The sequence below is a fragment of the Streptomyces sp. NRRL S-350 genome (assembly GCF_000719705.1).
Lineage (GTDB): Bacteria > Actinomycetota > Actinomycetes > Streptomycetales > Streptomycetaceae > Kitasatospora.
Genome location: NZ_JOHO01000054.1, coordinates 1 through 46,891, shown reverse-complemented (window position 1 = coordinate 46,891; position 46,891 = coordinate 1). Strand labels below are relative to the sequence as shown.

Below are 46,891 nucleotides of genomic sequence, written 5' to 3'. Positions count from 1 at the left end.
GAGAGCTTCCGCCGCCCCTGAGGGCTCCGGTCCTCGCGGATCTCGAAGGTCATCGCATCCCCTGAACTGGGGTGTTGCAACAACCACTAGAACCCAAGGTGGGAGCAGCGGGCCTCAGCCGGCGGTGACGGCGTAGAAGGCGACGGCTGCGGCGGCGCCCACGTTCAGCGAGTCGATGCCGTGCGCCATGGGGATGCGGACGGCGTGGTCGGCGGCGGCGATGGCGCGGGGGGTGAGGCCGTCGCCCTCGGCGCCGAGCATCAGGGCGGCCTTGGGGAGTTCGTGCGGCGTGAGGGCGGCGAGGTCGACGGCGGTGTCGGCGGGGGTGAGGGCGAGGAGGGTGAACCCGGCGGCCCGGACGGTGTCCAGGGCTGCGGGCCAGGGGTCGAGGCGCGCGTACGGGACCGCGAAGACGGCGCCCATGGAGACCTTGACGGCACGCCGGTAGAGCGGGTCGGCGCAGTCCGGCGACAGCAGGACGGCGTCCATGCCGAGGGCGGCCGCGCTGCGGAAGATGGCCCCGAGGTTGGTGTGGTCGACCAGGCCCTCCAGGACGGCGACCCGGCGGGCCCCGGTGAGCACGTCGGCGGCGTCCGGGAGGGGCTTGCGCTCCATCGAGGCGAGGGCGCCGCGGTGCACGTGGTAGCCGGTGACGGCTTCGGCGAGCCCGGGCTCGACCACGTGGACCGGGGCGTCGGCCCCGGCGATGACGTCGGCCATCACGTCCAGCCACTTGGCGGTGAGCAGCATCGACCGCATCCGGTAGCCGGCGGCGAGGGCGCGGCGGATGACCTTCTCCCCCTCCGCGATGAACAGGCCCTCGGCGGGTTCGCGGCGACGGCGCAGTTCGACGTCCGTGAGGCCGGTGTAGTCGGCGAGGCGGGGGTCGGCCGGATCGGTGACGGTGCTGGGTTCGGACACCCTGCGATCTTGCCAAGCGGGGGCGGGGAAGACCAAACGGCCGACGGGACGGGGTGGTCCCCGGCTGACGGGAGTGCAAACATGACCCTATGGCCCGTTACCCGGGCCGATCCTGGGCTCCGTCGGCCTCTGGCGCCACTGGCTCCGCCGGCTCCCCCGGTGGGCGCCCACACGGTCGGCCGCAGCTGCCGCGCGCGAAGCGGTCGTGGCCGGTCTGGCACCGGTCGGTGGCCGGGCAGGTGTTCGCCCTGCAGATCCTGGTCGTCCTGCTGCTGGTGGTGGCCGCCGTGGTCGCGCTGGTGGTCCAGTCGCACAAGGACGCCGACAACGAGGCCCGCAACCGGTCCGTGGCGGTCGCGCAGACCTTCGCCAACTCGCCGGGGATCGTCGACGCGCTGCGCTCCCCCGACCCGACCGCGATCCTGCAGCCGAAGGCGCAGTCCGCGCGGATCGCCTCGGGCGTGGACTTCATCGTGGTGCTGAACAACCAGGGCATCCGCTACACCCACCCCAACCCGGCCCGGATCGGCCAGAAGTTCGTCGGCGACTACCAGCCCGCACTACAGGGCCAGGTGGTGACGGAGCACATCACCGGCACCCTCGGCCCGCTGGTGCAGGCCGTGGTGCCGGTGTACGCGCCGAGCGGCCAGGTGGTCGGGCTGGTCTCGGCGGGCGTCACGCTGGCGCACGTCAGCACGGCGAGCGAGCGCCAGCTGCCGGTGGTGCTGGGCGCGGCGGCCGGTGCGGTCGGCCTGGCCACCCTGGGGTCCGCGCTGATCAGCCGACGGCTGCGGCGGCAGACCCACGGGCTGGGCCCGGTCGAGATGACCCGGATGTACGAGCACCACGCGGCCGTGCTGCACGCGGTGCGCGAGGGCGTCATGATCGTCGGCGGGGACGGGCGGCTGCTGCTCTGCAACGACGAGGCCCGCCGCCTGCTGGACCTGCCGCCGGACGCCGAGGGCCGACCCGTCGCCGAGCTGGGCCTGGAGCAGGCACCGCTGGAGCTGCTGATCGCCAACCGCCAGGTGACCGACGAGGTGGTGCTGTCCGGCGAGCGGCTGCTGGCGGTGAACGTCCGGCTGACCGACCAGGCGGGCGGGCCGCCCGGCTGCGTCGCCACGCTGCGTGACTCCACCGAGCTGCTGGCCCTGTCCGGCCGGGCCGACCGCGCCCAGCGGCGGCTCCGGCTGCTGTACGACGCCGGGGTGACGGTGGGCAGCACCCTGGACGTGACGCGGACGGCGGAGGAGCTGGCCCAGGTCGCGGTCCCGAGGTTCGCGGACTTCGTCACGGTGGACCTCGCGGAGCAGGTCCTGTCCGGCGAGGAGCCCCCGGTGGGCGTCTCGCTGGGGCGGATGCGGCGTGCGGCCGTGACGGGCGTACGGGACGACGCGCCGTTCTACCCGGTCGGCACCGTGCTGGACGTGGTCCCCGAGACCCCGCTGGCCGGGGCCCTGCACACCGGGGAACCCGGCCTGGAGCCGCACCTGGCGGAGTCCTGGCGGTGGCGGGACCAGGACCCGGAGCGGTCGGCCGAGATGGTGGCGTACGGGGTGCACTCGCTGGCGCGGGTGCCGCTGCGGGCACGCGGGGTGCTGCTGGGGGTGGCCCGGTTCTGGCGGGCGCAGCGGGCGGAGCCGTTCGAGCCGGAGGACCTGGCGCTGGCCGAGGAACTGGTGTCGCACGCGGCGGTGTGCATCGACAACGCCCGCCGCTACACCCGGGAGCACGCGATGGCGGTGACGCTGCAGCACAGCCTGCTGCCGCGCCGCCTGCCCGCGCAGAACGCGCTGGAGGTGGCGCACCGCTACCTGCCGGCCCAGGCCGGGGTGGGCGGGGACTGGTTCGACGTGATCCCGCTGCCCGGCGCCCGGGTGGCGCTGGTGGTCGGCGACGTCGTGGGGCACGGGCTGCACGCGGCGGCGACGATGGGCCGGCTGCGGACGGCGATCCACAACTTCTCGACCCTGGACCTGCCGCCGGACGAGTTGCTGGGCCACCTGGACGAGCTGGTGAACCGGATCGACCAGGACGAGGCGGCGGGCGGCGAGAGCGCCGGGCTCACCGGGGCGACCTGCCTGTACGCGATCTACGACCCGGTGTCGCGGCGCTGCACGATGGCCACCGCAGGGCACCCGCCGCCGGCCGTCGTGGACCCGCAGGGCCGGGTGGTCTTCCCCGAGCTGCCGACCGGGCCGCCGCTCGGGCTGGCGGTGCTGCCGTTCGAGACCGCCGAGCTGGAGCTGGCGGAGGGCAGCCGGCTGGTGCTGTACACGGACGGCCTGGTGGAGGACCGCGAGCGGGACATCGACGAGGGTCTGGAGCTGCTGCGCGCGGCGCTCTCCGGCCCGCCGCGCACGCCCGAGCAGACCTGCGCGGACGTGCTCGGGGCGATGCTGCCGGTGCATCCGCAGGACGACATCGCGCTGCTGGTGGCGCAGACCCGCGTGCTGGCGCCGGACCACGTGGCGGAGTGGGACGTGCCGTCGGACCCGGCGGCGGTCGGGGTCGTGCGGGCGCAGGTGGCGCGGCGGCTGGCGGAGTGGGGGCTGGACGAGGCCGCGTTCGTCACCGAGCTGATCCTGAGCGAGCTGGTGACCAATGCGATCCGGTACGGCTCCGGGCCGATCCGGGTGCGGCTGCTGCGCGACCGCGCGCTGATCTGCGAGGTGTCGGACGGCAGCAGCACCTCGCCGCACCTGCGGTACGCGGCGACCGAGGACGAGGGCGGGCGCGGGCTGTTCCTGGTGGCGCAGTTCGCGGACCGCTGGGGGACGCGGTACACGGCGACCGGGAAGGTCATCTGGACGGAGCAGCCGCTGGAGTAGGAAGTCGGACGGGCCGACTTCCCACTCCGGGACGGGTTGCTCCGGGGCACCTGCTCCCGGGAGGCCGGCTCCGGGGAGGTCCGCTCCCGGGAGGCCCGCCTCGGTGGCTCAGGCGCGGAAGGCCGCGGCCAGGACGTTGACGACGTCGCCGACGACGATGACCGCCGGCGGCTTGACGCCCTCCGCCTCGACCACGGCGGCGACGGTGCCCAGGGTCGCGTCCACCCGGCGCTGAGCGGCGGTGGTGCCCTCCTGGACGATCGCGACCGGCGTGTCCGCCGCCCGGCCGTACTCGACCAGCCTGGCGGCGATCGCGCCGATCTTGTCCACGGCCATCAGCAGCACCAGGGTGCCGCTCATCCGCGCGGCGGCCTCCCAGTTGGTCAGCGAGCGCTCGTCGTCCGGTCCGACGTGGCCGGAGATCACCGTGAACTCGTGGGTCATGCCGCGGTGGGTGACCGGGACGCCGGCCGAGGCGGGAACGCTGATCGAGCTGGAGATGCCGGGCACGACGGTGACCGGGAGGCCGGCCTCGGCGCAGGCCAGCAGTTCCTCGCCGCCGCGCCCGAAGACGTACGGGTCGCCGCCCTTGAGCCGGACCACGAACTTGCCGGCCTTGGCGTGCTCGATCAGCGTGCGGTTGATCGCCTCCTGGGCCATGAACCGGCCGTACGGGATCTTGGAGGCGTCGATCACCTCGACGTGCTCGGGCAGTTCGGCGAGCAGCTCGCGCGGGGCGAGGCGGTCGGTGACCACCACGTCGGCGTCGGCGAGCAGACGGCGGCCGCGCACCGTGATCAGGTCCGGGTCGCCCGGGCCGCCGCCGACCAGGGCGACGCCCGCACCGTGCGAACGGTACTGGCGGGCGGCCAGCGAGCCGTCCCGCAGGCCGTCCACGATGGCGTCGCGCAGGGCCGCCGAGTGGCGCGGATCGCCGGTGAGGACCGCCACGGTGGCGCCCGCGTCCCGGCCGCTGGCCGGAGTCCAGGCGGTGGCGGCGGAGGCGTCGTCGCTGCGGGAGCAGAACACCCGCTCGCGTTCGGCCTCGGCGCTGACGGCCGTGTTGACCGCCGGGTCGTCGGTGGCGACCAGGACGTACCAGGCGCCGGCCAGGTCGCCGTCCCGGTACGGCCGGGCGTGCCAGGTGAGCTCACCGGCGTCCGCCATGGCCTGCACCGCCGGGGTGGTGGCCGGCGATATCAGCTGCAGGTCGGCCCCGGCGGCGATCAGGGCGGGCAGCCGCCGCTGGGCGACCTGGCCGCCGCCGACCACGACGACGCGACGACCGGCCAGCAGCAGGCCGACCGGGTAGGGGGTGAGGCCCTCGGTGCTCGGGTGCGGGTTGGGCGCGGTCATCGGCGGTGCTCCTGATCGGGGTGTGGGTGGGGGCGGTACGGCGAGACACCGCTCCGCGGGCCGGCGCGCCCTCGGGCCGGTCCGCGGAGCGGTGACGGGTGTACGTCAGGCCTTCTCGGTGACCCCGGCGGAGTCGAAGGTGGCTACATCGTGCATCGCCCGGGCCGCGCTCTGCACCAGCGGCAGGGCCAGCAGGGCTCCGGTGCCCTCGCCGAGTCGCAGGTCCAGGTCGATCAGCGGACGCAGGCCGAGCTTCGCCAGCGCGGCCTGGTGGCCCGGCTCGGCGGACCGGTGGCCGGCGATGCAGGCGGCCAGCACCTCGGGCGCGATCGCCTTGGCGGCCAGCGCCGCCGAACCGGCGATCACGCCGTCCAGGATCACCGGGGTGCGCAGCGACGCGGCGCCCAGCAGGAACCCGGCGATGGCCGCGTGCTCCAGGCCGCCGACGGCGGCCAGGACGCCGACCGGGTCGCTCGGGTCGGGCCGGTGCAGCGCCAGCGCGGCGCGGATGACCTCGATCTTGCGGGCGTGGGTCTCGTCGTCGATGCCGGTGCCCCGGCCGGTGACCTCGGCCGGGTCGAGGCCGGTGAACACCGAGATCAGGGCGGCGGAGGCGGTGGTGTTGGCGATGCCCATGTCGCCGGTGACCAGTGCCTTGTTGCCGGCCGCGACCAGGTCGCGGGCGGTCTCGATGCCGACCTCGACGGCCTTGAGGACCTCCTCGCGGGTCATCGCCGGTCCCTGCGTCATGTCGGCGGTGCCCGGGCGGACCTTGCGCGGCAGCAGGCCGGTGGCACGGCCCTGCTGGACGGCGTCCGGCAGGTCGGCGGCCACACCGACGTCGACCACGCAGACCTCGGTGCCGATCTGCCTGGCGAAGGCGTTGATCACCGCTCCCCCGGCCAGGAAGTTCCCGACCATCTGCGCGGTCACCTCCTGCGGCCAGGGGCTGACGCCCTGGGCGTGCACGCCGTGGTCGCCGGCGAAGATCGCCACGCAGGCGGGCTCCGGGATCGGCGGCGGGCACTTGCGGGACAGGCCGCACAACTGGGCGGAGATGATCTCCAGCATGCCGAGCGAGCCGGCCGGCTTGGTCATCCGCTTCTGCCGGTCCCAGGCCTCGCCGAGCGCCTTGGCGTCCAGCGGGCGGATGCCGCGCAGGGTGTCGGCGAGCAGGCTCTGCGGCTCCTCGCCGGGCAGCGCGCGGTTGCCGTACTGCTCCTCGTGGACGACCCAGGCCAGCGGACGCTTCTTCGCCCAGCCCTGCTGCTCCAGCTCCGGCTCGTCCGGGAAGGAGTCGACGAAGCCGACGCACAGGTAGGCGACGACCTCCAGGTGCTCCGGCAGCCCGAGTTCGCGGACCAGCTCCTCGTCGTCGAAGAAGCTCACCCAGCCGACGCCCAAGCCCTCGGCGCGGGCGGCCAGCCAGAGGTTCTCGACCGCCAGGGCGGCCGAGTACGGGGCCATCTGCGGCTGGGAGTGGCGGCCCAGGGTGTGCCGGCCGCCGCGGGTGCGGTCGGCGGTCACCACGATGTTGACCGGGGTCTCCAGGATGGCCTCGGTCTTGATCTCCTTGAACTGCTTGGCCCGGCCCTTGGGCAGCGAGTCCGCGTACGCCGCGCGCTGGCGCTCGGCCAGGGCGTGCATCCGCCTGCGGGTCTTGGCCGAACGGATGACCACGAAGTCCCAGGGCTGCGAGTAGCCGACGCTGGGTGCGGTGTGGGCGGCCTCCAGGACCCGGATCAGCACCTCGTGCGGGATCGGGTCCGGACGGAAGCCGTTGCGGATGTCGCGGCGCTCGCGGATCACCTGGTGGACGGCCTCGCGGTCGGTCTCGCCGTAGCCGGGGGCGGCCGGGCCGCGCGGCTCGGCGGGCTCCTCGGTCTGCTGCTCCTCGGCCGACCGGTCGGCGACGGGCTGCCCGCCCTGCGGCTCGGCCTGCTGGTCGGCGGCCTGCTCGGCCTGCGGCTCCTCGGCGGCGGGGGCCTCGGGAGCCTGCTCCGGGGCGGGCTCGGCGGCGTCGACAACGGCGGCGGCCGGCTCGGCGACGGCTTCGGCGGAAGCCTCGCCCTGGGCCTGCTCGGCAGCCGGCGCGGCCGCGGACTCGGCCGAAACCGCAGCCACCGGGGCCTCGGGAGCCTGCTCGGCAACGGCCTCGCCGGCGGCCTCGGCACCGTTCTCGGCGGCATCGACCACGGTGTCGGCCTGGTCGGCGACCGCCTCGGGCGCGGCCTCCGCGGCGGGCTGCTGCTCGGACTCCTGAGCGGCGGCCTCGGCGGGCTCGGCGGGCTGCGCCGACGGCTCGACGGCGGCCTCGGCGACCGGGTCGACAACGGCGGCGGCAGCGGCGGCGGCAGCGGTGTCGCCGTCGGCGGGCTGCTCGGCGGGCTGCTCGGCGACCGGCTCGACCGCGGCCTCCGCCGGGATCTCAACCGGGGCCTCGACCGGGACGGCCTCCTGCTGCTGCGGCTGCTCGGGCTCGGCGACGGGCTCGCTGACGGCCTGGCCGGACGGCATCTCGCCGGTGCCCGCGGCGGTCTCGGCGACCGGCTCGACGACGGCCTCCGGCGCGCCTTCGGCGGAGGCACCGGACTCGGCGGCCGGGACGGGCTCGGTGCCGGGCCCGGCCTGCTCCGGCTGAACGGCCTCGACGGCCTGCGGCGCGTCGGCGGCCTGCGGCGCGTCGGCGGCCGCTATGGGCGCGGGCTCCTGCGGCGGCGCCGCCTCGGCCTCGGGAGCCTGCGGAACTGCGGCGACCTTGGGCAGGCCGTGCGGGGTGGGCGCGGCGAGGAAGGCGGAGATCCGGCGCGGCTGACCGGCCGGCGCAGCGGCCTCGGGCTGCTCGACGGGCGCGGGGGCGCCCTCGGCGACGGCGGGCTCGACGGCGACGGCGTCGGTGACAGCACCGTCGACGGCGACGGGCTCGACGGCGGCGGGCTCGACGGCGGCGGGCTCGGCCGGGGCCTCGGGCACCGCCACGGGCTGAGGCGCCATCACGGGCTGAGCGGAGTCGACGGCCTGCACGGACTCGACGGCCTGCACGGGCCCGCCTGCCTGGGCGGCGGCGTGAGCACCCTGCAGGGCCTGCACGGCCTCCGGGAGCTCGGCGACCTCGACCACCTCGATCGCCCCGACCGTCTCGACGGCCATCACGGCCTCGATCGGCTGCGCGGCGAGCGGCACCTGCACGGCCTGATGGGCGTCCTGCGGGTACGGCAACTGCTGCCCCTCCGTCACCGGCGCGCCCTGGACGGCCGGAGCGACCGGCGGCGCCGTCGGGGCGTCCTGCGGTACGGCGGCCGGAGCCGGGACCGCGGCCTCGGGCATCGGCGGCCGCCCGACGACCGGGATGCCGTGCGCGGGCGTGCCGCCCTGCGACGGGCCGCGGTCGGCCAGCGAGCGGACCGGGACCTGGCCGGTCATCAGCGACGGGTCCGGGATCGGCGGGCCCGCGTGCAGCGGGCGGCGCGGCGGCTGAGCCTGCGTCATCGGCTGCTGCGCCTGCGGCTGGGTGGGGACGGCCTGCGGCTGGGCGTGCTCGGCGCCGAGCACCGGCGGGTCCACCGGCGGCCAGGACGGCTCGACCGGCATGCCCTCCTGGTGCGGCGCGTGCGGCGCCTGCTCGGCCGGGACGGACGCCATCGGCTCGCCCCAGGAGCCCTGGGGGCCGGGCATCAGCAGGACGTCGTCATCGTCGTCCAGGCCGTCCGGCGCGTCGGGCTGGTCGAGGAAGTGGAAGGCCGGGCGCGGTACGCCCGGATCGGCGGCCCACCCCTCGGCGGTGAAGCCGTGCTGGCCCTGCGGCGGGATGACGCCCGCACCCGGGGGCATCGCGCCGACCGGGGCCGCCGGGTTCGGGATCACACCGCCGTCCGTCGCGACGCCCTGCAGGGGTGCAACGCCCACGACGCCCTCCGGTCCGCCGAGCGGGGCGTGCCCGGCGTTCAGGTGCTCCGGCAGTCCCTCGCCCGGGACGTGGCCGCCATCGGTCATTGTCAAAGCTCCTTCCAGGCCGCTGCCGCGCCCTTGGCGACACGATCACCGATCGCAGCGCCCATCCGCACGGGCCGGGCCTGCGACCGACCCGCCCCTCAACCACACGCGGCCGCCGCGCCGAAGCGCTGCGGCCCGAGTCCTTCCGGCGCACTGCGGCACCCGGCCCGGCGCACCGCCACACGGGGCGGCACACATCGTCTGAAACAACGACAACCCGGAGCAACCGGCACGACCGCACCGGACCCTACGGCATTCTCCAGGTCCGGCACGCGGCCCGTCGAATTGCCCACAGTCCGAGCGGAACGGGGTTGCACCACGTCAAAAAGGTGACAAACCGACCGAATCGGGTGGACCGCCGATCGCTGCAGCCGCCCAGGACGTCACACTACCGGCCCGGCGCGCTCACCTCCCGAATCAGTGTCCGGATGCGACCTGGATCACCGTCGGAACCCCCTCCGCGCTCACCCCGCGCGCCCGCCCCTGCCCACCCGTGGCACCGGACGGTCCCGGGGCGCACCCGAGGCCTTCACACGATCTGCTCACCCCAGAGCACCAGCACGCCGGCTCCGGCCGCCCCGAGTTCCAGCCCGCCGCCCTCCCCGGCGGACCGCAGCGGCGTCGACTGCAACAGTGCGCCGTCCGCCCGGTAGCCGGCCTCGCCGATCGCCCGGCGGACCTCCTCCGCCTCGGCGAAGGTCCGGGGCAGCGCGACGAACCGCTCCGGCCTGCGGGCCAGCACCGCGCGCACCACGTCCAGGCCGCCGGACTCCACCACCGCCGCGTCGGGCTCCGGCAGGCCGCCCAGCACCTCGGGGCCGCTGCCGTACACCGCCTCCACCTCGACGCCGTACCGGCGGGCGTTGACGGTCAGCCGGGCGCAGGCCGAGCGGGAGCCCTCGACCGCGACCACGGCCGCGCCGAAGCGGGCCGCCTCGACCGCGAGGGCGCCGCTGCCCGCACCGACCGACCAGACCAGGTCCCCCGGCCGTGCACCCAGACGGGCCAGCACCAGGGCGCGCACGTGCGCGGGGAGCACGTCCGACGCGCCCGTCTCGCCACCCGTGCGCCCGGCGCCCGCGTAGGCGTCGCCGGGGAGCGCCCAGCCGCTCTCCGCGCCGGGGTAGCCGATCGGGCGCCCGGCCAGCCAGCCGGCCGCCTGGTCCACCGCGGCGGCCTGGGCGGCGCCGCCGATCACCAGCACCACGTTGGGGTCGCGCCAGACGTGGTCGGCGATCCGGTCGGACGTGAGGACGGTGACGTCCTCCTCCGGCGTACCGAGGGCCTCGCAGACCACGAAGGTCCGGTGCACCCCGCGCAGCATCAGGGCGAGTTCGGCGGGCCCGGCGCCCGGGGCGGTGAGCACCGCGACCTTGGGGTGGGCCCGGCAGATGTTGGCCGCGCGGCGCAGCCGTCCGCCGTGGGCGCTGACCACCTGGGCGTCCTCCCAGGGCATCCCGGCCCGGGCGAAGGCGGTGGCGACGGAGGAGACGGCGGGCAGCACCTCCAGCTCGAGGCCGTACTCGGGGCGGCGCAGAATACGCACCACGCCGAAGAAGCCCGGGTCGCCCTCGGCGACCACGACGGCTGCGCCGCGGTGCTCGGCGATCCGTCGGGCGGCCGGCTCGATCGCGCCGAGGGCGATCCGCTCGGCGCCCTCCGGCACCGGGAGGGCGTTCAGTTGGTAGGGGGCTCCGGCGACCAGGGTCGCCGCGGCGAGGGCCGCACCGGCGGCCTCGGTCAGCGGCGTGCCGTCCCACCCGATGACCGTGATCCGGTCAGCCATCTGCGGCCGTTCCCCCTCGACTCGGTGCGCCACTCGGGGCGCCGTCGTGCGGCGCCGGTGGAGAGGCTACCGGGTGTCGTCCCCCGGGCGCCGACATCTCGCACACATGTCCGTGCCGAGTCCGTGCCGAGTCCGCGCCGAGTCCGCGCCGAGTCCGCGGCGCGGTGCCGGCTCAGTCGCGCAGCACGTAGCGGTGGTCGCCGGGCCAGCCGTGCGGGTGCGGTTCGGGCGACTCCAGGTCCTCCGGGAGCAGGCTCCACAGGATGAGGTCGCTGCGGCTCTCCGCGGACGCCTCACCGGACGCTCCGGGCTCCCCGGACTCCCCGGATTCGCCGCGCACTATCCAGGCGCTGCGCAGCACGCCCTCGCTGATGCCGCCGATCTTCTGGGCGACCTGCTGGGCGGCCGTGTTGCCGGCGGCGGTGCGCATCTCCAGGCGCAGGAAGCCCCGGTCCTCGAACAGCCACTGCGCGACGCCGAGGACGGCCTCCGGGGCGTAGCCCTCGCCGCGCGCCCAGGCGGCGGTGACGTAGGAGATCTCGGTGCTGCGCAGCCGCCAGTCGGTGTTGCGCAGCTCGACCAGGCCGACCAGGCGCTGGGTCAGGTGCTCGGTGACGGCCAGGACGATGCCGCGGCCGGCGGCCCGGTGGGCGGGGGCGAGGGAACGGGCGAGTTCGGCCGCGTGCTCCTCGGTGAAGGGGTGCGGGAGGTCGGTCCACGCCAGGACGAGGTCGTCGGCCATCATCGTGGCCAGGCCGGGGGCGTCGTCCTCCGCAAGGGGTCGCAGCAGCAGCCGTTCGGTGCTGATGGCGGTCTCGGGGAAGCTCGCTGCCATGCCGTCTCTCCTCGCCGGGTCGTGAACACAACACCGTACGCCTCCGTCGCACTCCGGGTACCACCTGGTGCGCTGCGCGCACGACGGTACGTCAGAACGCCGTCGCCCGGGGCGTGCCGGGTGCATACTGCCCGACCGGGCCCCTGCCGAGGTGCGGCGGGGGCCCGGTCGGGCGTCGGGCTTCGGCCGGCGGGGCGGCCGGCGACGGTCAGAAGGCCGGGACGACCGAGCCCTGGAAGGTGTCGGTGATGTACTTCTTGACCTCGTCCGAGTGCAGCAACTCGGCGAGCTTCTTGACCCGCGGGTCGTTCTCCTTGCCCTTCTTGACGGCGAGGATGTTGGCGTACGGGTTGCCCTCGGCCTTCTCCAGCACCAGCGCGTCGGTGGCCGGCTTCAGGCCGGAGTCGATCGCGTAGTTGCCGTTGATGACGGCGGCGTCGAGGTCGGAGACCGAGCGGGGCAGCTGGGCGGCCTCGAGTTCCTTCCACTTGAGGTTCTTCGGGTTGCCGGTCACGTCCGCCGGGGTCGCGGTGGTGGTGACGCCGTCCTTGAGGGTGATCAGCTTGTTGTCGGCGAGCAGCTTGAGCGCGCGGCCCTCGTTGGTGGCGTCGTTGGGCAGGCCGACGGTGGCGCCGTCCGGCAGGTCGGTGATCGCCTTGACCTTCTTGGAGTAGAGGCCGAGCGGCTCCAGGTGCACGGTCTCCACCGAGACGATGGTCGTGCCGCGCTTCTTGTCGAAGTCCTCCAGGTACGGCACGTGCTGGAAGTAGTTGGCGTCGGCCGAACCGTCCTGCACCGCCGTGTTGGGGGTCACGTAGTCGGTGACCTCCTTGATGTCGAGCTTGAGGCCGGCCTTGTCCGCGAGGTTGTCCTTGACGTACTTGAGGATCTGCCCGTGCGGGGTGGGGCTGGCGACGATCTTGAGCGGCGCGTTCGGGTCCGCGGATGAGGAGCCCGAGCTGCCGCAGGCGGCGAGGGAGAGCGCGAGGCCGGCGGTGGCCAGGACGGTGGTGAACTTCAGGGCGTTGCGCACGAAAAGTGCCTTTCTGCGTGGTACGGGGAGCCGCGTCCGGAGTCGGACGAGGGAGGTCTAGGAGGCGACGGCGTCCTTGTCGGGGGTCGTCGCGGTGCGGCCCGTCAGGCGGGTCCGGCCGCCGGTGCGGCCGCGGTGGGTGAGGCGGCCCACGGCGAGGTCGCCGATCAGCTGGACGGCGGTGACGATGATCACCAGCTCGGCCACGATGACCCACATGAAGGCCGTCTCGAAGCGCTGGTAGCCGTAGTTGACGGCGAGGGTGCCGAGGCCGCCGCCGCCGACCGTGCCGGCCATCGCGGAGTAGCTGATCAGCGTGATGACCGTGGTGGTGACGGAGGCGACGATGCCGGGCAGCGCCTCGGGCAGCAGGGTCTTGCGGACGATCGTCCAGGTGCTGCCGCCCATCGACTGGACCGCCTCGACCAGGCCGCGGTCGACCTCACGGACGGAGGTCTCGACCAGGCGGGCGAAGAACGGGATGGCGCCGATGGTCAGCGGCACGGTCGCGGCCTGCCAGCCGATCGAGGTGCCGACCAGCCAGCGGGTGAAGGAGATCAGCGCGATCATCAGGATGATGAACGGCACCGAGCGGGCGAGGTTCACCACGAAGCCGACGGCCTTGTTGACGACCTGGTTGGCCAGCAGGCCGCCCTTGTCGGTGAGCACCAGCAGGACGCCCAGCGGAAGGCCGAGCAGCACGGTGACGGCCGTGGAGACCCCGACCATCTGGAAGGTCTCCTGGGTGGCCGGCCCCATCAGCTCCTGCATCTGGTCCCAGGTCATGCCACCGCTCCGTTCGCCGCACCGATCACGTCCACCTGCAGGCCCTGCTCGCGCAGGAAGCCGATCGGCACCACGTTGTCCTGGTGGCCGCCGGACAGTTCGACCCGCATCCGGCCGACCATCCGGCCGGCGATGGTCTCCACGGCCGCGCCGAGGATGTTGATGTCGATCTGGTAGGTGCGGGCCAGCTGGGAGACGAACGGCTGGGCCGAGGCGTCGCCCTGGAAGGTGATCTCCAGCACGGTGGAGCCGGGGCGGCCGGTGCCGAACTCGCTGAGCGGGAACAGCTCGCGGGCCAGCTCGGAGCCGGGCGCGGCCAGCAGGTCGGTCAGCCCGCCGGACTCGACCACCCGGCCGCCGCGCATCAGGGCGGCGGAGTCGCAGACGGACTTGATGACGTCCATCTCGTGGGTGATCAGCAGGACGGTGAGGCCGAGCTGCTGGTTGAGGTCGCGCAGCAGCTTGAGGATCGAACGGGTGGTCTCCGGGTCGAGCGCCGAGGTGGCCTCGTCGGAGAGCAGCACCTTGGGGTCGCCGGCCAGGGCGCGGGCGATGCCGACGCGCTGCTTCTGGCCGCCGGAGAGCTGGTCGGGGTAGCTGCGGGCCTTGTCGCCGAGGCCGACCAGGTCGAGCAGTTCGGCGGCGCGGCGGCGACGCTGGGTGCGGTCCAGGCCGATGATCTCCAGCGGCAGCTCGACGTTCTGCTGCACGGTCCGCGAGGAGAGCAGGTTGAAGTGCTGGAAGACCATGCCGATCCGGCGGCGCGCCTCGCGCAGTTCCCGGCCGGCCCGGTTCTCGCCGCCGGACAGCGCCGTGAGTTCCACCCCGTCCACGGTGACGGTGCCGGAGGTCGGGCGCTCCAGCATGTTCACGCAGCGGATGAGGGTGGACTTGCCGGCTCCACTGGTGCCGACGACTCCGTAGACCTCTCCCGGACGGACGTGCAGGTCGACACCGGCGAGGGCGGTCACCTCGCGGCCTCGGGAACGGTAGACCTTCGTGAGGTCCGTGGTGGTGATCACAGCTGCTTCCGTGGGTCGGGGCGGGCGGCGTGGGGCGACCAACCGGCCGGGTTGCGGCCGGGCGGCGTCCTACGGCGCTTCACCAGGGGGTCCGGACCCGCCGCCCCTTGGTCGCGGCCGTCGGACGGCCGGGCCGCGCGACGGCGTGGCCCTTGCGAGTCACCGGCGCCCGCGGGTCGGCGGGCGTGGCAAGGGGAGGGGTACGGGAGGAGGGGACGCGCTCACACGGGCGGGAGCGGCGCCGGAGTCTCGCTTCGGGGCGCGAGGGGAGGGCACCCGCGCGGGGTGCCGGGGGCGGTGGCCCTCAGCGGTGACACATTCGACGACACATGGCACGCTCACCTGCCGGCAGCGTGCCGGTGGGGGTGCAGTTCGTCGTCGCAGTCATGTGAGCCAGTAAAACAGATGGGTCGAGGTCCGCCCAATTGTTCGACCACGCTGTCCGCATTGCGGACACTTACCGCTGCCACCAGCGGGGATGTGCCTCGGCGCCGCCACCGGAACGTCCGAATGGTGGCGGCGCCGAGGGCCGGGCGTCGGCGGGCCGGCTCAGGCCGTCGCGGCGAGCGGCGTACTCGCGGGCTTCTCCAGGTGGACGAAGCTCAGTCGGCTGCTGACCTGCTCGACCCTGGTCTGCCGGTAGCCCTGGCGGGCGTACAGGCGCAGGTTGCCGAGGCTGCGGTGGCCGGTGTAGAGGCGGTAGGAGCTCACCGGGCCGTCCTCGGCGAGGCGCCGCTCCAGGGCGTCCAGGAGGCGGCCGCCGAGGCCGTGGCGCTGCATCCGCGGGTGGACGACCAGGCGCTCTATCCGGCCCACGCCGTCGGGGCCGCGATGGCCGCGGACGGTGCCGACCACCTCGTCGCCCAGCCGGGCCACCAGGAAGTACCGCTCGGTCAGTTCGGCGCGCAGGCTCTCCAGGCTCTGCGTCAGGGGCTCGATCGCCCAGTCGCCGTACAGCTCGGCCTCGGGCTGGTAGCCGAGGTACTGGAGCTTGAGGATCTGCTCCGCGTCCTCGGCCTCCGCAGCCGAGATGATCACGCTCATGCCCATGTGGAGGGGCCTCCCCAGTCGTCGTGCCCTGCGCGCAGAGGGTGGCGCGCTCACGCTCAGTATCCGAGTGATCGCACCACCGTCAAGGGCTGCGTTCGCCAGCGCTCTACCCGGGTGTCAGCTCCCCTCAACCTTCCGGGGCCCGGACGTGGCGAGGGTCACGCCCGGGCGGAGCGGGAGGCTGCGGGGACGGGGAGAGGGGCGGGCGGCCGCAGGGGGCGCAGGATGCCGCCGCCCGGGGGCGCTCACGGGTAGCGCTCCGGTGGAGGAGGGTCCGCAGGCAGGCGAGGCAGCGAGAGCGGGTGGGGCCGATGGAGCCGCGGGGCATCGCGAGGCGCTCGGAGAGCTCGCGGTAGGTGGGCGGCGGATCCTCGGCGAGGGCGGCGATCAGCTCCGGGCAGCGGCCCGGCAGGGCGGCGACGGTCTCGCGGACCACGCGGCGGCGGAGGCTGGCGAGGTAGACGTCCTCGGCGGAGGGGACGGGCGGAAGGGTGGTGCACACACCGTGCATGACGGCCCGGGGCGGGGCCGGTTACGCCCGGGCCGGGGCGCGGACGCCGGAGGGGCGCGCCGGCCGGACCGCCGCGCCCCTCCTCCGCCGGCCTTCGGTCAGCCCCGGGCCCACTCCTGCTGCCGCGCCAGGTCCGCCTTCACCTCGGCGAGCTGGACCGCGACCGCCGAGGGGGCGGTGCCGCCGCGCCCGTCGCGGGCGGCGATGGCGCCGTGCACGCTGAGCACCGACCGGACCTCCGGCGTCAGGTGCTCGGAGATCGCGGCGAACTGCTCGTCCGTCAGGTCGGACAGCTCGATGCCCTCGGCTTCGCAGACCTTGACGCAGGCGCCGGCCACCTCGTGCGCGACCCGGAACGGCACGCCCTGCTTGACCAGCCACTCGGCGATGTCGGTGGCGAGCGAGAAGCCGGCCGGAGCCAGCTCCTCCAGCCGCTCCCGGTGCACGGTGAGGGTGGCCATCATCCCGGTGAACGCGGGCAGCAGCACCTCCAGGGTGTCGCAGGAGTCGAAGACCGGCTCCTTGTCCTCCTGCAGGTCCCGGTTGTAGGCCAGCGGCAGCGCCTTGAGGGTGGCCAGCAGGCCGGTCAGGTTGCCGATCAGGCGGCCGGACTTGCCGCGGGCGAGCTCGGCGATGTCCGGGTTCTTCTTCTGCGGCATGATCGAGGAGCCGGTGGAGAAGGCGTCGTGCAGCGTGATGAAGCCGAACTCCTTGGTGTTCCAGATGATCACCTCCTCCGCGATGCGGGAGAGGTTGATGCCGATCATCGCGGTCACGAACGCGAACTCGGCGACGAAGTCGCGGGAGGCGGTGCCGTCGATGGAGTTGCCGACCGAGCCGCCCTCGAAGCCGAGGTCGGCGGCGACGGCCTGCGGGTCGAGGCCGAGGGAGGAGCCGGCCAGCGCACCGGAGCCGTACGGCGATACGGCGGTGCGGGCGTCCCACTGGCGCAGCCGCTCGGCGTCCCGGCCGAGGGCCTGCACGTGCGCGAGGACGTGGTGGGCGAAGAGGACCGGCTGGGCGTGCTGGAGGTGGGTGCGGCCCGGCATCGCGGTGTCCGGGTGGGCTTCGGCGAGGCCGACCAGGGCCTGCTGGAGGTCGAGCAGCAGGCCGCCGATGGTCTTCGCGTGGTCCCGCAGGTACATCCGGAACAGGGTGGCGATCTGGTCGTTGCGCGAGCGCCCGGCCCGCAGCTTGCCGCCGAGGTCGGGGCCGAGGCGCTCCAGCAGGCCGCGCTCCAGGGCGGTGTGGACGTCCTCGTCGGCGACGGTGCCGGTGAAGGTGCCTGCCTCGACGTCGGCGAGCAGGCGGTCCAGGCCGGTCAGCATGGCGGCGAGCTCGTCGTCGGAGAGCAGGCCCGCCTTGTGCAGGACGCGGGCGTGGGCCTTGGAGCCGGCGATGTCGTACGGCGCGAGGCGCCAGTCGAAGTGGACCGAGGCGGAGAGCTTGGCCAGCGCCTCGGACGGGCCGTCGGCGAAGCGCGCGCCCCAGAGGCGGACGTCGGCGGACTGCTGCGCGGTCATCGCGTGGCTCCTTCACACATTTGCAGTAGGTGGCATAAGTATGCACTACGCCGCATGAAAGGCAAAACCCCGGCCGGACGGGATTCCGTCGGCCGGGGCTCCCCGGGCCAGGGCGCTACTGCGCCTTGGCCTGGGCCAGTTGCATGAGGTGGTCGGCGAGCGCCTGGCCGCCGGCCGGGTCGCGGCTGATCAGCAGGACGGTGTCGTCGCCGGCGATGGTGCCGATGATCTCGAACACCTCGGCCTGGTCGATCGCCGAGGCCAGGAACTGCGCGGCGCCCGGCGGGGTGCGCAGCACCACCAGGTTGCCGGAGGCCGTCGCGGAGACCATGAGCTCGCCGGCCAGCCGGGCCATCCGGCCCTCGCTGGCCGACTCCCCCATCGGCGCACGCGGCGTGCGGTCGCCGCCCTCGGCCGGGACGGCGTAGATCAGCGCGCCGTCCCGGTTGCGGATCTTGACCGCACCCAGCTCGTCCAGGTCCCGGGAGAGGGTGGCCTGGGTCACCACGAGCCCGTCGTCGGCGAGCAGCTTGGCGAGCTGGCTCTGCGAACGCACGGGCTGGCGGGTGAGCAGGTCCACGATCCGCCGGTGGCGCGCGGTGCGGGTCTGCGGGACCTGCGGCGTCGGGCCGGCGGCGGAGGGGCCGGAGTGGGAAACGGTCATGTGATTATTCTCCCGGACGACGGTCAACTCGCATCGGCCGGGGCGCTCCCGCGCACCGCCCGGAGGATGCCCGGCAGCGCCGCGAGGAAGGCATCCGCCTCCTGCTCGGTCAGCACCAGCGGCGGGGCCAGCCGGACGGCGTCCGGGACGGCCGCGTTGACCAGGAAGCCCGCCTCCTGCGCCACGGCCTGGACCTTGGCCGAGACCGGCTCGGTGAGCACGATGCCGAGCAGCAGGCCGGCCCCGCGCACGTGCGAGACCAGCGGGTCGCCGATCGCCTCGACGCCCTGCCGCAACCGCTCGCCGAGCTTGCGGACGTGCTCGAGCAGGCCTTCGGACTCGATGGTGTCCAGGACCGCCAGCCCGGCCGCGGCGGCCACCGGGTTGCCGCCGAAGGTGGTGCCGTGCTGGCCGGGGGTGAGCAGTTCGGCGGCCGCCCCGAAGGCGAGGACGGCGCCCATCGGCAGGCCGCCGCCGAGCGCCTTGGCCAGCGTGACGACGTCCGGCTCGACGCCCTCGAAGGCCTGGTGGGCGTACCAGTGGCCGGTACGGCCGACGCCGGTCTGGATCTCGTCCAGGACCAGCAGGGTGCCGGTGGCACGGGTGATCTCGCGCGCCGCCCTCAGATAGCCGTCGGGCAGCGGGACGGCACCGTTCTCGCCCTGGACGGGCTCCAGGAAGACCGCGGCGGTCTCGGTGGTCACGGCCGCGCGCAGCGCCTCGACGTCCCCGAACGGCACGTGGGTGACGTCCCCGGGCAGCGGGCGGAACGGGTCCTGCTTGGCGGGCTGGCCGGTGAGCGCGAGGGCTCCCATCGTCCGGCCGTGGAAAGCTCCCTGGAGGGCGACCAGGTGGGTGCGGCCGGTGCGCCGGCTGATCTTGAACGCGGCCTCGTTCGCCTCGGCACCGGAGTTGCAGAAGAACACCCGGCCGCCCGCCCGGCCGTCCAGCGCCAGCAGCCGCTCGGCCAGGGCGATGGTGGGCTCGGCCATGAAGAGGTTGGAGACGTGGCCCAGGGTGGCGATCTGCCGGCTGACCGCCTCGACGACGGCCGGGTGCGCGGTGCCCAGGGCGTTGACGGCGATGCCGCCCAGCAGGTCGGTGTACTCCTTGCCGTCGGCGTCCCAGAGCTTGCTGCCCTCGCCGCGCACCAGCGGGATCCGGGGGGTGCCGTAGTTGTCGGTGAAGGCGTGCTGCCACCGGCCGGCCAGTTGCTCGTTCGCGGTCATGCCAGTCCCCCGGTCACGGTCGGCTCGTCGTCGGGCACGACCATCGTGCCGATGCCCTCGTCGGTGAAGATCTCCAGCAGCAGGCTGTGCTGCACCCGGCCGTCCAGGACGCGGGCGGTGCCCACGCCGGAGCGGACGGCGCGCAGGCAGCCCTCCATCTTGGGGAGCATGCCGCTGGCCAGGCCGGGCAGCAGCTCCTCCAGCTCGCTCGCGTTGAGCTGGCTGATCACGTCGTCGGAGTTCGGCCAGTCCTTGTAGAGGCCCTCGACGTCGGTGAGGACGACGAGCATCTCGGCGCCGAGCGCGACCGCCAGGGCGGCGGCGGCGGTGTCGGCGTTGATGTTGTAGACGTGGCCGTCGGCGCCGCGCGCGATCGAGGAGATCACCGGGATCCGGCCGTCGGCGATCAGCGCCTTCACGGCGCCGGCCTCGATGTTGACGATGTCGCCGACCAGGCCGATGTCCACCTGCTCGCCGTCCACCACCGCGTAGCGCTTGACCGCCGTCATGGTGTGCGCGTCCTCGCCGGTCATGCCGACGGCGAACGGGCCGTGCCCGTTGAGCAGGCCGACCAGCTCGCGCTGCACCTGGCCGGCCAGCACCATCCGGACCACGTCCATGGTCTCGGGGGTGGTCACCCGCAGGCCGTTGGTGAAGCTGGACTCCAGCCCGAGCCTGTCGAGTTGGGCGCTGATCTGCGGGCCGCCGCCGTGCACCACCACCGGGTGGAGGCCGGCGTAGCGGAGGAAGACGACGTCCTGGGCGAAGGCCGACTTGAGGCTGTCGTCCACCATGGCGTTGCCGCCGAACTTGATCACGACGGTCTTGCCGTGGAAGCGCTCCAGCCACGGCAGCGCCTCGATCAGCGTCATGGCCTTGGGCAACGCGGTGTTGTTGCGGGCCTGTTCGCCCTTGGGTGCGATCTGCACGGGTATCCCTCGTCTGGAACGCGGATCAGGTGGAGTAGGCGCTGTTCTCGTGGACGTAGTCGGCGGTGAGGTCGTTGGTCCACAGCGTGGCGCTCGCCGTACCGGCGTTGAGGTTCGCGGTGATGACGACCTCGCGCCCCTTCATGTCCACCAGGTCGCGGTCCTCGGCCACGCCGCCGTCCCGGCAGACCCAGACGCCGTTGATGGCGACGTCCAGCCGGTCCGGGTCGAAGGCGGCGGCGGTGGTGCCGATCGCGGCCAGCACCCGGCCCCAGTTGGGGTCTTCGCCGTGGATGGCGCACTTGAGCAGGTTGTTGCGGCTGATCGTCCGGGCGACGTCGACGGCCTCGTCCTCGGTGGCGGCGCCGGTGACGTCGATCCGGATGTCCTTGCTCGCGCCCTCGGCGTCGCCGATCAGCTGACGGGCCAGGTCGGCGCTGACGGTGCGGACGGCCTCGGCGAACTCGGCCCGGTCCGGGGTGGTGCCGGACGCGCCGGAGGCGAGCAGCAGCACGGTGTCGTTGGTCGACATGCAGCCGTCGGAGTCGATCCGGTCGAAGGTGGTGCGGGTGGCGCCGCGCAGCGCCGCGTCCAGGCCTGCGCTGTCCACGGCGGCGTCGGTGGTGAGCACGACCAGCATGGTGGCCAGGCTCGGGGCGAGCATGCCCGCGCCCTTCGCCATGCCGCCGACCGTCCAGCCCGCCGGGCTGGTGACCTGGGCGGTCTTGTGCACGGTGTCGGTGGTCTTGATGGCGATCGCGGCGGCCTCCCCGCCGGTCTCGCTGAGTTCCCCGGCGGCCTGCGTGACGCCCGGCAGCAGCAGGTCCATCGGCAGTCGTACGCCGATCAGGCCGGTGGAGGCGACGGCGACCTCGCCAGCGTTGAGCCCCAGCTCCTCGGCGACCTTCTCCGCGGTGGCGTGGGTGTCCTGGAAGCCGAGCGGGCCGGTGCAGGCGTTGGCGCCACCGGAGTTGAGGACGACGGCGGAGACCTGGCCGCCCTTGAGGACCTGCTCGGACCAGAGCACGGGCGCGGCCTTGACCCGGTTCGCGGTGAAGACGCCGGCGGCGGCGAGCGACGGGCCGTCGTTGACCACCAGGGCGAGGTCGGGGGTGCCGGAGGCCTTGATGCCGGCGGTGACGCCGGCGGCCCGGAAGCCCTTGGCGGCCGTCACGCCCAGGTTGCTGGTGTGGCTCACGGTGCGACTCCGTTCACGGGAAGGCCCAGCTCCTCGGGGAGGCCGAGGGCGATGTTCATGCTCTGCACCGCGCCGCCCGCGGTGCCCTTGACCAGGTTGTCGATCGCGCTGATCGCGATGATCCGCCCCGCGGTGGAGTCCAGGGCGACCTGGACCAGGGCGGTGTTGGCGCCGTAGACGCTGCTGGTCTGCGGCCACTGCCCCTCGGGCAGCAGGTGGACGAAGGCCTCGTCCGCGAACGCCTCGGTGTAGGCGGCGCGCAGGCTCTCGGCGCTCACCCCGGGCCTGGCCTTGGCCGAGCAGGTGGCGAGGATGCCGCGCGGCATCGGAACGAGGGTGGGGGTGAACGAGACGGTGACCGGCTCACCGGCGAGCGGGGTGAGGTTCTGCACCATCTCCGGGGTGTGCCGGTGCACGCCGCCCACGCCGTACGGGCTCACGCTGCCCATCACCTCGCTGCCCAGCAGGTGCGGCTTGGCGGCCTTGCCCGCGCCGGAGGTGCCGGAGGCGGCGACCACCACGGCCTCCGGCTCGGCGAGGCCGGCCGCGTAGGCGGGGAACAGCGCCAGGGAGACGGCCGTCGGGTAGCAGCCGGGTACGGCGATGCGGTTGCTGCCCTTCAACGCGGCGCGGTGGCCGGGCAGTTCGGGCAGGCCGTAGGGCCAGGTGCCGGCGTGGGCGGAGCCGTAGAACTGCTCCCAGTCGGCGGCGGCCCGGAGTCGGAAGTCGGCGCCGCAGTCGACCACCAGGACGTCCCCGCCGAGCGCCTCGGCGACGGCGGCGGACTGCCCGTGCGGCAGCGCCAGGAACACCACGTCGTGGTCGGCCAGCACCTCGGGGGTGGTGGGTTCGAGGACGCGGTCGGCGAGCGGGATCAGGTGCGGCTGCAGCGCGCCCAGTCTGGTGCCCGCGTTCGAGCCGCCGGTGAGCGCCCCGATCTCCACCTCCGGGTGGCCGAGCAGCAGGCGCAGCACCTCCCCGCCCGCGTACCCGCTCGCGCCGGCGACGGCGACTCGCAATGCCATGGCGTTCCTCCTTTGTCGTGGCATGAATATACGCGTGGAGGAAAATCCATGCAAGAAGGATGTGTCGAACCCGGTCCCGTCCCCGGTGTACCCGGGTGCGGACGCAGGTGCCGCCCCTGGGCCGCCCGTGCGCCGCCCCCGCCGGGGCGGCCGGCGGCCGGTCAGCGCTTGACGGCGCGCAGCACCACGAACTTGGGATTCCCGGCCACGAGTCGGCAGTTGCCGAAGAGCCGGCGCAGCTTGACGTGGTAACCGAGGTGGCGGTTGCCGACCACCCAGAGTTCGCCACCGGGCCGCAGCGCCCGCTTGGCGCCGGTGAACATCCGCCACGCGGTGGCGTCCGTGGTCGCCTGGTGGGAGTGGAACGGCGGGTTGTTGAGCACCAGGTCCACCGAGCCGGCAGCGACCACCTCCGGCGCGAGCGCGTCGGCGGCCAGGAACTCGGCCGGGGCATCCGGGCCCAGGTTGGCACGGAAGGTCTCCTCGGCGGAGGCCACCGCCTGGTGCGACTCGTCCACGAAGAGCACCTCCGCGCCCGGCCCGGCCAGCGCGGCCGCCGTGCCGACCACGCCGTTGCCGCAGCCCAGGTCCACCACCCGGGCACCCGGGGCGGGCGCGGGCAGGTGGGCGAGGAGGAAACGGGTGCCGATGTCGAGCCGCTCGGCGCAGAAGGTGCCGGCGTGGTTGACCACCGTGCGGCCGGAGACGGGGCCGACGTCCGACGGCAGGGCGTAGCGGTGCGGCCACGGGCTGGGGCCGGGGTCGAGGGCCGGATCGGGGGTGCAGAAGATCAGCCGGGCCTTGCGGGCGGCGAGCGAGGTGCGGGTCGGGCCGAGGATCCGCTCGAAGAGCCGGAGCGTGGAGGTGTGGATCTCGGTGACCATCCCGGTGCCGATCACCACCGTGCCGGCGTGGACGGACGGGGCGAGCCGGTGCAGCTGGTCCTCCAGCAGGGCCAGGCTCTTGGGGACGCGTACCAGGAGGACGTCGATCCGCTCCGGCGGGGTGTCCCGGGTGGTGAGCAGCCGCCCCTCGTCGACGGCGGCGCCGGCCCGGGCCAGGTTGGCCATGGTGGCCCGTCGGCCGAGGTGGGAGTCGGTGATCTGGACCGGCCGGTGCGCGGCGAGCGCGGTCGTCAACGCGCCCCATCGGTCGCCGAGGACGGCGATCCGGCGGCCGGCCAGCTCGGTCGCGGCGCCGGCCGCGCTGTCCGCCTCGCCGGCGAGGTGGCGTAGCAGGTACTCGTCTGCGGCGTCCCAGGCCCGCAGCCGCTCGCGCGGGTCCTCGGGGAAGCGGGTGAGGTCGAAGGCGCCGAACGGGGTGGCCAGGGGGTTGGCCGGCGTGATCGCGGCGGGCGTGGTCTGCGGATTCATCGTGTTCTCAGGCTATCGGACGGTCCACGGGGAACAGTTTTGGATGAACGCCGCCGGACGGATACTGGAAGGGCCCGACCGAGAGGGGTGAGGGCGATGGACTGGAAACTCGAAGTCGTGGTGGTCCCGGTGACCGACGTGGACCGCTCGAAGCTCTTCTACGAGGAGCAGGCCGGCTTCACCGTCGACCATGACACCCGCCTGCGGGACGGGGTCCGGGTGGTCCAGCTGACTCCGCCGGGCTCGCCCTGCTCGATCGTGGTGGGCAAGGGTGTGATCGACTCGCCGCCCGGCTCGGTCAAGGGGCTCCAGCTCGTGGTGGCGGACATCGAGAAGGCGCACGCCGAACTGCTGGCGCGGGGCGTGGAGGTCAGCCCCGTCCAGCACTTCGTCGCGGGTGCCCGGGTGGACGGCCACGGCGAGCCCTGGAACAACTTCGTGTTCTTCAACGACCCGGACGGCAACGGCTGGGCGGTCCAGGAGGCGCCGTCCGCGGCGTAGACCCCGCCGCCGGCGTAGACCCCGCCGCCCCGCCGCTTGACAGCCCGGCAACCCGGCAGCCCGGTCGGCTCGCTTGGGTAGGCTCCGAGGATGGCTGAACACGAGGGAAGCGTGCGGGTGGACAGCTGGATCTGGTCGGTCCGGCTGGTCAAGACGCGGGCGCTGGCCGCCGCGGCCTGCCGGGCCGGGCACGTCCGGGTGAACGGCGAGCGGGCCAAGCCGGCCCAGGCGCTGAAGCCCGGGGACGAGGTCCGGGTCCGCGAGGAGGGCTACGAGCGGGTCGTGGTCGTGCGGAAGCTCATCCGCAAGCGCGTCGGCGCCGAGGCCGCCGCGGAGTGCCTGGTCGACAACAGCCCGCCGCGGCCGCCGCGCGAGTTCGTCGCGGCGGCCGGGCAGCGAGACCGGGGGGCGGGGCGTCCGACGAAGCGCGAGCGCCGCGAGGTGGACCAGTTGCGCCGCGGGCGCTGAGGCCCCGCATGACGGCCCCCGCCGGCCCCCGCTCGACGACTACGCGGACGTGTCGGTGAGCACCTTGGCGACGAAGGCGTCGAGGTTGCCCACCGTCCGGGCGACCTGGTCCTCCAGCGGCAGCGACTCGTCAGGCCGGGTGACCAGCGCGGACTTCTTCAGCCCGCGCACGTAGAGCGAGCAGGCGAGGTCGGCGCAGACGTACGTCCCGACCGTGTTGCCCTCGCGCCCGGCCGCCCCCGCCCGGCGGGCGGCGAGCAGCGCGACACCGCTGCCGGCGTGCGCGGTGATGCACAGCGAGCACACGTTGGTCTTGGTCAGGCTGCGGCGGACCGTCGGCACCCGCAGCGTCACGCCGACCGGCTCGCCGCCGTGCACGGCCACCAGGTAGGCCCGGTCGGGCGCGCCCTGGTCCCGCCAGCCGAGGAAGTCCAGGTTCTCCCACGGCAGTTCGGCCAGGCCCCGGGGCAGGTTGAGCCGACGGGCCTCGCCCTTGGAGCAGTTGACGAAGGACGCGCGGATCTCGTTCTCACTCAGGGGTTCCATGCGGCGGAAGCTAACACCGCCGCACCCGGCCTGTCGCGTCAATTTCTCCCGGTACGTACCGACCTCGCCACCGCGCGACGCACCTGGTCCCCGGCTTGGAGGGGACCGGGCCGACGGGTTGTCAGTGAGGGTGCATAGGCTTCGGGAGTCCGGCCCCGGCGCAGGAGGGAGGCGCCGGGGCCGGGCTCCGGCGGGCTGCTCGTCGCAGGCCGGGCTCCGCCCCCTGGATGCCGGGCCGCTCCGCCCCGGTCCCTGGGGGCCCGGGGCCGGGCTGCCTCTCGCCGGTCCCGGGATGCCGCGCTGCTTCGCGCCGGTCGCACGTTACTTCTTGAACGCGACGCCCGCGTAGGCGGAGACGTCCTGCCAGCCCTCGGGGAGCTCGGTGGTGGGGACGTGGCCCGGGGTAGGCCGCCACAGCGGGAGCTGGACGAGGCCGGGGCCGGTGAACTCGAAGTCGCCGAAGAACGGTTCGACCCCGGCTCGGGGGCGCAGGACGAGCGGGGCGCTGGCGCTCCGGTAGATGCGGGTGCCTTCGGCGGCGCTCTCCCGGGAGGCGAAGTCGGGGCTGCCGTGGGAGAGGACCAGCGCACTGCCCGGCGCGAGCGCATCTCGCAGGGTGCGGACGATCTGCTGTGCGCCGTCCTCATCGCGGATGAAGTGCAGGACGGCGACCAGCATCAGCGCGACGGGCTGGGAGAGGTCGACGGCGGCGGCCAGCGCGGGGTGGGAGAGGATCGCGTCCGGGTCGCGCAGGTCGGCCTCGATCACCGAGGTGTGCCCGGCGGGGTGGCTCGCCAGCAGGGCGCGGGCGTGGGTGGCCACGATCGGGTCGTTGTCCACGTACACCACGCGGGCGTCCGGAGCGACCCGCTGGGCGACCTCGCTGGTGGAGCCGACGGCGGGGATGCCGGTACCGATGTCGACGAACTGGCGGATGCCCCGGCCCGCCACGAACTCCACGGCGCGTCCCAGGAACTGCCGGTTGGTGCGGGCCAGCAGCGGCAGCGCGGGGTAGGCCGATATCGCGGCCTGGGCGGCCTTGCGGTCGGCCTCGAAGTTGTCCTTGCCGCCCAGGTAGTAGTCGTACATCCGGGCCGTGTGCGGGACGCCGGTGTCCAGCTCGCTCGGCGGCTGCCAGTCGTCCGCCCTGGCCCAGTGCCAGTCGGTGTCGGTGGCCCGGCCGGTCGCCGCGGTGTCGTCGTACATCCTGGTCCGCCCCCAATGCGCAATGCCGGAAGTAGTGCGACCGCCTGTCAACACGGTGCGCGGTGATCGTATCCAACGACACACCGTGGAAACAGCGGGAGTTCAGGTTTACGCAACACCCGTAGACAGAGTGTGTGCACGTCAAGAGCGGTGCGGACCCGGTCATACCGGATCGCCCACCAGACCCGTGCTCTCTATGCTGGCTGCCGATGACTGCCGACCGCCGCACCGTGCTGCGCACCACCGCCAAGCTGGCCGCCCTCACCGCCACCGGCGGCCTCCTCGCCGCCTGCGGCACCGGCGTGCCCCGCCGGGCCGACCCGGGGGCGCTGGCCGCGCACCCCGGCACCGTCGATCCGCAGCACACCACCGACCCGGCCTGGAACGGCGGCGAGGGCCCGGCCTCCCCCGGCCCGACCGCGCCGCCGCAGCCCACCGCCGAGGCGACCGCGGCCGCCACCCAGTCCTCCGCCCCACCGACCCCGCCTCCGCTGCCGCCGCTCGCCCCCGGCACCCCGGTCGAGGTCGTGAACGGGCCCCGCACCGGCAAGAACGTGGCGCTCACCTTCCACGGCAGCGGCGACCCGAAGCTGGCCACCGCGCTGCTGGAGATCGCCGAGCAGCGCGGCGCCAAGCTGACCGTGATGACCGTGGGCAGCTGGCTCGACCAGCAGCCCCAGATGGCCCGGCGGATCCTGGACGGCGGTCACGAACTGGGCAACCACACCCAGAACCACCTCAACATCTCCGCCATGACACCGGACCAGGCGCGCGCCGAGATCGCCCAGTGCGCCGACCGGCTGCAGCGCCTCACCGGCTCGATCGGCCGCTGGTTCCGCCCCTCGGCCGCGCAGTACGCGACCCCGATGGTCCGCGAGCAGGCCAGGGCCGTCGGCTACGAGCACGTGCTGTCCTTCGACGTCGATCCGCGCGACTACAACGACCCTTCGGCCGCCGAACTGCAGCGCCGGGTGCTGAGTTCGGTGCGCGGCGGCTCGGTGGTGGCCCTGCACATGGGCCACCAGTGCACGGTGGACGCGCTGCCGGCCATCCTGGACGGCCTCGCCAAGGCGGGGCTCAGTCCGGTGACCGCCAGCCAGCTCTGCGCCTAGGCCGACGGTCCCACGGGCCGACGGCGGCCCGGCGGGCAGGCCGGGCCGGCGGGCAGGCCGGGCCGGCGGGCAGGCAGGCCGTTCACTCCATCGGATCGTCATCCTTGTACGGGCGCAGCCGCAGCGTGCGGGCGTCCGCGGCGCGGATCGCCTCGGCCCGGTCGACGAGTCCCGCCAGGCCGTCGCGTCCGGCGTGGAGGAACCGCCCGTGCGACTCGTCGAAGCGGCCCCGGGCGGCGTCCACGGTGACCGCGACCACGTACGGGGTGGAGCCCCAGTCCTTCCTGTCCTTGAACCTCGGTGGCCAGGCCGACGGCGATCTCCCGGCCGATGCCCCGGCCCACACCGGCGACCAGGGCGGCCTGGCCGGCGAGCGATCCCGTCGACCCCGTGTGCTCCCTCCCGCCCCCCCGGCCCCGGCTCCGTCTGCGGCATTCCGTCGGCCGCCCGGTCTCGGCGGTCCCGGGCGCACCCGCCGGGCTCGCCGCCTCACCCCTTCGGTGGATTCCCCGCGGTGGCACTCCGGCGGGGAGGGGGTGACCTACCGGCCGGTACGGAGTAGTAACGTCGTCGGGGCGGTGGCCGGTGCACCCATTCCGGTACACCGACCCGTTGACCAGCAGCTTGCTGGGCCACCAGTCGCTGGGCGACCCCCAGCACCACCGAAGGGCAACTGAGTGAGTGACATCGCGCGCGTCGGAGTAGTCGGCTGCGGCCTGATGGGGTCGGGCATCGCCGAGGTCTTCGCCAGGGCCGGCCTCGACGTCCTGGTGTCGGAGGCCAGCGGTGAGGCCCTGGAGTTCGGCCGGACCCGGCTGATCAACTCGCTGGAGACGGCGGTCAAGCGCGGCAAGCTGACCCCCGAGCAGCGGGACGAGGCGCTGTCCCGGCTGTCCTTCACCGTCGAGCTGTCCGACTTCGCCGACCGTGACCTGGTCGTCGAGGCGGTCGCCGAGCGGGAGGACGTCAAGGTCCGGATCTTCGAGACCCTGGACCGGGTGATCGAGCGCCGCGACGCGATCCTGGCCTCCAACACCTCGTCGATCCCGATCGTCAAGCTGGCCGCCGCCACCTCCCGCCCGGAGCAGGTGATCGGTCTGCACTTCTTCAACCCGGCGCCGGTGCAGAAGCTGGTCGAGGTCATCCCGACCCTGACCACCTCGGCGACCACCACCGAGCGGGTCGAGGCCTTCGCCACCCAGGTGCTCGCCAAGGAGCCGATCCGCGCCCGCGACCGGGCCGGCTTCGTGGTCAACGCGCTGCTGGTGCCGTACCTGCTCTCCGCGGTCCGGATGTTCGAGACGGGCGTGGCCACCGCCTCCGACATCGACAAGGGCATGGAGGCCGGCTGCGCCCACCCGATGGGGCCGCTGCGGCTGTGCGACCTGATCGGCCTGGACACCATCGTCTCGATCGCCGAGTCGATGTACGACGAGTACAAGGAGCCGCTGTACGCCGCTCCCCCGCTGCTCTCCCGGATGGTGGACGCGGGCCTGCTGGGCCGCAAGTCCGGCCGTGGCTTCTACGACTACACCGCGAGCGCCTGACCCTGCGCCAGGAGAGCGCCGTGGCGTCCACGTAGGGACTCCCCTTCTCGGACGTCGAACCATGCGTCAACGGTCACCCGACCACGCGGCCCTTGTTCCGGCCCGGGCAGCAGGCCGACGAGGGAGTCGGAGCCGGTCCCACCGCCGTGCGGCCGAGCCGGGAGTGGTGTCAAGTAGCACGAGGACCGGCTCGCCGCGGGGCGGGGAGCCGGTCCTCGTGCTACTTGACGCCGGCCGCCGAGCAGGCGTCCGCGTACTGCGGCGTGCAGATGTCGGCAGCCTTGTAGAGGCCGCCGCGGACCACCGTGGCCTCCACCTTCGCCTTGGTCACCACGATCGGGGTGAGCAGCAGGGACGGGATGTGCAGCCCGCCACTGTCGGTGATCGAGGTCGCCGTCGAGCTGATGTCCAGGCCCTCGACCAGCTGGACGGCGATATTGCCCGCCGCGTCCGCCTCGGGCTTGTACGGCTTGTAGATGGTGTAGGTCTGCTCGCCGGTGAGCACCCGGCGCACCGCGTCCATCGACGCGTCCTGACCGCCCACGGGCACGTTCTTGATGCCCGCCGCCTCCAGGGACTCGATGACGGCCGCGGCCATGCCGTCGTTGGCCGCGTAGACGGCCTGGATGCCGTCCTTGCCCAGGCTCTGGATCGCCTCGTTCATCTTCGCCGTGGCCACCTCCGGCTTCCACTCGCCGGACTGCTCGTAGGCGATCTTCTTGACCTTGCCGTCCAGCGCGCGGTGCGCGCCCGCCTTGAACTGTGCCGAGTTGGGGTCGGACTCGGCGCCGTTGATCATCACGACGTTGGCCGAGGCGGCCTTCGGGCCGAGCGCGTCCAACAGTGTCTGGCCCTGGAGTTCACCGGTGCGCCCGTTGTCGAAGGACACGTAGGCGGCGACCTTGCCGGCGGCCAGCCGGTCGTAGGCGACGACCTTCACGCCCTTGGCAGTGGCGGCCTCGACCCACGGGGCGGTGCCCTTGGCGTTGACCGGGTCGAGCAGGATGACCTTGACGCCCTGGGCCAGCATGTCGTCGAACTGGCGCTTCTGGGTGCTCTCGTTCCCGTCCGCGTTGGCGTAACTGATCGTGCACCTCGGGCAGAGGCTCGTGACCGTCTGCTGGATCAGCGGCCTGTCGAAGGCCTCGTAGCGGGTGGAGGAGGTGTTCTCCGGCAGGAGCAGACCGACGCTCCGTTCGCTCCCGCCGGCCGCCGGCTGCTGCGAGGCGTCGGTCTGACCGCAGGCCGCGAGGGTGAGCGCGAGCGACAGGGCGGCCGCGCCCGCGGCCGCCAGACGCATGGGTCTGTTCATGATCGGTGGTGCCTCCTGTACTGCGCCGCGGCGTCGCGGCAGGGAAGGGAGTCAAGCGGCACCGGACCGAACCGTCAATAAGTGAAGGAGTCTTCGTTATTCTCCTGTCCGATTCGTTATGAAGTGGATGATCTGTGCGCATCGCCCCAGGAAGGCCGCCGGGCGGCTCCGGAGCGGGGTCGACTCCCGAAGGACACGCGGAGCCGAAAGCCCACGGCGGGCGGCCCCGGGGAGAGGGGTCGCCCGCCGTCGGAACGGTGACGGCTCAACTGCTGATGGCGTAGCTGTCGCCGTAGACCTTCCACTTCAGCGGCGGGTTGAGGTCGAAGTTCCTGGCGTTGAGGAAGACCAGCTGCTCGGTGTCGACCCGGCTGGTGTCGGAGTGGGCCTCCTCCTTCTTCATGACGACCTTGCGGGCGTCCAGGAAGGCCTTGAGGTAGGTGGCCTCGTCGCCGCCCTGGGCGGGCGTCCTGGCCTTCTTCATGGCGGCGGCGCGGATGCCGCCGAAGCTGTCCGAGCTGTCGCCGGGGCCGTGCATGACGATGGCGTCGTAGTAGGCGAACTGACCGAGGGCGCGCAGGCCGTCCGCCTTGGCCTGCTTGACGGCGGGGTTGAAGTACACCCGGTCGCGCTCGTCGTTCTGGGCCTGCTGGAAGACGGTGTCCTTGGCTGCGGTGGCCCAGTCGCGCTCGAACGCGGAGCCGAGGCCGGCGTGCGACTCGGTGCCGTTGACCTTCTTCAGGGCGGGCAGGTACTTGGCGAGGATGTTGCCGGGCTTGAGGTCGGTGTAGTGCTGGACCAGGTCCAGCATGTCGCCAGTGCCGGAGCAGAAGCCGATGATGCCGGCGGTGTAGCCGCGGCCGTCCTTGATGTCCTCGATGTACTTGTACTGGGCCTTCCAGTCCAACGACGAGTTCTCCGCGCTGGACACCAGCTGCATCGCGATGTCCTTCTTGTGCGGGTCGTCCAGCCCGACGCCCTTGAGCTGGACGGATGCGGCCGGCGCCGGAGCGGCGTGGGCCGCCGTGGTGGCCGCGACGGTGAGCGGCGCGGCCACCAGGGCGGCGGCGAGGGCTACGCGGAGGGCACGACGGGGCTGAGGGCGCATGGGGGCTCCGATTCCTCGATGGGTTAGGAAACTTTCCTAACGAGGAGAAAGGAAACGCCCTCCGGCCGCACCCCCGCAAGGGTTTTGACGGAAACTCTTCAACCGATCATGGGAGCCGCAGGTCAGACCGCCCGGCGCCGCACCCACCAGACCGCCGCCGCGCCCAGCGCCACGGCGAGCAGCGCCATCCAGCCGAACTCGATGAACTGGAAGGCCCAGTAGCGGCTGTCCGGCTGATAGGACTCGTGCAGCGAGTAGCCGCCCTCGCTCAACAGCTTCTGGGCTCCGTAGTAGTCGCCGCCCAGGTCGTAGAGCCGGCCGAGGCCGAGTCGGTCACCCGCGGGATCGGTGACCCAGAAGCCGCCCTCCCAGCGGTGGTCGAGCGAGGTCTGGGCGAGCGTGTGCAGGGTGTCCTCGAGCGGTGCGCGGTAGTGGAAGCGCAGCGACTCGGCGACCAGGGTGGTCACCACCGAGGCCGCCACCCCGATCCCCACTGCCACCACCGTCCGCCGCAGCACCGCACCCGCGAGCGCGGACAGCGCGAAGACCAGCAGCACCCGGCCGACCAGCGCGGGCGGGGCACTGGTGAACGCCAGCGGAGTGAACCGGCCGCCGTGGGCCGCCAGCGGCGCGATCCACCAGTCGAGCACCGCCGCCGTCAGGGCCGTCGCCGCGGCCAGCACACTGCCGACGACCACCAGCCCGCCGACCGTCCAGCGGGTGCGCCCGGCGCCCTGAGTCCAGGCGAATCGCACCGTGCCGTGCTCGAACTCCCGGGCCAGCAGCGGGGCTCCGACGAACGCCCCGAGGGCGCCGCCCAGGAAGTAGACCACGTTCCCGCCGAGCGCCAGCCCGGAGCCGTACTCACGCAGGTACTCCTTCCAGCGCTCGTTGCAGCTCTGCACCGCCATGTCGCACCCCGCCGCACCGGAGCGCTCGAGCCCCGCGTGGAGGCGGTATCCGGTGACGGCCAAGACGAGCAGCAGCCCGGCGAGGACGCCCACCAGGGCCCGCAGCGCGGGCCGGTGGCGCAGCCCGGCCGCGCGCAGGACGGCGGAGCGGGGCGGCGCGAGGGTCAGGGAGCTCACGGCAGCAGTACCTTCTCGTTCGGTGAAACGGCCCCGCGCGGGCCGGGCAGGGCGGTGGCGGTCGGCTCGCGCAGGTAGGCGAGCACCAACTCCTCCAGACCGACGCGCTGTTGGCGCCAGCCGTCGGAGAGCGGGGCGTCCACGCCGCCGGTGCGGACCAGTAGGTGGGACTGGGCGCCGGCCCGGCGGTCGCGGACCACCGGCATCCGCTCGGCGACTCCGTCCGCCTCTGCGGTCGGGCCGGTGAGCATCCGGTGGCCGCCCAGCAGGTCGTCCACCTCCCCCGCCACCTGGACCCGGCCGCCGCCGAGCACCACCAGGTAGTCGCAGCTCTGCTGGAGCTCGTGGACGGCGTGCGAGGAGAACATCACCGACAGCCCGTCCTCGGCCACGGCGGTCAGCAGCACCGCCATGAAGTCGTGCCGGGCGAGCGGGTCGAGCGAGGCCAAGGGCTCGTCCAGCAGCAGGAGTTCGGGGCGTTTGGCGAGCGCGAGGGCGAGCGAGACCTGGGCTTGCTGACCGCCGGAGAGGCGTCCGTACCTGCGGTCCAGCGGGATGCCGACGCCCTCCAGGTGGGTCCGGGCCCGGGCCTCGTCCCAGCGGCGGTTGAGGTGGCGGCCCATCGCGAGCAGGTCGCGTACGGGCAGCCCCGGGTAGAGCGAGGCGTTCTGGGCGACGAAGCCGATCCGGTCCAACGCCCGGGGTGAGCCGGGCAGTTGGTCGCCGAGGACGGTCAGCGCGCCCTCGCTGGGCAGGGTCAGTCCGGCGGCCAGGCTGAGCAGCGTGGTCTTGCCGGCGCCGTTCGGGCCGACCAGAGCCACCACGTGCCCGGCGGGGACGGCCAGTCGGCAGTCCCGCAGCGCCCAGGAGCGCCGGTAGCGCTTGCCGAGTCCGGCGCAGTCGATCACCGTGTCCGCGGCCATCAGGCCACCACCCCGTCCCGGCCTTCGCGCAGGTCGCGCAGCGCGTCCTCGAACACGGCGGCCATCCCCTCCTCGTCCAGCCCGGCGGTCCGCGCCGAGCGCATCCAGTCGAGCAGTCCCCGCCGCAGCGCGGCCCGTTCGCGCAGCGGCACCACCCCGGCGGGCAACCCCCGCACGAAGGTGCCCTGGCCCCGGCGGCCGGCCGCGAGGCCGCGGTGTTCCAGCTCGCGGTACGCCTTGAGCACGGTGTTCGGGTTGATGGCCAGCCCGGCCACCACCTCGCGCACCCGGGGCAGCCGGTCGCCCTCGGTCAACCAGCCCATCCGCAGCGCCTGTTCGACCTGCTGCACGAGCTGCAGGTAGGTCGGGACACCGGAGGCCGGGTCCAGGCGGAACTCGATGGGCGAGGGCTGGTCATCTCCTTTATCTACTTCCATAGGTAAAGAGATAAATGATTCACTGAGGAACCGTCAACCCAAGGCACGGTCAAATCCGAGAAACGCGAAGGGCCCCGCCCCGGACCTGGTGGTCCGGGGCGGGGCCCTTCGGCGCGGGTGTCACGGCATCAGGCGCCGCGCAGCACCGCCCCCGTGCGGGCGACGGCCTCGGCGACGGCCGCCTCGCGGGCGGCGGTGGCCTCGTCGGCGGTCAGGGTGCGGTCGACGGCACGGAAGCGCAGCGCGTAGGCCAGCGACTTCTTGCCCTCGCCGACCTGCTCGCCGGTGAACACGTCGAACAGCCGGATGGCCTCCAGCAGTTCGCCGGCGCCGGCCCGCAGCGCGGCCTCGACGTCGGCGGCCGGGACGGCCTCGTCGACGATCAGCGCGACGTCCTGGGTGGCCACCGGGAAGCCGGAGACGGTCGGGCCGGTGACCCGCTTGGCGCCGTCGGCGCCGAGCAGGTCGATGTCGATCTCCATCGCGGCGGTCCGGGCCGGCAGCCCGAGCGCCTTGACCACGCGGGGGTGCAGCTCACCGGCGTGGCCGACCACCCGGTCGGTGCCGGTGACGACCAGTTCGGCGCAGCGGCCCGGGTGCCACGGCGCGGACTGCCCCTGGCGGACGGTCAGCTCGACGCCGGCCGCGCGGGCCACCGTGCGGGCCGCCTCGACGGCGTCCGCCCAGAAGGCCTGGGCACCCTTGCCCCACCAGCCGGACGGCAGCCGCTCGCCCGCGAGGGCGACGGCGATCCGGCGCGGCTGGTCCGGCAGCGCGGCGTCCAGCTCGGCCAGCTCCTCGGCGCTGGGCCGGTGGTCGACCGCCGGGCGGGGGGCCACGCTGAGCTCGTCCTTGGGCAGGAAGACGGTGCCGGCCTCGAAGATCGCCAGGTCGGTGTTGCCCCGGCCGACGTTGCGGCGCAGCGCGCCGAGGAGTCCCGGCAGCAGCGTGGTGCGCAGCGCCGGCTCCTCGTCGTTGAGCGGGTTGACCAGCTTCACCGTCCGGCGGCGCCGGTCGTCCGCCTCCAGGCCGAGCGCGTCCCAGGCGGACTCGCCGACGAACGGGTAGTTGTTGACCTCGACGTAGCCGGCCCCGGCCAGCGCGACGCCGATCCGGCGGTTGACGCGCTGGGCCTCCGTCAGGCCCTTGCCCGGCGGCACGTCGGGCATCCGGGCGGGGACGTTGTCGTAGCCCTCCAGCCGGATGACCTCCTCGGCGAGGTCGTACGGGTCCGTGAGGTCGGGGCGCCAGGTCGGCGGGGTGACCTCCAGGACGTCGGCGCCGGCGACGGAGCAGCCGATCTCCTGCAGGCGCCGGGTGACGGTCTCGCGGCCGTACTCGGTGCCGGCGACCCGGTCGGGCAGGTCGGCGGCGATGGTGATGGTGCGCACCGGGTGCGGGCCGGCGATGTCGGTGACCCCGGCCTCGGCGGTGCCGCCGGCGATCAGGACCAGCAGGTCGACGGCTCGCTGCGCGGCGGCGCGGGCGGCCTCCGGGTCGACGCCGCGCTCGAAGCGCTTGGAAGCCTCGGAGGGCAGCTTGTGCCGCTTGGCGGTGCGGGCGATGGCGACCGGGTCGAAGTGCGCCGCCTCGATGATCACCTCGGTGGTGCCCGGGCCGGCGGCCGGGTCGAGGATCTCGGTGGAGGCGCCGCCCATGACGCCGGCCAGGCCGATCGGGCCGCTGTTGTCGCAGATCAGCAGGTCCTCGGCGGCGAGCTTGCGCTCGACGCCGTCGAGGGTGGTGAGGGTCTCGCCCTCCTCCGCCCGGCGCACCACGATCGGGCCGTCCACGCGCTGCTTGTCGTAGGCGTGCAGCGGCTGGCCGACCTCCAGCATCACGTAGTTGGTGATGTCGACGGTCAGCGAGATCGGGCGGATGCCGGCCTTCTGCAGGCGGCGCTGCAGCCAGATCGGCGACTTGGCGTCCGGGTCGACGCCGACGACCGTACGGGCCACGAAGCGGTCGCAGCCGGCCGGGTCGTTGACCTTGACCAGGTAGCCGAAGGAGTTGGCCGGCGGCACGTCGAGCAGTGCCGGGTCGGCCAGCGGCAGACCGTACGCGGCGGCGGCCTCGCGGGCCACGCCGCGCATGGACAGGCAGTAGCCGCGGTCGGGGGTGACGGCGATGTCGAGCACCTCGTCGACGAGCTGGAGCAGCTCGATGGCGTCGGTGCCGGGCTCGTACTCCGGCGGGAGCACGATGATGCCGTCGTGGTCGTCGCCCATGCCGAGCTCGCGGGCGGAGCAGATCATGCCGGCCGAGGTCTGGCCGTAGGTCTTGCGGGCCGCGATCGGGAAGGGGCCGGGCAGCACCGCGCCCGGGAGCACGACGACGACCTTGTCGCCGACGGCGAAGTTGGTCGCGCCGCAGACGATCTCCTGCGGCTCGCCGGTGCCGTTGGCGTCGCCGACGTTGACGAAGCAGTGCCGGATCGGCTTCTTGAAGCCGGTCAGCTCCTCGATGGAGAGCACCTCGCCGACCACCAGCGGGCCCTTGAGGTCGGCGCCGATGTGCTCGACGGTCTCGACCTCCAGGCCGGCCCGGACCAGGCGCTCGGCGACGTCACGGCCGGTCTCGCCGGCCGGCAGGTCGACGTACTCGCGCAGCCAGGAAAGCGGGACGCGCATCAGATCTCCATCCCGAACGGGAGGGTGAAGCGCACGTCACCCTCGACCATGTCGCGCATGTCGGCGACGTTGTGACGATTCATCAGGATCCGCTCCAGGCCCAGGCCGAAGGCGAAGCCGCTGTAGCGGTTCGGGTCGACACCGCAGGCGACGAGCACCCGCGGGTTGACCACGCCGCAGCCGCCGAGCTCGATCCAGCCCTCGGAGGAGCAGGTGCGGCACGGCCGGTCCGGGTTGCCGACGCTCGCGCCCAGGCACACGAAGCACTGCAGGTCGACCTCGGCCGACGGCTCGGTGAACGGGAAGTACGAGGGCCGCCAGCGCAGCTCCAGGTGGTCGCCGATCAGCTTCTCGACCAGCACCTCGATGGTGCCCTTGAGGTCGGCGAAGGTGATGCCCTCGTCCACCGCGAGGCCCTCGACCTGGCGGAAGACCGGGGTGTGGGTGGCGTCCAGCTCGTCGGTCCGGTAGACCCGGCCGGGGCAGATCACGTAGATGGGCGGCTCGCGGTCGAGCATGGTGCGGGCCTGGACCGGGGAGGTCTGGGTCCGCAGCACCACGCCGGAGTCGGCGGAGCCGTCCGGGGCCTGGACGAAGAAGGTGTCCTGCATCGAGCGGGCAGGGTGGTCCGGGCCGAGGTTGAGGGCGTCGAAGTTGAGCCACTCGGCCTCGACCTCGGGGCCCTCGGCGACCTGGTAGCCCATGGCCACGAAGGTGTCCTCGATGCGCTCGGCCATGGTGGTCAGCGGGTGCCGGGCGCCGCGCGGGGCACGGTCGTAGGGCAGCGTGACGTCCACTGCCTCCTCGACCAGCACGCGGGCGTCCCGCTCCGCCTCCAGTTCGGCCTGCCGCTTGGCGAGGGCCTGGTTGACGGCGCCGCGGGCCTGGCCGATCAGCTTGCCGGCTGCGGCCTTGGCGTGCGGGGGCAGGGCGCCGATCTCGCGGTTGGCGAGCGAGAGCGGGGACCGGTCGCCGGTGTGGGCGACCTTGGCCTGCTTCAGCTCGTCCAGGGTGCTGGCGGCGGCGAAGGCGGCGACGGCCTCGTCCCGCGCCTGCTCCACCACCTCGGGCTTGAGGGCCTCGACCTCGACCGGGTCGTACGACTTGTTGGGTGCCGACATCTCTATCTTTCCCGTGCTCCTGCTCGTCCGTGCTCAGGTGTGTGGGCTCGCCTTCGCGTCACGCCCGGCGGGGCCGGGGCACGGGCAGCCGGTCGCCGTTCACCGGAGGCTCACGGGAGTGGGTGTCCGCGGCTCAGCCGCGCGGGGCGTTGCGCGACGCCAAAGGTCGAGTGTAGTCGCAGCGCGTAGCGCGACTGCCGCGAAGCCCGCCCGGGGCCGACCCGCCGACTGCTCAGAGCATGAAGTCGGGTACCCCGGCGGGCAGGACGAATCGGAACCGGGCGCCGCCGCCGGGCGCGCGGTCGACCCGGATCGAGCCGCCGTGGGCCTCCACGATGCCCTTGACGATGTAGAGGCCCAGGCCCGTGCCGCCGCGCTTGGAGCCGCGCCAGAAGCGGGTGAAGACGCGCGGCATCGACTCCTCGGGGATGCCGCTTCCTTCGTCGCTCACGGTGACCGCTGTGCCTTCCACGATGCGGGGCGGGGTGCCGGAGCGCTCCCAGACGGGTGCCTCGACGACCTCCTTGGCCGGTGCCACCTCGATCGTGACAGTTCCCTCGCCGTGCCGCACCGCATTTTCCAGCAGGTTGGCGAGCACCTGGTCGACCTTGTCCGGGTCCGCCCACAGCACGGTCAGCGGCTCGCTGATCCGGACGTCGAAGCGCTCCTCGGCGATGCCGGTGGCCACCTTGCGCTCGACGTGCCGGCGCACCGCCGCGGCCAGGTCGACGACCTGTTTGCGCAGCTCCAGCCGGCCGGCGTCGATCCGGGAGATGTCCAGCAGCTCGGCGATCAGCCGGGTGACCCGGTCGGCGTCGGCGTCCACGGTCTCCAGCATCAGCCGCTTCTGCCCGTCGGTGAACCGCTCCCACTTGGCCAGCAGCGTCGCCGTGAAGCCCTTGACGCTCGTCAGCGGGGAGCGCAGCTCGTGCGCCACGGTGGCGATCAGCTCGGCGTGGCTGCGTTCGGTGCGGCGCCGGGCCTCGGTGCCGCGCAGGGCGATCACCAGGCGCTCCAGCGGCCCGCGGGGCGCCGTGCGGACGTACCGGGCGGAGACCAGCACCTCGCGCCCGCCGGGCAGCAGCAGGTTGCGCTCCGGCTGGCGGGTGCGGGTGGCCAGACCGCCGTACGGGTCGGTCAGCTGCCACCAGCGGTGGCCGTCCAGGTCCTCCAGGGGGAGGACGTCCTCCAGCTCGCAGCCGAGCGCGGCCTCCCGGAGCACGCCGGTGAGCCGGGCCGCGGCCCGGTTGAAGCAGACCACCCGGCCCCGCCCGTCGGCGACCACCAGGCCGTCCGGCAGGTCGTCCGGGTCGAGCTCGGGTCCGCTGCCGACCATGGGTTGCCTCCCCGATTACCCACCGTGCCGTTCCCCCCACCGAGGCAGACCCTAGCGCCTCCCAGCCCGCCGCAGTAGGGCTTGCAGCGGGGTGATCCGGGCGCGCCCCCCGGTGCGTCAGGCGTTCGAGCGGCAGCCGCCGGGCGAACGCTGCGCCCGGGCCGAGGCGTACAGGCAGACGGCCGCGGCGGTGGCCAGGTTGAGGCTCTCGGCGTGGCCGTGGATCGGGACGCGCACGACCTCGTCGGTGAGCGCGCGGGTCTCCTCCGGAAGCCCCCACGCCTCGTTGCCGAAGACCCACGCGCCGGGCGCGCCCAGGGTGCCCTCGTCCAGCTCCTGGTCCAGGTCGCGCTCCCCCGCGCCGTCCGCGGCGAGCACCCGGATGCCGGCCTCGCGCAGCTTGCCGACGGCCTCCTCGACCGGCACGCCGACCGCCACCGGCAGGTGGAAGAGGCTGCCCACGGAGGCGCGGACGGCCTTCGGGTTGTAGAGGTCGACCGAGGCGTCGGTGAGCACCACGGCGTCCGCTCCGGCCGCGTCGGCCGTGCGCAGCACGGTGCCGGCGTTGCCGGGGTCGCGCACGTGGGCGAGGATCGCGACCAGCCGCGGGCGGGCTTCGAGGACCTCGGCGAAGGGGGTGTCGATGAAGCGGCAGAGCGCCACGATGCCCTGCGGGGTCACGGTGTCGCAGATCCCGGCGATCACCTCGTCGGTGGCGGTCAGCACGGGCAGCCCCTCGGCCCGGGCCGCCTCGACGATGCCGGCGTGCCGCTCGGCGGCCTCCGGGGTCGCGTAGACCTCGACCACGGCGTGCTCGGCCGTGCCCGGCAGCCTGCCGAAGGCGACGGCCTCCCGGACGGCCTGCGGGCCCTCGACCAGGAAGCGGCGCTCCTTGGTGCGCTGGTTGCGCTTGGCCAGCCGGCGGGCGGCGACGACGCGCGGCGAGCGCAGGGAGGTCAGCAGGGGGGTGTCGGTGCTCGGCATGGTCTCGGTTCTCTGGGGGCGCGGGCGGACGGACGACGCTGTGCGGACGAAGGCGCTGAGGGCGCAAATGCCGAACCGGACCCGCAGGAGAGCCTGCGGGTCCGGTCAGAGCTCAACCGATCTCGGAAGATCAGGCGGCGTCGGCGGCGGCCTTCGGGGCGTTCACGTCGGCCGGCAGCGCCTTCTGGGCGACCTCGACCAGGGAGGCGAACGCACCCGGGTCGTTGACGGCCAGGTCGGCCAGCATCTTGCGGTCGATCTCGACGCTGGCGGCCTTCAGGCCCTGCACGAAGCGGTTGTAGGTGATGCCGTTGGCACGGGCCGCAGCGTTGATGCGCTGGATCCACAGCTGACGGAAGTCGCCCTTGCGCTTCTTGCGGTCGTTGAAGTTGTAGACCAGCGAGTGGGTGACCTGCTCCTTGGCCTTGCGGTACAGCCGCGAACGCTGGCCACGGTAGCCGCTGGCGCGCTCCAGGATGACCCGGCGCTTCTTGTGGGCGTTGACTGCCCGCTTGACGCGTGCCACTTGATTACTCCTTGGGTTGGACCACGGACTACTTCACGTGGTCCGTCATTCGAATGGGTCGGGAAGGATCAGCTGCCCCGCTCGGGCTCGCGCCGGGCGGGAGGGCGATCACTTGCCGAGAAGCTTCTTGATCTTCTTGGCGTCAGCGGGGGCCAGCTCGACCGTCCCGGCCAGCTTGCGGGTCAGCGTCGAGGGCTTGTGCTCCAGGAGGTGGCGGCGGCCGGCGCGCTCGCGCAGCACCTTGCCAGAGCCACTGATCTTGAAGCGCTTGCTGGCGCCACTGTGCGTCTTCTGCTTCGGCATTTCGCCGTATCTCCTCGTCGGTCCCGTTCGCGCCCGCGCGGCGCCTGCCACGCGGGCGTGAACTGGATGGATCTGCGGTGACCGGGCGGGACGCCCGTCACCTCGGGGGCCGGTCTCCCGGTCGCCTTGGCCGGTTGGGGCTCAGGCGCCCTGGGAGGCGGCCGGCTGCTCGACCGGAGCGTCGGCCTCGGGGGCCGGAGCCTCGGCCGGGGCGTCCTGCGCCTCGGTCACCTCGGCCGCGGCGTCCTCGGTCGCCACGTCCTCGGCGGCGTCGTCGTCGATCGCCACGTCATCGGCGGCGTCGGAGCCGGGGGTCCGGCCCTGACGCTCGGCCTTGCGGGCGTCCGCGAGGGCGCGGGCCTCGGCCATCGCCTCGGTCTTCTTCTTGTGCGGGCCAAGAACCATGATCATGTTCCGGCCGTCCTGCTTCGGCGAGGACTCGACGAAGCCCAGGTCCTGGACGTCGTCGGCGAGCCGCTGCAGCAGGCGGAAGCCCAGCTCGGGGCGGGACTGCTCACGACCACGGAACATGATCGTGATCTTGACCTTGTCGCCCTGCTTGAGGAACCGAACGACGTGACCCTTCTTGGTGTCATAGTCGTGCGGGTCGATCTTCGGCCGGAGCTTCATCTCCTTGATGACCGTGTGCGCCTGGTTCTTGCGCGCCTCACGAGCCTTCATGGCCGACTCGTACTTGAACTTGCCGTAGTCCATGAGCTTGCACACCGGCGGCCGGGCGGTCGCCGCGACCTCGACCAGGTCGAGGTCGTACTCCTGCGCAAGCTCCAGCGCCTTGGCAAGCGGCACGATGCCGACCTGCTCGCCGCTGGGACCGACGAGTCGCACCTCCGGAACGCGAATCCGGTCGTTGATGCGGGGCTCGGTGCTGATGGGGCCTCCTCGGTTGCACCTTCTGCGATGCGGCCGTCGGACGGCGGTCGCACGTAGTGGACTCGACCACTGGGCGGGGCTTCATTCGTGCTGCGCTGCCCGGCACCTGCTCGGTACCGTGTGCACCGCGACACGAAAAAAGCCCCGCTCGGTACAAGCGGGGCTCCACACACTCCGGAGGCGGCGCCCTGGTGAGGAGCGCTGCGGCGACCCGGCGCCGTGGCGCCCGTCGCGGACCGGGACCCGTCGACCGCGAGGCCGATCGGGTGGGAGACTTTCGCGGTTGCCCTCTCGGGCCTCCTGGGTGGAGCCTCCTCTTGCTGGCCGAACTCCCCTGCGGGATTCCGGCCGGTCAGTCTCGAAGCATACAGCGTCGCGGGGTGGAACACTATTCCGCCCCGCTTCGGGCCAACTTGTACGCTCCAGGGGTACGGACACCGGCACGACGGAACGAGCCCCCCTTGAGCAGCGAGCCCACCCAGACCCCCGGCACGGACGACGACGCGATCGGCTTCGACGACCTCACCCGCGACATCGCCGAGGTCCCGGCCGTCGAGGTGATCACCACCGTCGCGGTGCACCTGATGAGCGCGGCCGCCGTCAAGTGCGGGCTCGCCGAGGGCGGCGAGAAGGACAAGGACCTGGACGAGGCCCGCAAGCTGATCACCGCGCTGGCCGGGCTGGTCACCGCCGGCGCCCCGGAGATCAGCAACTTCCACGCCGCCCCGCTGCGGGACGGGCTGCGCTCGCTGCAGCTGGCCTTCCGCGAGGCCTCCCTCGTCCCGGACGCCCCGGGCGCGGGCCCGGGCGAGAAGTTCACCGGGCCGGTCTACTCCTGAGCCCGACCGGAAGGGCCACCCGCTCACGTGAGCGGGTGGCCCTTTCTTGCGTCCGCTTCCACCCCTCCCCGGCACCCACCGCTACCGCCGGTGCAGCGTCTCCCCCGGCAGCCGGGCGTCGGCCGGCAGCACCGCCAGGTCCAGCCCCCGGTCCAGCCGCACCCGCAGCACCGGGTCGGCGGCCACCGCCTGCCCGACCCGCTGCGCGGCGGCCTGCAGGCCGGCCTGGTCCAGCGCCGGGTCGAACAGCACCGCGAGCACCCCGTCCGAGTCCTCCGAGTCCACCAGGAGCCCGCTGACCACCTGCGGCTCGGCCGCCAGCAGCGCCCGCACCGCCTCGCGCACCTCGGGGTCGCGCGCCGGCGGCAGGAACGGGCGGTTCTCCGCGAGCGCCCGCAGCCGGGCGCCGCTCAGCCGGAAGGGCACCGGCCCGGCCGGGTCGATCAGGAGCGTGTCGGCGCGCTCCGAGAAAGCGACCATCGCGGCCTGGGGCGCGGCCGTGGGCGCCGGGCGGGCGTCGGCACGCCAGCGGGCGAGCGCCTCCAGGGAGGTGAAGGCCGGGAGCGCGCGGCGCCCGTCCGGGGCCTCCAGCACCGGGACGGCCATGTCGCTGGTCTTGTCGTGCTTGTGCCCGTGCTCGTCCACCTCGACCTCGCCGAGGAGCGCGACGATCGGAACCATCAGCCGGGTCGGCGTCAGCGCCGCCAGCACCCCGGGCTCGGCCGAGCGGTCCTGCGACCAGCGGGCGAGGGCCTCGCGGAGCGCCGGATCGGCGGTACCGTCGTCGTCGCCGAAGCCGGGGTCGGGGATGTTCCTGCCGACGAACGCCGGGTTGGAGAAGTCTTTGCGGTCCACCCGCCCGACCCTATGCCACCGCGCTCGACGGGCCCATTTCCCCGCACGCACCCCCTACCCACCGGTAGTCCGCTGTGGCACCCTGCGCCCATGGTGATCCTCGACGCACCCGCGCCCGCCCCGGTGTCCGACCGCCTCCGGTACGACCGCGCCACCGCCCGCCTGGACGGGCCGGTGGCCGTCGTGGACCTCGACGCCTTCGACGCCAACGCCGCCGACCTGGTGCGCCGGGCGGGCGGCAAGCCGGTCCGGGTGGCCTCCAAGTCGGTGCGCTGCCGTGCCCTGCTGGAACGGGTGCTGGCCATGGACGGCTTCGCCGGGGTGATGAGCTTCACCCTGGACGAGACGCTCTGGCTGGCCCGCACCGGCATCCGCGACATCCTGCTCGCCTACCCCAGCGCCGACCGCGCCGGGTTCGCCGAACTGACCGCCGACCCGGAGGCCGCCCGGGAGGTCGCCGTCGTCCTGGACGACCCGGCCCAGCTGGACCTGATCGACAAGGCCCGCGGCGGCGACGCCGAGGTCCGGGTCTGCCTGGAACTGGACACCGCACTGCACCTGCTGGGCGGCCGGGTCCGGGTGGGCGCCCGGCGCTCGCCGCTGCGCACCCCCGAGGACATCGGCGCCTTCGCCGAGCTCGTCCAGCGCCGCCCGGGATTCCGGGTGGTCGGCCTGATGGCGTACGAGGGCCACGTCGCCGGGGTGGGCGACCGGGTGCCCGGGCGCCCGGTGCGCTCGCAGCTGATCCGGCTGATGCAGGCCAAGGCCCGGGCCGAGCTGGCCGAGCGGCGCGCGGCGGTGGTCCGGCGGCTGCGGCAGGTCGCCGAGCTGGAGTTCGTCAACGGCGGCGGCACCGGCAGCGTGGAGTCCACCGTGGCCGAGCGCGCCGTCACCGAGGTGGCGGCCGGCTCCGGGCTGTACGCACCCCAGCTGTTCGACAACTACCGCTCGTTCCGGGGCCGTCCGGCCGCGCTGTTCGGCCAGCCGGTGGTGCGCCGCCCCGGCGTCGGCGTGGTGACGGTGCTCGGCGGCGGCTACCCGGCCTCCGGCGCGGCCGGCCCGGACCGCTCGCCGGTGCCCTACCTGCCGCCGGGCCTGCGCTACGACCCGATGGAGGGTGCCGGGGAGGTCCAGACCCCGCTGCTCGGCTCGGCCGCGGACGACCTGCTGATCGGCGACCGGGTCTGGTTCCGGCACGCCAAGGCGGGCGAACTGTGCGAACGCTTCGCCGAACTGCACCTGATCGAGGGCGAGCGCATCGTCCGGACCGTGCCGACCTACCGGGGTGAGGGGAAGACGTTCCTCTGACGCCCCGTCCGCCGTTGCCCTACCGTGGTGGCGACACCACGAGCGACAGGGGGCCGTATGGAAGCCGAGATCACCGAACTTGCGACCAGGGGTGCGACGGCACTGGTGGGCCTGATGGTCACCGAGGCCTGGTCGCGAGTCCGGCCGCGCTTCGCCGCCCTGCTCGGGCGGGACCGGGAGGAGGAGGTGGGCCAGGAGCTGGAGGAGATCCGGATCGAGGTCGCCGACGACCCCGAGGAGGGCGCGGCCCAGGCCTCCCAGTGGCAGCGCCGGCTGCGCCTGACCCTGCGGAACAACCCGGAGGCGGTCGCCGAACTCCGGGCGATCCTCGACGAGTTCGACCCGAACCGGCCCGAGCAGGAGGCAGGCTCCACGTACGTCTACAACACGATCAAGGACGGCACGCACAGCGGGACCACGATCCAGGCGGGCAGGATCCAGAACATTCACCCCTGACCTTTCCGCAGCCTTAACAGGGCCCGATGGGACGGCTAACGCCCGTCTCCCGTCGGGCCTTTGCGCTGCCGCGGGGCCTACAGTCCGTCAACAGGACTGCAGCGCAAGGCTATTGCGCTATGGTCCAGACCAATTCTACGCTCTGGCCGGGAGCCGCGCGCCGGGCCGGCGACTCCCGACGGGCAGACGTGCCCGCTCCCCCACACCCGCCCGGAACGACGGTCAAGGAGTCCCCACCCCATGTCCATCAAGCGAAGTGCCCTGTCCGCCGGCGCGGTCGGCGCCGCGGTCCTCGCGGTGGCAGCGGCCACCGCCGGCACCGCCGTCGCCCACGGCACGATGACCAACCCCGTCAGCCGGGTCGGCGCCTGCTACGCGGAGGGCCCCGAGCACCCCGTCTCCCAGGTCTGCAAGGACCTCGTCGCCACGAGCGGCACCCAGCCGCTGTACGACTGGAACGAGGTCAACATCGCCGACGCCAACGGCAACAGCCAGGCACTGATCCCGGACGGCAGGCTCTGCTCGGCCAACCGCGACAAGTACGCCGCCCTGGACTGGCCGCGCCTCGACTGGCCCGCCACCCCCGTGAAGGCCGGCGCGTTCACCTTCCGGTTCCGCACCACCGCGCCGCACGTCGGCACCCAGACCGTCTACATCACCAAACCGGGCTACGACCCCGCCAAGCCGCTGAAGTGGTCGGACCTCGACCCGGCCCCGGTGGCCCAGGTCCAGGTCGACCGCACCGCCACCAACGGCTACTACACCTACTCCGGCACCCTGCCGCAGCGCACCGGCCGCCAGCTGCTGTACACCGTCTGGCAGCGCAGCGACAGCCCGGAGGCGTTCTACAGCTGCTCCGACGTCGACTTCGGCGCGGCCGTGGCGGCCGGCACCGCGGCCGTCCCGGCGCTCGCCGCCCAGACCCCGGCCGCGCCCAGCGACGCCCAGATCGCGGCCGACGCGCCGAAGTCGACGGTCGCCCACCACGGCCACGGCGGGGATCCGAACGCCCCGGCCGGCCAGATCGTCCCGACCGCCTCCGCGGCCGTGGCCGGCACCTCGGCCACCGGTCCGCTGCTGCTCGCGGGAGCCGCCGCGATCGGCGTCGGCTGGGCGGGAGCGGTGCTCCGGCGCCGTCGCGTCGAGGCTGTTCGACGCGACTCCTGACGCCGGACGCGGGACCGGGCCGGTCACACCCCCGTCCGGCCCGGTTCCCGTGACTCGGACGGCGCCTGCCGACGAGGACGCCGACGGCGGGGGGCCCCCCCCCGGGGGACCCCCCCGGGGGGGGCCCCCCCCGGGGGGGGGGGGGGGGGGGGGGGGGGGGGG

The 46,891-nt window shown here is 73.7% G+C and carries 42 protein-coding genes; 9 read left to right on the top strand and 33 right to left on the bottom strand.

Annotation, left to right across the window (positions count from 1 at the left end; all coding sequences use genetic code 11):
* Window positions 1–114 precede the first annotated feature (114 nt).
* Window positions 115–921, bottom strand: coding sequence for a TrmH family RNA methyltransferase (locus IF30_RS0132270; RefSeq protein ID WP_030245082.1), 807 nt, complete (start codon window positions 919–921; stop codon window positions 115–117).
* Between the two features lie 89 nt (window positions 922–1,010).
* Between IF30_RS0132270 and IF30_RS0132265 the strand changes: the two genes are divergently transcribed.
* Window positions 1,011–3,752 (top strand): SpoIIE family protein phosphatase, encoded by a 2,742-nt coding sequence (locus tag IF30_RS0132265; RefSeq protein WP_078891876.1) that lies wholly within the window; start codon window positions 1,011–1,013, stop codon window positions 3,750–3,752.
* A gap of 108 nt (window positions 3,753–3,860) precedes the next feature.
* Here IF30_RS0132265 and cobA read toward each other — a convergent pair whose 3' ends face one another.
* From cobA to IF30_RS0132185, 16 genes are all read right to left on the bottom strand, one after another.
* Complete coding sequence (gene cobA, locus IF30_RS0132260; protein ID WP_051711689.1) at window positions 3,861–5,108, bottom strand: uroporphyrinogen-III C-methyltransferase; 1,248 nt, start codon at window positions 5,106–5,108, stop codon at window positions 3,861–3,863.
* 105 nt (window positions 5,109–5,213) lie between these two features.
* Entirely contained in the window at window positions 5,214–9,101 is a 3,888-nt protein-coding gene (cobT, locus tag IF30_RS0132255; protein ID WP_030245077.1) for a nicotinate-nucleotide--dimethylbenzimidazole phosphoribosyltransferase, read from the bottom strand.
* A 529-nt stretch (window positions 9,102–9,630) separates the two neighbouring features.
* Entirely contained in the window at window positions 9,631–10,887 is a 1,257-nt protein-coding gene (gene cbiE / locus IF30_RS0132250) for a precorrin-6y C5,15-methyltransferase (decarboxylating) subunit CbiE (protein ID WP_030245075.1), read from the bottom strand.
* 172 nt (window positions 10,888–11,059) lie between these two features.
* Window positions 11,060–11,722, bottom strand: coding sequence for a GNAT family N-acetyltransferase (locus tag IF30_RS0132245; RefSeq protein WP_030245074.1), 663 nt, complete (start codon window positions 11,720–11,722; stop codon window positions 11,060–11,062).
* 208 nt (window positions 11,723–11,930) lie between these two features.
* Window positions 11,931–12,755: a MetQ/NlpA family ABC transporter substrate-binding protein gene (locus tag IF30_RS0132240; protein WP_030245072.1), complete on the bottom strand. Its 825-nt coding sequence runs from the start codon at window positions 12,753–12,755 to the stop codon at window positions 11,931–11,933.
* Between the two features lie 57 nt (window positions 12,756–12,812).
* On the bottom strand, window positions 12,813–13,541 hold the full coding sequence (locus tag IF30_RS0132235; RefSeq protein ID WP_051711688.1) for a methionine ABC transporter permease: 729 nt from the start codon (window positions 13,539–13,541) through the stop codon (window positions 12,813–12,815).
* Window positions 13,538–14,563 carry a methionine ABC transporter ATP-binding protein gene (locus tag IF30_RS0132230; protein WP_030245069.1) on the bottom strand — a complete coding sequence of 342 codons (1,026 nt, stop codon included), beginning with the start codon at window positions 14,561–14,563 and terminating at the stop codon, window positions 13,538–13,540. Before IF30_RS0132230 ends, IF30_RS0132235 begins: the two co-directional genes overlap by 4 nt.
* Before the next feature lie 549 nt (window positions 14,564–15,112).
* Window positions 15,113–15,613 (bottom strand): GNAT family N-acetyltransferase, encoded by a 501-nt coding sequence (locus IF30_RS0132225; protein WP_030245067.1) that lies wholly within the window; start codon window positions 15,611–15,613, stop codon window positions 15,113–15,115.
* A 127-nt stretch (window positions 15,614–15,740) separates the two neighbouring features.
* Window positions 15,741–16,115, bottom strand: coding sequence for a hypothetical protein (locus IF30_RS44120; RefSeq protein WP_158835634.1), 375 nt, complete (start codon window positions 16,113–16,115; stop codon window positions 15,741–15,743).
* A gap of 107 nt (window positions 16,116–16,222) precedes the next feature.
* The gene (gene argH / locus IF30_RS0132215; RefSeq protein WP_030245063.1) at window positions 16,223–17,647 is read right to left on the bottom strand and encodes an argininosuccinate lyase; all 1,425 of its coding nucleotides are present in this window, start codon (window positions 17,645–17,647) and stop codon (window positions 16,223–16,225) included.
* 115 nt (window positions 17,648–17,762) lie between these two features.
* A complete protein-coding gene (locus IF30_RS0132210; RefSeq protein WP_030245061.1) occupies window positions 17,763–18,311 on the bottom strand; it encodes an arginine repressor in 549 nt (182 codons plus the stop codon).
* Window positions 18,312–18,334: 23 nt separating this feature from the next.
* A complete protein-coding gene (locus tag IF30_RS0132205) occupies window positions 18,335–19,540 on the bottom strand; it encodes an acetylornithine transaminase (RefSeq protein WP_030245060.1) in 1,206 nt (401 codons plus the stop codon).
* The gene (argB, locus tag IF30_RS0132200; protein ID WP_051711692.1) at window positions 19,537–20,412 is read right to left on the bottom strand and encodes an acetylglutamate kinase; all 876 of its coding nucleotides are present in this window, start codon (window positions 20,410–20,412) and stop codon (window positions 19,537–19,539) included. The genes IF30_RS0132205 and argB overlap by 4 nt, the downstream gene beginning before the upstream one ends.
* A gap of 82 nt (window positions 20,413–20,494) precedes the next feature.
* On the bottom strand, window positions 20,495–21,649 hold the full coding sequence (argJ, locus tag IF30_RS0132195) for a bifunctional glutamate N-acetyltransferase/amino-acid acetyltransferase ArgJ (protein ID WP_030245055.1): 1,155 nt from the start codon (window positions 21,647–21,649) through the stop codon (window positions 20,495–20,497).
* 14 nt (window positions 21,650–21,663) lie between these two features.
* Window positions 21,664–22,692, bottom strand: coding sequence for an N-acetyl-gamma-glutamyl-phosphate reductase (gene argC / locus IF30_RS0132190; RefSeq protein WP_030245052.1), 1,029 nt, complete (start codon window positions 22,690–22,692; stop codon window positions 21,664–21,666).
* 161 nt (window positions 22,693–22,853) lie between these two features.
* Window positions 22,854–24,020, bottom strand: a complete 1,167-nt coding sequence (locus tag IF30_RS0132185) for a methyltransferase (protein ID WP_030245049.1) — start codon at window positions 24,018–24,020, stop codon at window positions 22,854–22,856.
* Window positions 24,021–24,161: 141 nt separating this feature from the next.
* Here IF30_RS0132185 and IF30_RS48835 point away from each other — a divergent pair, with 141 nt between their 5' ends.
* Together IF30_RS48835 and IF30_RS48830 are read left to right on the top strand one after the other, a co-directional pair.
* On the top strand, window positions 24,162–24,566 hold the full coding sequence (locus IF30_RS48835) for a VOC family protein (RefSeq protein ID WP_030245046.1): 405 nt from the start codon (window positions 24,162–24,164) through the stop codon (window positions 24,564–24,566).
* A gap of 90 nt (window positions 24,567–24,656) precedes the next feature.
* Window positions 24,657–25,034, top strand: coding sequence for an RNA-binding S4 domain-containing protein (locus IF30_RS48830; RefSeq protein WP_030245043.1), 378 nt, complete (start codon window positions 24,657–24,659; stop codon window positions 25,032–25,034).
* A 39-nt stretch (window positions 25,035–25,073) separates the two neighbouring features.
* On the opposite strand, the gene IF30_RS0132170 is transcribed toward IF30_RS48830, so the two are convergent.
* Window positions 25,074–25,580, bottom strand: coding sequence for an FBP domain-containing protein (locus IF30_RS0132170; RefSeq protein WP_030245042.1), 507 nt, complete (start codon window positions 25,578–25,580; stop codon window positions 25,074–25,076).
* Between the two features lie 321 nt (window positions 25,581–25,901).
* Window positions 25,902–26,786: an SAM-dependent methyltransferase gene (locus tag IF30_RS0132165; protein WP_078891875.1), complete on the bottom strand. Its 885-nt coding sequence runs from the start codon at window positions 26,784–26,786 to the stop codon at window positions 25,902–25,904.
* Window positions 26,787–26,995: 209 nt separating this feature from the next.
* Between IF30_RS0132165 and IF30_RS42315 the strand changes: the two genes are divergently transcribed.
* On the top strand, window positions 26,996–27,898 hold the full coding sequence (locus tag IF30_RS42315; protein WP_037901841.1) for a polysaccharide deacetylase family protein: 903 nt from the start codon (window positions 26,996–26,998) through the stop codon (window positions 27,896–27,898).
* Window positions 27,899–27,980: 82 nt separating this feature from the next.
* Here the strand turns inward: IF30_RS42315 and IF30_RS45815 are convergent, their stop codons facing one another.
* Window positions 27,981–28,157: a hypothetical protein gene (locus tag IF30_RS45815; RefSeq protein WP_199807968.1), complete on the bottom strand. Its 177-nt coding sequence runs from the start codon at window positions 28,155–28,157 to the stop codon at window positions 27,981–27,983.
* A gap of 418 nt (window positions 28,158–28,575) precedes the next feature.
* Here IF30_RS45815 and IF30_RS0132150 point away from each other — a divergent pair, with 418 nt between their 5' ends.
* Window positions 28,576–29,445 carry a 3-hydroxybutyryl-CoA dehydrogenase gene (locus IF30_RS0132150; RefSeq protein WP_030245035.1) on the top strand — a complete coding sequence of 290 codons (870 nt, stop codon included), beginning with the start codon at window positions 28,576–28,578 and terminating at the stop codon, window positions 29,443–29,445.
* A gap of 220 nt (window positions 29,446–29,665) precedes the next feature.
* Here the strand turns inward: IF30_RS0132150 and IF30_RS0132145 are convergent, their stop codons facing one another.
* The 12 genes from IF30_RS0132145 to infC form a co-directional block, all read right to left on the bottom strand.
* Window positions 29,666–30,757 (bottom strand): sugar ABC transporter substrate-binding protein, encoded by a 1,092-nt coding sequence (locus IF30_RS0132145; protein WP_030245033.1) that lies wholly within the window; start codon window positions 30,755–30,757, stop codon window positions 29,666–29,668.
* Window positions 30,758–31,022: 265 nt separating this feature from the next.
* On the bottom strand, window positions 31,023–31,865 hold the full coding sequence (locus IF30_RS0132140) for a chitosanase (protein WP_030245031.1): 843 nt from the start codon (window positions 31,863–31,865) through the stop codon (window positions 31,023–31,025).
* A gap of 122 nt (window positions 31,866–31,987) precedes the next feature.
* Window positions 31,988–32,953 carry an ABC transporter permease subunit gene (locus tag IF30_RS44115; protein WP_030245029.1) on the bottom strand — a complete coding sequence of 322 codons (966 nt, stop codon included), beginning with the start codon at window positions 32,951–32,953 and terminating at the stop codon, window positions 31,988–31,990.
* Window positions 32,950–33,876, bottom strand: coding sequence for an ATP-binding cassette domain-containing protein (locus IF30_RS0132130; RefSeq protein ID WP_030245026.1), 927 nt, complete (start codon window positions 33,874–33,876; stop codon window positions 32,950–32,952). Before IF30_RS0132130 ends, IF30_RS44115 begins: the two co-directional genes overlap by 4 nt.
* Window positions 33,876–34,313, bottom strand: a complete 438-nt coding sequence (locus tag IF30_RS0132125; protein ID WP_051711686.1) for a GntR family transcriptional regulator — start codon at window positions 34,311–34,313, stop codon at window positions 33,876–33,878. Before IF30_RS0132125 ends, IF30_RS0132130 begins: the two co-directional genes overlap by 1 nt.
* 128 nt (window positions 34,314–34,441) lie before the next feature.
* On the bottom strand, window positions 34,442–36,943 hold the full coding sequence (gene pheT / locus IF30_RS0132120) for a phenylalanine--tRNA ligase subunit beta (RefSeq protein ID WP_030245020.1): 2,502 nt from the start codon (window positions 36,941–36,943) through the stop codon (window positions 34,442–34,444).
* The gene (gene pheS / locus IF30_RS0132115) at window positions 36,943–38,064 is read right to left on the bottom strand and encodes a phenylalanine--tRNA ligase subunit alpha (RefSeq protein ID WP_030245018.1); all 1,122 of its coding nucleotides are present in this window, start codon (window positions 38,062–38,064) and stop codon (window positions 36,943–36,945) included. The genes pheT and pheS overlap by 1 nt, the downstream gene beginning before the upstream one ends.
* A 232-nt stretch (window positions 38,065–38,296) precedes the next feature.
* Complete coding sequence (locus IF30_RS0132110) at window positions 38,297–39,400, bottom strand: sensor histidine kinase (protein WP_030245017.1); 1,104 nt, start codon at window positions 39,398–39,400, stop codon at window positions 38,297–38,299.
* A gap of 117 nt (window positions 39,401–39,517) precedes the next feature.
* Entirely contained in the window at window positions 39,518–40,384 is an 867-nt protein-coding gene (locus IF30_RS0132105) for a TrmH family RNA methyltransferase (protein ID WP_030245015.1), read from the bottom strand.
* A 130-nt stretch (window positions 40,385–40,514) separates the two neighbouring features.
* Window positions 40,515–40,910 (bottom strand): 50S ribosomal protein L20, encoded by a 396-nt coding sequence (rplT, locus tag IF30_RS0132100; protein WP_030055649.1) that lies wholly within the window; start codon window positions 40,908–40,910, stop codon window positions 40,515–40,517.
* A gap of 108 nt (window positions 40,911–41,018) precedes the next feature.
* Window positions 41,019–41,213 (bottom strand): 50S ribosomal protein L35, encoded by a 195-nt coding sequence (gene rpmI, locus IF30_RS0132095; protein WP_030055648.1) that lies wholly within the window; start codon window positions 41,211–41,213, stop codon window positions 41,019–41,021.
* Between the two features lie 141 nt (window positions 41,214–41,354).
* Entirely contained in the window at window positions 41,355–42,104 is a 750-nt protein-coding gene (infC, locus tag IF30_RS42305; RefSeq protein ID WP_051711685.1) for a translation initiation factor IF-3, read from the bottom strand.
* 461 nt (window positions 42,105–42,565) lie between these two features.
* Here infC and IF30_RS0132085 point away from each other — a divergent pair, with 461 nt between their 5' ends.
* Window positions 42,566–42,943 carry a DUF1844 domain-containing protein gene (locus IF30_RS0132085; RefSeq protein WP_051711684.1) on the top strand — a complete coding sequence of 126 codons (378 nt, stop codon included), beginning with the start codon at window positions 42,566–42,568 and terminating at the stop codon, window positions 42,941–42,943.
* An 81-nt stretch (window positions 42,944–43,024) separates the two neighbouring features.
* On the opposite strand, the gene IF30_RS0132080 is transcribed toward IF30_RS0132085, so the two are convergent.
* Window positions 43,025–43,798, bottom strand: a complete 774-nt coding sequence (locus tag IF30_RS0132080) for an SseB family protein (RefSeq protein ID WP_051711683.1) — start codon at window positions 43,796–43,798, stop codon at window positions 43,025–43,027.
* Window positions 43,799–43,888: 90 nt separating this feature from the next.
* Between IF30_RS0132080 and IF30_RS0132075 the strand changes: the two genes are divergently transcribed.
* From IF30_RS0132075 to IF30_RS0132065, 3 genes are all read left to right on the top strand, one after another.
* Window positions 43,889–45,106 carry an amino acid deaminase/aldolase gene (locus IF30_RS0132075; protein WP_051711682.1) on the top strand — a complete coding sequence of 406 codons (1,218 nt, stop codon included), beginning with the start codon at window positions 43,889–43,891 and terminating at the stop codon, window positions 45,104–45,106.
* A gap of 57 nt (window positions 45,107–45,163) precedes the next feature.
* The gene (locus tag IF30_RS0132070) at window positions 45,164–45,562 is read left to right on the top strand and encodes a hypothetical protein (protein WP_030245006.1); all 399 of its coding nucleotides are present in this window, start codon (window positions 45,164–45,166) and stop codon (window positions 45,560–45,562) included.
* 240 nt (window positions 45,563–45,802) lie between these two features.
* Window positions 45,803–46,729, top strand: a complete 927-nt coding sequence (locus IF30_RS0132065; protein ID WP_030245005.1) for a lytic polysaccharide monooxygenase auxiliary activity family 9 protein — start codon at window positions 45,803–45,805, stop codon at window positions 46,727–46,729.
* The last annotated feature ends 162 nt before the right edge of the window (window positions 46,730–46,891 follow it).

Bases quoted from the DNA above. Each gene is read 5' to 3' on its own strand.
- IF30_RS0132235 (WP_051711688.1), bottom strand. From the start codon at position 13,541: ATGACCTGGGACCAGATGCAGGAGCTGATGGGGCCGGCCACCCAGGAG.
- IF30_RS0132065 (WP_030245005.1), top strand. From the start codon at position 45,803: ATGTCCATCAAGCGAAGTGCCCTGTCCGCCGGCGCGGTCGGCGCCGCG.
- cbiE (WP_030245075.1), bottom strand. From the start codon at position 10,887: ATGGCTGACCGGATCACGGTCATCGGGTGGGACGGCACGCCGCTGACC.
- cobT (WP_030245077.1), bottom strand. From the start codon at position 9,101: ATGACCGATGGCGGCCACGTCCCGGGCGAGGGACTGCCGGAGCACCTG.
- IF30_RS0132145 (WP_030245033.1), bottom strand. From the start codon at position 30,757: ATGAACAGACCCATGCGTCTGGCGGCCGCGGGCGCGGCCGCCCTGTCG.
- argB (WP_051711692.1), bottom strand. From the start codon at position 20,412: ATGACGCTGATCGAGGCGCTGCCGTGGCTGGAGCGCTTCCACGGCAAG.
- IF30_RS0132170 (WP_030245042.1), bottom strand. From the start codon at position 25,580: ATGGAACCCCTGAGTGAGAACGAGATCCGCGCGTCCTTCGTCAACTGC.
- IF30_RS42315 (WP_037901841.1), top strand. From the start codon at position 26,996: ATGACTGCCGACCGCCGCACCGTGCTGCGCACCACCGCCAAGCTGGCC.
- IF30_RS0132265 (WP_078891876.1), top strand. From the start codon at position 1,011: ATGGCCCGTTACCCGGGCCGATCCTGGGCTCCGTCGGCCTCTGGCGCC.
- IF30_RS0132070 (WP_030245006.1), top strand. From the start codon at position 45,164: ATGGAAGCCGAGATCACCGAACTTGCGACCAGGGGTGCGACGGCACTG.
- IF30_RS0132225 (WP_030245067.1), bottom strand. From the start codon at position 15,613: ATGGGCATGAGCGTGATCATCTCGGCTGCGGAGGCCGAGGACGCGGAG.
- IF30_RS0132210 (WP_030245061.1), bottom strand. From the start codon at position 18,311: ATGACCGTTTCCCACTCCGGCCCCTCCGCCGCCGGCCCGACGCCGCAG.
- IF30_RS0132075 (WP_051711682.1), top strand. From the start codon at position 43,889: ATGGTGATCCTCGACGCACCCGCGCCCGCCCCGGTGTCCGACCGCCTC.
- IF30_RS48835 (WP_030245046.1), top strand. From the start codon at position 24,162: ATGGACTGGAAACTCGAAGTCGTGGTGGTCCCGGTGACCGACGTGGAC.
- pheT (WP_030245020.1), bottom strand. From the start codon at position 36,943: ATGCGCGTCCCGCTTTCCTGGCTGCGCGAGTACGTCGACCTGCCGGCC.
- argC (WP_030245052.1), bottom strand. From the start codon at position 22,692: ATGGCATTGCGAGTCGCCGTCGCCGGCGCGAGCGGGTACGCGGGCGGG.
- IF30_RS0132245 (WP_030245074.1), bottom strand. From the start codon at position 11,722: ATGGCAGCGAGCTTCCCCGAGACCGCCATCAGCACCGAACGGCTGCTG.
- IF30_RS0132140 (WP_030245031.1), bottom strand. From the start codon at position 31,865: ATGCGCCCTCAGCCCCGTCGTGCCCTCCGCGTAGCCCTCGCCGCCGCC.
- IF30_RS0132110 (WP_030245017.1), bottom strand. From the start codon at position 39,400: ATGGTCGGCAGCGGACCCGAGCTCGACCCGGACGACCTGCCGGACGGC.
- IF30_RS0132130 (WP_030245026.1), bottom strand. From the start codon at position 33,876: ATGGCCGCGGACACGGTGATCGACTGCGCCGGACTCGGCAAGCGCTAC.
- rpmI (WP_030055648.1), bottom strand. From the start codon at position 41,213: ATGCCGAAGCAGAAGACGCACAGTGGCGCCAGCAAGCGCTTCAAGATC.
- IF30_RS0132205 (WP_030245060.1), bottom strand. From the start codon at position 19,540: ATGACCGCGAACGAGCAACTGGCCGGCCGGTGGCAGCACGCCTTCACC.
- cobA (WP_051711689.1), bottom strand. From the start codon at position 5,108: ATGACCGCGCCCAACCCGCACCCGAGCACCGAGGGCCTCACCCCCTAC.
- IF30_RS0132165 (WP_078891875.1), bottom strand. From the start codon at position 26,786: ATGTACGACGACACCGCGGCGACCGGCCGGGCCACCGACACCGACTGG.
- argH (WP_030245063.1), bottom strand. From the start codon at position 17,647: ATGACCGCGCAGCAGTCCGCCGACGTCCGCCTCTGGGGCGCGCGCTTC.
- pheS (WP_030245018.1), bottom strand. From the start codon at position 38,064: ATGTCGGCACCCAACAAGTCGTACGACCCGGTCGAGGTCGAGGCCCTC.
- IF30_RS0132105 (WP_030245015.1), bottom strand. From the start codon at position 40,384: ATGCCGAGCACCGACACCCCCCTGCTGACCTCCCTGCGCTCGCCGCGC.
- IF30_RS48830 (WP_030245043.1), top strand. From the start codon at position 24,657: ATGGCTGAACACGAGGGAAGCGTGCGGGTGGACAGCTGGATCTGGTCG.
- IF30_RS0132125 (WP_051711686.1), bottom strand. From the start codon at position 34,313: ATGGAAGTAGATAAAGGAGATGACCAGCCCTCGCCCATCGAGTTCCGC.